We start from the raw sequence: 57671 nt of genomic DNA, 5'->3' as shown, positions 1-57671 counted from the left end.
TACTCGATGGTTTCGACTTCGGGGTCGGTATGTCCCTGCCCTTCCTCGGCCGGGACGACACCGATCGCCGCGTTCTCATCAACACCATCGGTCCGGTTTGGGACCTCAACGAAACCTGGGTCATTGTGGCCGGGGCGTCCCTCTTCGCGGCGTTCCCGGAGTGGTACGCAACGATGTTCAGCGGCTTCTACCTGCCCCTGCTGCTCATTCTGGTGGCCCTGATCCTGCGTGGTGTGTCGTTCGAATATCGGCACCAGCGCCCGGAATCGTCCTGGAAGAAATGGTTCGACGGCCTGATCATCGTCGGTTCGGCCGTTCCGGCGTTTCTGTGGGGTGTGGCCTTTGCCAACATCGTGCGCGGGGTGAAGCTCAACGCCAACCACGACTACATCGGTACCCTCTTCGACCTGCTGAACCCGTATGCCCTGCTCGGCGGCATCACGACGCTGCTGCTGTTCTTCGTGCATGGGGTGGTATTCGTGTCACTCAAAACCGAGGGAGACATTCGAATGCGGGCCCGCAAGCTGGCGACGAAAGCCGGAATCGTGACGATCGTCGCCGCGGCCACCTTCCTGGCCTGGACGACGCTCGCCTACGGCACCGTGGCATCCGCTCTGCTCGCCGCCCTGGCCGCTGCCCTGCTGATCGCATCGTTCCTGGCCAACCTGCGCGGTGCCGAACGGCTCGCGTTCGCCCTGATGGCCGGCACGATCGGTCTCGTCGTACTGACCCTGTTCGCGTCATTGTTTCCCGACGTCATGCCGGCCAGCAACGACCCGGCCAACAGCCTGACGATCGCGAACGCCTCCTCGTCGACCTACACGCTCGGTGTGATCAGCTGGACCGCCTTGATCGGTATGCCCGTCATTCTGCTCTACCAGGGCTGGACCTACTGGGTGTTCCGCAAACGCATCGGCCGGGCCCACATTGACCTCGCCGCACACTAAACCAGTGCGTCCCCTGGATCCTCGCCTCCTGCGCTACGCCCACGCCGCGCGCCGGTTTCTTCTGGTCGGCGCGCTGCTGGGCCTGGCGCAAACGCTCGTCGTCATCGTGTTCGCGTGGCTGCTGACCCGGGCGATCACGTTCACCGTCGCGGGGGAGCCCCTCCGCACTATCGCGCCGACCCTCACCGCCCTCGCCGGAGTTGTCGTGCTGCGCTCCGTGCTTATCTGGCTGCTCGAAGTCGCGGCCAACCGCGGCGCCGCCCAGGTTAAGAGCCAGCTGCGCGCCAAGGTCATCGCCAAGATCGCCGAGCGCGGCCCCGACTGGGTCGCATCCCGGCAGAGCGCGCGGCTCTCGACGGTCGTGACGACCGGACTGGACGCGCTCGACAACTACTTCGCCCGTTACCTGCCACAACTGTTGCTGACCATGATCGCCACACCCATTCTTATCGCCGTCATCCTCTCGCAGGACCTCATCAGCGGGTTCATCGTCATTGTCGTGATTCCGCTGATTCCCCTCTTCATGATTCTCATCGGCCGGGTCACCCAGTCGGTGCAGCAGGAGCAATGGCAGGCGTTGCAGCGTCTGTCGACCGGGTTTCTCGACGTGGTCGGGGGCCTGGGAACCCTCAAGATTTACGGACGGGAACGACGCCAGTTCGATCGAATCAGGTCGATCACCGAGGATTACCGCACCCGCACCATGAAGGTGCTGCGCGTCTCGTTCCTCAGCGGTTTCGTGCTCGAACTCGCCGCCAGCCTCTCAGTCGCTCTCATCGCCGTGTCGATCGGCCTGCGGCTCATCGACGGGGCCCTGCTGCTCGGCCTCGGCCTGTTCGTTCTGCTGCTCGCACCGGAGGTTTTTCTGCCGGTGCGCCAGGTCGGCGCACAATTCCATGCCGCATCCGACGGGCTCGCCGCCGCCGAAGAACTATTCGCTATCCTCGACGACGAGACGACGTCCGAGATCTCGCGAGCGGATTCCGCCGCGCACACGGTGCAGTTCGGCTCGGGCGCCTTGCTGCTCGACGGAGTCTCCGTTCGGCGCGGCGCCACCCTCGTCATCGATCGTTTGCACGCAAAATTTTCACCCGGGCAAGTCAGCGTGGTGCGGGGAGTGAGCGGGGTCGGCAAGTCGACCCTCGTCGCAGCCCTGCTCGGTTTCATACCGTTCACCGGTACCCTCACCCTCGATGGTGTGACAGTGCCGGCCGGCGCGACGCGCGACTGGCTGGCTTGGGCCGGCCAGCGGCCTGGCCTGTTCCGGGGGACGGTGGCCGAGAATGTGGCCCTCGGGACGGCATCCGCTGATCACACCGGCCGCAACCAGAGCCTGGTCGTGCAGTCACTGCGCTGGGCCGGCGTTGCCGAGGTATCACCGGCCACGGTTCTCGGGGTGAACGGTGAGGGTCTCTCGGGCGGTCAGGCGCAACGCGTCGCCGCAGCGCGAGCCATCTATCGGGCCCTCGCGACCGATTGCCACGTGCTGATCTTGGACGAACCGAGTTCGGCGCTCGACTCTGATGCCGAGGCCGGTCTGCTCGTCGGGCTCCGACACCTGGCCGACCAGGGGCGCGTGGTGATCGTCGTCAGCCACCGCGCGGCCGTGGTGGCCGCCGCAGACAACGTGATCGAGCTGCAGGAGTTGACTCATGCCTGAGGTCACGCTCCGTACTTCTACCCGCGACGTATTGCGCCTCGCCCAGCCTCGCCCGCGCTGGTTTGTTCCCGGGCTGCTGGCGGGTATCGGCAGCGCCGTCATGGCGGTAGCACTCCTGGCCTGCTCAGCCTGGCTGATCACCGTCGCAGCAGAGATGCCGTCCCTCGCGCTTTTAGGCCTGGCCGTCGTCGGGGTTCGCGCCTTCGCCATCTTCCGTTCCGTGTTTCGCTATCTGGAACGGGTATCCAGCCACGATGCCGCGTTCCGGCAGCTCGCCGAGCTGCGCCTGGGCATGTTTCGACGCATCGTGCCCATCGCCCCGGCCGGGCTCACCAGCACCGGGCGCGGTGACCTGCTTACCCGGCTCGTGCGGGATGTCGACGATCTTCAGGACCTGCCGTTGCGCGTCGTGCAACCGCTCCTGGTGGCGGCAACAACCGCCCTGCTCAGCGTGGTCGGTATCTGGCTGATCGTGCCGGCTGCCGGACTCACGCTGCTGGTCTGCCTGCTGCTGGCCGCAATACTCGGAACGTTCTTCTCCGGCACACTCTCCGCACGTGCCGATCGTGAACTCGCGCCACTGCGCGGATCCCTCGCCGACGAGGTGCTCGAAATCGTGGAAAACCTCGATGTGCTCACCGCTTTCGACGCCCTCAATCCGCGTCTCGAACAGCTCGCGCAAACCGATGCGCGCCTGCGCAAGGCCGCCCTGCGCCGATCGGTCGGGATCGGCGTTCAGTCGGCGGTGGTATCGCTGTTCGCCGGCGCGGCAACGCTCGGGGCTCTGTATTTTGGTGTCCCGGCCCTTGATAGCGGCGGTGGTCTGCTCAGCCCCGTGCTACTTGGCCCCACCGTGATCGTGGCCGTGCTCGTGCCGATGGCTGTGTTCGAGGTCTTCGGCATGATTCCCCTCGCCGGCTCGGCCTGGCGGCAGGTACGGGTGAGTGCCAGCCGGGTCGCCGACGTGGTTCCGACTTCGGTACCGGGGGAGATCCCCGTCGACGTGGTCGACCCGCAGACTCTTTTCGCCCCCGATCGGGCCATCGGCCCGGTCGTTCTGGAACTGACCGACCTCGGTGCGCGCTGGCCAGGACAGCACCAACCCGGCGTGACCGGCGTCACCCTGCGTCTGGCACCGGGCGACCGCGTGCACCTGGCCGGCCCGAGCGGCGCGGGCAAGACCACCCTCGCCCAAACCCTCGTGCGCTTTCTCGACTACACCGGTTCCTACCGATTGAACGGGGTTGAGACGCGGCTGCTCGCCCAGTCCGAGGTACGACGCATGGTCGGACTGTGCGAGCAGCGCCCCTGGTTGTTTGATGACAGCATCCGCCAGAATTTGTTGTTCGCCCGCGATACCGCCACCGATGCCGAGCTCGACGCGGTGCTGGCCCGCGTCGGACTCACGGAGTGGTCTCGCGCACGCGGCGGCCTCGACGCCCGGGTGGGCGAGCGTGGCTCGCTGGTCTCCGGCGGCCAGGCGCAGCGCATCGCCCTGGCGCGGGCCCTGCTCGCCAATTTTCCGGTGCTGATCGTCGACGAGCCCACTGCCAATGTCGACAGTGCCGGGGCGGATGCCCTCGTGCGCGACATCCTGACGGCCGCGGCCGATGCACACCGCGCAGTGTTGCTCATCTCGCATACCCCGGTGCCCGACGAGCTCGTGACCGCCAGGGTCACGCTGCCGGCCCATACCGGAGGACACCTGCAAGGTCAGTCCATGTGACGCAGTTCGCGGCGATGCAGCCATTTCTTGATGAAGAAGACCGCGAGCACGAACAGGGCGATCACGCCGACGAAGAGGTAGCCGGCGAAGTGCAGGCGGCCACTCAGCTCGCGGTAACCTTCCGCCGCAGCCGATCCAACGCTCACGTAGGCGAGGGACCAGATGATGCAGGCGGGAACGGTCCAGGCCATGAAGGTGCCGTACCGCATACGGCTCATTCCCACGGTGAGCGGGATCAGCGAGTGCAGGACCGGCAGAAACCGAGAGATGAAAACGGCCAACCCTCCGCGCCGGTCGAGGTAGGTCTCAGCGCGCGCCCAGTTGTGCTCGCCGATGCGCCGGCCCAGCCGGCTGCTCCTGATGAACGGGCCGAAATGGTGCCCCAGGGCAAAACCGATGCTCTCCCCGGCTAGTGCTCCAACGATCACGGCCAGAACGAGGCTGACGAATTCCACCGGGCTGGCTACCCCGGTGCTGGCAACGATCACAACGGTGTCGCCCGGTATGACCAGCCCCACCAGTACCGAGGTCTCCAACAGCATGCCCACGCCGGCCAGAAGCGTTCGAATGACCGGGTCGACGCCGGAGACGGTGTCGAGGATCCACGTGAGGATGTCATTCATTGTGCCCAGCCTACGTGCCGCGCGCGATTCATCAAGGTCGTCCCGGCCCACACCGCCCCGAAAAGCTAGGCTGTTGTGGTGACTGGCACCGTGCAGAGCAAGCTCCTGGCTGGCTGGTTCGACCCTGCCGTGGTTTTTACGACGCTCTATGCTGCCGACCGGTATTCTTTCTGGCTCGATGCCGGCCCGGGCGTGCGCACCGGCGTCAGCTACCTCGGAGCGGCGTCGCCCCGGTCCCGCTTCGTCACGGCTTCGGTGATGGAGGGAACGGTCACCAGCACATACGTGTATCCCGAGGATGCTCCGCCCCCGGTCAGCACGCACGAGACCGTCTTCGAGTTTCTGCGTCGCGACTTCACCGGCGCGAGCCGACCGGCAAGCGTGCCTTTGCACCGGGACGGGTTTGAGCTCGGTTGGGTTGGCTGGCTCGGCTACGAGCTGGGCGCGAACACCGTGGGTACGCCCACGCACGAGTCGCGGTACCCGGATGCCGCCCTGCTGGAGATAGACCGCATGATCCGGTTTGACCACGGTGACCGTACGGTGACACTGGTGGCCCGCGCGAGTGCATCCGAGACCGAAGCGTCTCTCGCCGACTGGTTCGACCAGGTCATTGCGGCGCTCACGGCGACCGAGACGATGAACCACGTACCACCCGCGCCGACCTGCAATGCCTCCCCGCGGGCATCCGCTGGCCCGAAGTGGCGTCACAGTCCCACCGACTATTCCGCTCTGATCGAGACCTGCCTGGCGGTCATCGGCGACGGCGACGCCTACCAACTGTGTCTGACCAATGAGATTCGGGTGCCGGGCGAGTGGCAGCCGGTCGAGACCTACGGCCGGCTGCGAACCGGCAGCCCGAGCCATCACGGCGGTTTGCTGCGCTTTGGTGACGTGGCGCTGCTGAGCGCGAGCCCTGAGCAGTTTCTGCATGTGGACCGGGATCGACGCATCCGAACCAAACCGATCAAGGGCACCCGCCCACGCTCGAACGACGCGGTCGAAGACGAACGGCTGAAAGTCGAACTTGCGCGCAGCGACAAGGAACGCGCTGAGAACCTGATGATCGTCGATCTCATGCGCAACGATCTGGGTCGCATCGCCCAGCTCGGCACCGTTGCTGTCTCGACTCTGCTCGCCGTGGAAAGCTACCCGCATGTCCACCAGCTGGTCAGTACCATCGAGGCGAAACTGGCACGGGGCGTCACCGTTGTCGACGCCATCGAAGCGTGCTTTCCGGCCGGCTCCATGACGGGTGCCCCGAAACAGAGCGCGATGACCATTCTGCACTCGCTCGAGGGGGGTCCGCGCGGTATCTATTCTGGGGCGTTCGGCTACATCGGAGCGGATGGCGTTGCCGACCTGGCCATCGTCATCCGCAGCATCGTGCTCGATTGCACGGGAGCCAGTATCGGCACCGGTGGCGGAATCACCGCTCTCTCGATCACCGCCGAAGAGATCGAAGAGACCGAAATCAAGGCGGCCGCGCTGCTGGCGAGCCTCGGCATCGCCGCGCCCTAGTAATCTAGAACGCGTACACGTGCGCTTCATCGCGCGTGCGCCCGAGCAAATGCTCCCGCATCGATCATGTATATCCCCTGCAATGAATGAGAGTCACGTGGCACACGAGCACGAAAGCGTACGCATTGACGCGCGCGACGAGAGCGACGAAGAAGTGTATGACTTCGCAGCGATCCAGGCGAAGTGGCAACCCATCTGGGAAGAGCTGGCACCGTTCAAGACGAGCGCCGAGGGTGACACCCGCCCCCGCAAATACGTGCTCGACATGTTCCCTTATCCCTCCGGCGACCTGCACATGGGCCATGCCGAGGTGTACGCGCTCGGCGACGTCGTCGCCCGCTACTGGCGCCACCAGGGCTTCAACGTGCTGCACCCGATCGGCTGGGACTCCTTCGGGCTGCCCGCCGAAAACGCCGCCATCAAGCGGGGCATCGACCCGCGCGGCTGGACCTACGACAACATCGCCCAGCAGAAGAAGAGCATGAAGCTCTACGCGACCAGCTTTGACTGGGACCGCGAACTGCACACGAGCGACCCCGAATATTACAAGTGGACCCAGTGGCTGTTCCTACAGCTGTACAAGAAGGGGCTCGCCTACCGTAAGGACAGCTGGGTCAACTGGGACCCGATCGACCAGACCGTGCTCGCCAACGAGCAGGTACTGCCCGACGGCACGAGCGACCGCAGCGGCGCCGTGGTCGTGAAGAAGAAGCTCACCCAGTGGTACTTCAGGATCACCGACTACGCCGACCGCCTGCTGGATGACTTGAACCAGCTCGAGGGCACCTGGCCGGCCAAGGTGCTCAACATGCAGCGCAACTGGATCGGGCGCTCCATCGGAGCGGATGTCGACTTCGCTATTGAGGGCCGCACGGAGCCCGTTACCGTGTTCACGACTCGTCCAGACACGCTTTTCGGAGCCACCTTCATGGTCGTGGCGCCAGATTCTGACCTTGCCGCCGAACTCGTCGTCGAGGCCACGGTTGACGTGCAGGAGGCGTTCCAGGACTACCTCGTGCAGGTACAACGCAGCACCGAGATCGAGCGTCAGTCCACCGACCGGCCGAAGACGGGCGTGTTCCTCGGTCGCTACGCGATCAACCCGGTCAACGGCGAACGACTGCCCGTCTGGGCCGCCGATTATGTGCTCGCCGACTACGGCACCGGCGCGATCATGGCCGTGCCAGCGCACGACCAGCGCGACCTCGACTTCGCCCGCGCGTTCGACCTGCCCGTGCGGGTCGTCGTCGACACCAACTCCCCGGCCACCGGAATGATCCCGGTGATCACCCAGGGCATGCTCGACGGCACCGAAGAACTGCCAGAACTCGACCCGCTCAGCACCGGCATCGCCCTGGCAGGCGAGGGTCGCCTGATTAATTCGGGCCCCCTCAACGGCCTGAGCAAGATCACCGCCATCAAGCGCATCATCGAGCAACTGGCCGCCGACGGGCTCGGCCGCTCCGCCAAGAACTATCGTCTGCGCGACTGGCTCGTCTCCCGCCAGCGCTACTGGGGCGCACCGATCCCGATCATCCACGGCGCCGACGGCACCGAGATCCCGGTGCCCGAAGACCAACTGCCGGTGTTGCTGCCGCCCGCAGAGGGTCTTGATCTGAAGCCACGGGGAACTTCACCGCTGGGCGGAGCGACCGACTGGGTCAATGTGCCAAACCCGATCGACGGCACTCCGGCGACACGCGACGCCGATACCCTGGACACCTTCGTCGACAGCTCCTGGTACTTTCTGCGGTTCTTGAACCCGAGTGATGACACCAAAGCCTTCGACCCGAAGGAGGCCGAGAAGTGGGCCCCCGTCGACCAGTACGTCGGCGGAGTCGAGCACGCCATCCTGCACCTGCTCTACGCGCGCTTCATCACGAAGTTTCTGTTCGACGAAGGCTATGTGAGCTTCACCGAGCCCTTCACCGCGCTGCTCAACCAGGGAATGGTCATCCTCGACGGTGCCAAGATGAGCAAGAGCCGCGGCAACCTTGTCTACTTCACCGAGGAAATCGAACGCCACGGTGTCGATGCCGTACGCCTCACAATGGCCTTCGCCGGCCCGCCCGAAGATGACATCGACTGGGCTGATGTGTCCCCGGTCGGCTCGGCCAAGTTCCTCGCCCGCGCCTGGCGCGTCGCGCGCGACGTAACCAGCGCGCCCGATGTGGAGTGGAAGACCGGCGACGTCACCCTGCGCCGTGTCACCCACCGGTTCCTCGCGGATGCGCCCGGCCTGGTGGAGTCGTTCAAGTTCAATGTCGTCGTGGCACGCCTGATGGAACTGGTCAACGCCACCCGCAAGGTCATCGACACCGGTGCCGGCCCAGGGGATGCCGCAGTGCGTGAAGCCGCTGAGGCCACCGCCATGGCGCTGAACCTGTTCGCACCCTACGCCGCCGAAGATATGTGGGAGCACCTCGGCTATGAGCCGTGCATTGCTCTCGTGCCGTGGCGTAAGGCCGAGCAGACCCTGCTCGTGCAGGAGTCGGTGACGGCGGTCGTGCAGGTCGACGGAAAAATGCGTACCCTGCTCGAAGTTTCGCCGAAAATCTCCAGCGACGACCTGGAGAAAATGGCGCGGGACGCCGCTGCGGTCATCCGTTCGATCGGTGATCGCGAGATCATTAAGGTAATCGTTCGCGTGCCCAAGCTCGTCTCCTTCGTCACACGACCGTAACGCAGTGAACGCCCCGATCGATCGTGTGTGATCGGTCGGGGCCTTCTCCCCAGCCCTGCTTCCCGCTCGGCTGTGCACAGATCGGTCGACCGGCTGCAAGCGGATGCTCCGCGGGGCCTAGCCTGCCAGCATGCAGCCCGACCGTTCCCCCCTCGATCTGGAGCGCCTCGCTCCCGCAGCCCGCGGTCGGCCCCGCATGCGGGTCGGCGTCGGAGCGGCGGTCGTGCTGCTGCTGCTCGCCCTCGTCGTCGCCGTCATCGTGTCCGCCGTCGGCCAGCAGGCCGGGCAGCGCACGGTCGGGTCCAAAGCGGTATCGATCTCCCCCGGCAGCAGCGCGACATTTGAACCATTCGACGCGGGAGCGGGCGAGGGGGGCGCGCCCGGCGAGGCGACAGCGACAGACGCCGGCGTCATCATCTTTGTGCACGTTCTGGGAGCTGTGGCCCGTCCCGGCCTGTTTCAACTGCACGATGGCGACCGAGTCATGGACGCGATCGCTGCTGCCGGTGGCAGGACAGCGGAGGCCGATCCAGCAGGCGTGAACCTGGCGCGCCTTCTCAGTGACGGCGAGCAGTTCTATGTTCCCCGACAGGGCGAGGTCCCACCGGAGCTCCCCGCAACGGCCGGCGGTTCGGCGGTCGGCGGATCGGGGGGAGCCAACGCGAAAGCGCCCAAGGTGAACCTCAACACGGCAACGGTGGCCGACCTGGACTCTCTGCCTCGGATCGGCCCGACCATGGCCCAGCGAATCCTGGACTATCGCGCGAAGAACGGCCGGTTTACGAGCATCGACGGGCTGCGTGACGTCGCTGGGATCGGCGACAAAACCTTCGAGGCTCTTAAAGACTTCATCACGATATGAGCCTCGATCTTCGGCTTGCGGCGCCGGCACTTGCTGTGTGGCTGACCGCCGGCCTGCTGATCGGCGCGCCCGACGGGGCCGTCGCCGTCGCTGTGACGCTGTGGCTGGTGGCGGGTGGCTGTATCGGCATACTGGTGATCAGCAAAATGCCACGGCGCATCGAGTGGCCGACAGCGCCGAGGTACACGCGCTGGCAGACAGCGAGCGCCAGCGTGGTGCTCTGCTGCGCCGGCGCAGCGCTCGTGGCCACCGCCGTCGGCGTGTGGTCGCCGGTTCGGCTGCCGCCGGAGGTGCGCGACGCGGCCGGGTCGCACGCGCCGGTCACCGCCACACTCACTATCTGGTCGGTTCCGGTTGCGGCCAAGGCCTTCATCGGCAGCGGAACGTCGGGACGGGTGCGGTACAAGGCCACCCTGACCCAGATCGAGAGCCGCGACACAACGGCGCACGTGTCGAGCCCGGTCGTGGTGTTCGCCGAAGCCGCCAGGGGCGGAACCGAACCTGAGATCGGGTCAATCCTCGAAGTGCGCGGCACGCTGCGCATGACTGAGCCCGGTGATGCCACAGTCGCCCTGTTATTCACCACCGAAACAGCGCGTCGTGTCGCGGCGCCCCCGTGGTGGTTGCAGTGGGCCAACGAGCTGCGAGGCGGGTTCAGGGCGGCCGCGACGAGCCTCGCTGGCGACGGGGGAGACCTGCTGCCAGGCCTGGCCATTGGCGATACGAGCGCTGTCAGCCCCACCCTTGATGCTGCAATGAAGACCAGCTCACTCAGTCACCTCACGGCGGTGTCCGGCGCCAATTGCGCGATCGTCATAGCCGCGATCATGTTGCTCGGCGGCTATCTCAGGATGCGCCGCTCCTGGCGCATCGTGCTCTCGGTCCTGACATTGCTCGGCTTTACTGTTTTGGTCACACCGGAGCCGAGCGTGCTGCGCTCGGCAGTCATGGCCACGCTGACCCTCGCCTCGATCGGGGCCGGACGACCGGGACGGGGCGTGCCAACCCTGCTGTTCGTTGTGATCGGCCTGCTGGTGAGCGATCCGTGGCTGGCTCGCAATTATGGGTTTGCGCTCTCGGTACTCGCCACTGCCGGACTACTCGTGATCGCCGGTCCGCTGAGCCGGGTGCTCGGTCAGTGGATGCCGTCAGCCCTCGCCGCCATCATCGCCATTCCGCTCGCGGCCCAGCTGGCGTGCCAGCCGGTACTGATTCTGCTGAGTCCCAGCCTGCCGCTCTATGGCGTTCCGGCAAATATTCTGGCTGGCCCGGCCGCGCCCGTGGCGACAGTGGTCGGGCTGGTCGCGTGCCTGGCCTTGCCGGTGCTGCCCGGGGTGGCGTCCGGGCTGCTCGCACTGGCGTGGATTCCCTCGGCCTGGATTGCCGCCGTCGCGCAAGCGGTTTCGACCCTGCCGGGTAACCGGCTGCCCTGGCCGGGCGGCGCGTGGGGGGTGCTGCTGCTCGCCGTCGGGACCGTGCTCACCCTCGTCGTCGCGCTGCGCGGTCCGGGCGCCCGACCTGCGCGTTGGCCGGCGGCAGTGTTTGCCGTGCTTTTGGTCGGGCTGGGCGGCTATGCCGGGTCGCTGATTGGCGCCGGAATCGGCCGGGTGGTTTCCTTTCCACCGAACTGGCAGGTCGCGGCGTGTGACATTGGCCAGGGCGACGCCGTGGTCGTGCGTGACGGCGACGCCTATGGTCTCGTTGACGTTGGACCAGACCCCAAGCTGCTCAGTACCTGCCTTACTACCCTGGGCATAACTCGCATCAATCTGCTCGTTCTCACCCACTACGACCTCGACCATATCGGCGGGGTCGATGCCGTCATCGGCCGGGTCGACACTGCCCTCGTCGGCGTGCCCGAGAACGCCCAGGATGAGAGCCTGCACGCGCGCCTCACCACGGGCGGGGCTACCGTGCGGCAGGCCGCGCGTGGCGATTCCGGCACCCTGGGCGGCCTGCACTGGAACATCCTCTGGCCTGTTCGTGGAGCGACGACCATGCAGGTCGGCAACCCGGGAAGTATCACCATCACTTTCGACGGGCGGGGCATCCGTTCTATCTTTCTCGGCGACCTGGGGCAAGAGGCACAGGATGCCCTGCGACGCGTGTCACCGCCGGGGCGGGTCGACGTCGTGAAGGTGGCCCATCACGGTTCGGCCGACCAGAGCCCGGAGTTGTACGCGGAACTTCGTGCTCGTGTCGGATTGATCTCGGTCGGACTGAAAAACACCTACGGTCACCCCACCGACAAGCTGCTCAATATTCTCGCGTCGGTCGGCACTCTGTCAGTGTGCACCGATCGGGAGGGGATGTCGGTCGTGGCGCCGGGAGCCGACGGCACTCTCGTGCTCTGGACGGAGAAGGTCGCCGCCCGAGGTCCGCCAGGGCCACCGACCGGAACGCCGGCCGCGTTGAGGATGGGTTTTAGCGCGCCTGGTTTTGGTCACTGGTGGCCGTCAGCGTCCGGCTGACGCCGTCCGCAAAGACGAACGACGCAGCGTGCAATCTTGACGGATCACGCCGGGCGGTTAGGCATCGATCACCAAATCGGTGCGAGCGGTGGAGCAGCACGGCAGAAACTTGCCTGCATCGATTTCCCGTGCCCGGATCCCGCCCTGGTGGTTCATCTCGACTTCGCCGGAAAGCTTGACGACCTTGCAGGAGCCGCACATGCCCTCCTTGCAGTTCGCGCCGAGCCTGACACCCGCACGCTGGGCCACCCCGAGGATGTATTCGGCGGGGTCGATGCGCACGTTAATGCCGGTGCGCATAAAGGATAGGGTCAGAGTCCCCGTTCCGACCGTGTCGAAGGACGAGGCATCGGGGGACCCGGCCTCCGGCCCCACGTGCAAACTGCCAGCGAAGGCTTCGAAACACGGCGCATCCGGGTCGACGGTTTGCAACGGCAGTCCTGTGGCCTTCAAGGCTCCCTCGGCGTCGTAGCCGGGCTCATATAGTCCGAACGCTGTGGGCTGGCTTTCGTAGTAGTTTTCGACGGAATCGGCAATGTCCTCGGCGATGCCCTCCGCAATGTCGACTGCAAGCGCGACCTCCGCCTGATATTCAAGGATCGTCTGGCGGTCTCCCGTGAAGAATTCCGTGTGAATAGAGGTGTCGTCGACGCCGACCTCCTCGAGGATCTCGATGGCTGCGTTCAGGTAGCCCTCGGGGCCGCAGGCGTAAACTTGACGGCCGTTGGCATCGGGGGCCACCTCGTCGAGCATGGCCGCTGTCAGCCTTCTGGTCAGGCCTTCCCACCCTTCGGGTTTGCTGCGGTCGCCCAGGGAGAAGAAGACCTTGATGCGCGAGTCGACGGAGGCGATATAGACCAATTCCTGGTGGAAGGCGAAGCCTCCGGCCGCTGTTCCGTGGTACAGCACCACGACATCGGCCTGTCCGGGCAGGGAATGGATGGTTCGCACCATCGACATGATGGGGGTGATGCCGGCGCCGGCTGCCAGCAAGAGGTATCGTGCCCGCCGGTCGACGTCGGGCAGGTGGAATGCCCCGACCGGTCCGAGCATCTCGAGAACGGTGCCGGGTTTAACGTTCGCATGCACCCACGGCGAGACCTGTCCCGTTGGATCGTATTTGACCGTTATGTTGAACGTCCACGGCCTGGTGGGCGAACTGGACAGCGAGTAGCTTCGGTCCATCGGGTCCTGGTCCTCGCCGTTCACAGGAAAGGCGACATTCAGGTACTGGCCCGGACGGAACGCCAGGGGCGCACCGTCGGAGCGACGGAACACGAAAGTCATCATGCCACCCACCTCGGGAATGGTCTCGACACATTCGGCCATGAACTCCTGCGGATTCCAGGGCCCCAACGCGCGGGCAGCGCTGGCGGGTCCGTCGGTGCTGCCCATCACCCTGTTCCACGGCATCTCGAGACCTCGAATGCGCTGTGGTTCCTGGATCGTCCTGACAGTGTCGAGCTCAATCATGCCAAGTGTTCCTGCACACGCTGCACATACCAGTTGATGAAGGCCTCGACCTGGTATTCGCTCTTCATGTACGGGCCGGGCTCGTAGGCGGGGCTGCTGGCGCCGTTCTGGCACAGCTCCACGAACGCCTTGTCCTGCAGATTGGTCTGCTTCCAGGTGTGGGTGAGCTTGTTCAAGTCGTAGTCGACGCCTTCCACAGCGTCGTCAGCCACTAGCCAGGTGGTGCGTACCAGTGTCTGGTGCTCGTTGATGGGGAAGACGGCGAACGTGATGACGTGGTCCCCGAGGAAGTGGAACCAGCTGTTGGGTTGCAGGTGCATCGAGCAGCGGCCGAGGCGGAAGTCCCGCAGGTCGCCGAGCAGCTTCTTGGAGAGCCTGTGCCCGTCGGGCGAGAACGATTCGCCATCACCGTCGAGCGAGTCTCGTGAGATGCGGATTCCTGCCACGCGGGTGTCGAGCTCCTCGACGACCTGATAGGGAAGGCCGTAGCGACGGCAACGGTCCTCGAGCGCGGACTGTGCTCCTTTGTTGCGGTCCCACACCTCCTCCAGATGCATTGGGATCAGGCCCTCCGTCAGGCCCCAGGTAGGAAAAAGGGAGCAGGCGAGTTCCGGGTGGCCGTCGCAGTGATAGCACTCCCGGTTGTTCTCCATGACGAGCTTCCAGTTGCCGTCCTCGATGATGTTCTGCTGGTAGGCGATTTTCGTCTTCGACAGATCGTGGGGTGCGAGGTAGGGCTCGAAAATCTTTCCGGTTTCGTCGAAATCCGTCGGCGGTTCGTCCGCCATGCAGACGAAGATGAGTCCGGCGAACACGCGGCTGTGGGCGCGCTTGAGGCCGAAGCAGCTCTTATCGAACTTGGTTTCACCCGGTGCAGAGGCATGGATCAAATCGCCGCTGGGCGAGTAGGTCCAGGAGTGATACCCGCACACCAGATTGCCCGTGGTCCCCGCGGGTGCGGTCAGGACGCGGGCGCCCCGATGGCGGCACACGTTGTGCAGCACGTTCACACCTCCGTCGTCGTTGCGCAGCACGATCAGGGAGTAGGGCCCGTAGTCGACAGTGACGTAGTCGCCCGGCTCCGGGAGCTCGGCGATGCTGGCGGCAAAGATCCAGTGCTGGCCAAAAATGGCCCTCATATCGATGTTGAAAATCGTCGGATCAGTGTAAAAGGGTGCATCGAGGGAATAGCCCACGCGCCGAAGATCAAACAGCTCGCTGATTTCCGCCACCTGCTCGGCAGGCAATGATGAAGCGAGGTTTCCGCGTGATTTGAGGGGCATGTTTACTTGAGCAGACATGTGTTTCCTCCTGGGAGGGGCTAAGTGGTGGTTCGTTGGCACCACAGAATCGGTGGGGCAACCGGTGTTGTCGAAAACGGTGTAGCCATGAGATTAGGGAGGAACGATCTGCAAGAAAAGCGCAAGATTTTGGAGATAACAGTGCACAATGAGTGCATGATTGATGCACGGCTTATAACACTTCGGGTATTTGCCCGGTGCGGCACTGTTGGGGCAACCGCGGAGCTCACGGGGTATTCGCCCTCCGCCGTCTCCGCGCAATTGCGGGAGCTCCAGCGTGTACTTGGAATGCAGCTGCTAACGAAGGATGGCCGAGGGGTGCGTCTGACCGCCACGGGCCGCTATCTCGTTGCGGGCTCGGACGCGCTTATTGCGGAATGGGAGAGCCTGCGCGCCGCGGCCATGGAGGCCGGCGATCAGGTGCAGTCTCGTTTTGGGCTCGGCGGATTCTCGACGGGGGCTGCGCAGTTGCTCGCGCCGCTGGCCGCCACCCTGCGCTCGACACGGCCCCTGCTGGAGGTGCAGGTACTCGAGGCCAATCCGGCCCGCTGCTTCGACCTGTTGGTTGCCGAGCGGATCGACCTCGCGGTCATCGTTGCCATGCAGTCCGACAGCTATGGTGAGGACGATTCGCGCTTCGAGCAGACCGTTCTGCTCGACGATCCCCTTGATGTGATCATTCCCTCCGACCATGCATTGGCATCGCGGGAAACGGTGACGCTCGAAGAGCTGGCGTCAGAACCCTGGATCACGGAGGCTGCCGGTTCCACGTACCATGCCCTATTCACCGCAGCGTTTGCGGAAGTCGGGGTGATACCGCGGATTGCCCATGAGGCCGTGGAATGGGAAACCCAGATTGCCTTCGTTGGTGCGGGGCTGGGCGTGGGGCTGCTGCCGCGACTGGCACCCCTGCACAGTGCCGAAAACGTGGTGCGACTGCGCATTGTCGGCAAGGGGAAACCCGCGCGCCGCATTGTCGCTGCGGTGCGCAAGGGCAGCATCGCATCGCCCCTGATTCAGGAGTCGCTCGGCATCCTGCAGGTCCGCGCCAATCGGATCCTCACCGCCCGACCCGAAGACGATCTCTGAGACCGGCTGGCCACGATACGTTGCCGACCGGCCAGCAGGTCAGTCCGGCCCGAACCAGGAATTGCAAACAGGTCACCCACCCACGGATCTCCGGTGGGTGGGTGACCCGGGAGGACTACTCGTCACATGATCTGGACGGTCTGGCCTAGGTAAGCCAGGCGTTCACAACGTCCTGATGGGCGTCCACCCATTTCTTGGCCGCGGCCTCGGGCGTCATGCCGCCCTGGATGTCCGTAGCAACCGCATTCTGGTCCTCATTGGTCCATTTGAATGATTTCGCGAGCTTGGCTGCGGGCGATCCGCTGTCCGCGAACTTCTTCGAAATAACCTTGTTCAGCTTGTATTCGGGGTAGTCACAGGCTACTTCTTCCGCGTTCGTGTCGCAGCCCTCGGTCCACGCCGGCAGGTTGACCTTTTTAAGGGAAACCTCGGACAGGAACCACTGCGGCTCGTAGAAATAGCCCAAAATCGGCGTCTTGTTCTGCTCCGCTGTACGGAATGACTGGATCAGGGCGGCCTCCGAACCGGAGAACACCACCTTGTAGTCCAGATTGAGGTTCTTCACCAGGGCCTCGTCATTGGTGACGAAGGCGGGATCACCGTCTAGTAGCTGCCCTTTGCCTCCGGATTCCGACGTGGCCAGCATCGAGGCGTACTTGTTCAGGTTCTTCCCATCCGTGATATCCGGGTACTTTTCCGCCATCCATGGCACCACGTACCAGCCGATGTGGCCCACGTTGCCGGTGGCGCCGGCGTCGACAGCCACTTTCTGATCCGTGATGTACTGCTTGACCAGATCTTCATGGCCCCAGTTTTCCATCACGACGTCCACCTCGCCGGAGGCAAAGCCCTGCCATGAAATCTGCTCGTTCAGGTCCTTCTGCACCACGGTGCAGCCCAGCTTGTTCTCGGCCACGTAGCTGTACACGGCGGCATTGGCCGTATACCCCACCCAGGCGTTCATCGCGACGTTGACACTTCCGCAGGGTACCGCGCCGGCGGCAGCCGGGGCAGCCGCCGGCTGGTTGACGGAGGCACCGCCGCAGCCTGCGAGCAGCATGACCGCGGCAGCGGCTCCAGCCACTGCCGGAATAGTTCGATTCAACAGCAATCTAGCCTTTTTCATCATGTGGTCTCCTTATCGGGGGGGGGGGGATGCGGGGTCCGGGCGCAGGGCGATTGTGCGGTTAAGTTGTCGAGGTTTGTAGCGAAGGGATTTTTCGAGCCGGGGTGGCGGCGGCAGCCTGGGTCATCCTGTCCAGCAGGATGCCGAGGAAGACGATGGCAAGGCCTGCAGCGAGGCCCTTGCCGAAGAGCGCGCTTTGGACGAAGCCAGCGACGACGTCGTACCCGAGGCCGCCTGCGCCCACGAGTGCGCCCACCACAACCATGGCCAGGACGTAGATCAGGCCCTGGTTCGCGGCGAGAGCCAGGGTCTGCCTAGCCATCGGAAGCTGGACCTTGGTGATGACCTGCCAGGGGGTGGAGCCGCTGGCGACGGCGGCTTCGACAACGGTGGGGGAGATCGCCGCGATGCCGTCGGCCGTGATCTTGATGGCCACGGGGGCGGCGTAGATGATTCCGGCGATGATCGCTGTAAAACGGGTGGCACCAAAAAGGCCCAGGAACGGGACCAGGTACACAAAGGCGGGCATGGTCTGGCCCGCGTCCAGCATGGGCCGCATGATCTGGTCCACCCGAGCGGACCGTCCCATTGCGACGCCGAAGACTATACCCAGGACCATGACCACCATGGTGGCGACGAGCGTTCCGGCCAGGGTGACCATGGAGTCGCTCCAGAGGCCGAGGTAGATAATCACGCCCAGGCAGGCAAAGGCCAGGGCCGAGAGCTTCCAGCCGCCCAGGGCGTACGCAGTGATGGCAATGACGGCAACAAGGATGTAGGCGGGGGTCTCGGTGAGCAGTGACTGAAAGGGGTTGAGGATCCCGGTCGTGACGACTTCCCGGAAGGAGACGGTAAAGAAAGACAGGTTGTCCTGCATCCACTGGCTGGCCGAGCCCACCGCCTGGACCATCGCCGGGCCGACGTTGAGGTTGGTCGGAAATGCGGCGGCCCACAGCATGGTCCGGGAGAACTGCACCATCACCAGGGCCAGCACCAGGGTGATGCCCAGGACGACGTATCTGGTCCGGCGGGAGACCCTGCGGTTGCGGGCCGCCCCCGGTTCCGCGCGGCGGCTTGCGGCGGTGGTTACCCGGTCCAGCACGATCGCCAGCAGGACAATGGACAGCCCAGCGTTGACGGCCGTGCCGACGTCCAGCGACTGAAGCGCCCGGACCACCACCTGGCCGAGCCCGGGCGCTGCGATCAGGGCGGCGATGGTGACCATGGACAGGGCAGCCATGGTGCTCTGGTTTATACCCATGACGATGGTGCGGCGGGCCATGGGGAGCTGCAGGGTGACGAGCCGCTGCAGACCAGTTGTGCCCAGCGAGTCGGAGGCTTCGCGGGTGTTCTCGGGGATACCGCGGATGCCGTGCGCTGTCAGGCGTATCACGGGCGGAGCCGCGTAGATCACTGTGGCGATGACGGCCGATGCCGGGCCGATAAGGAAGATCAGGGCAAGGGGGGCCAGGTATACGAATGTTGGGAGCGTTTGCATAAAGTCCAGCACCGGCGTGATCACCCTGGCGACGCGGCCGTAGACGCCGGCCAGGACACCGATCGGGATACCGACCAGAAGGGTCAGCAGTACAGCGGTGAGGACCAGGGCGAATGTGTAGGTGGCCTCGAGGAACAGGCCCTGGAAGCCAAAAAACATAAAGACGGCCACCGTCAACAGCGCGACCCGGGCGTTTCCGATCGCCAGGGCGATCCACCCCAACAGGCCTACCGTGCCGAGCCAGCCGATCTCCGGCAGTCGAAGGCCCGTGGAACTGGCCGCAAAGGTGGTGATGAACAGGTTGGCTACGGCGTCGACGCCGGCACGCAGGGGAGTGAAGACGTACAGGAAGAGGGGGTTGTCTGCGCGGTTGGCCGCCACCCAGGCGTTGAACTGGTTCAGGGAACGGTGCAGGTCCGTCAGCTCCGAAGCAGGCAGCGTCAGGGTGGAGGTTCCATGCAGGATAACGAATCCCAGGATCCATATGACGGCAGCGCTTGCCAACAGGATGGTGCGCAGGCTGGGCCTGCGGCGCGGTTGGCGGGAGGAAGAAGGGGACGGTGCGGGTTCGGGCAGCGCCGTGGCGCGATCCCGGACGAGGATGGACACTAGGCCGCTGCTTCCGTGCGCTGCAGCACCGACAGGATACTGTCACGGTCGATCTGCCCGGTAATCCGGCCGGCGTTCTCCACCAGGACGGGGCAGGAAGACTGCATAACGGCCGAGATGGCATCGCGGATGATCATCCGTGAACTGAGAACGGGCGCGTCAGCCGGTGTTCCGGCCGCCACGGGCCCGGTGATCCACTTCAGGGTCAGGACGTCCGCGCGGGGGACTTCGGACACGAAGTCCTCAATATATTTGTCCGCGGGGGAACCCACCAGTTCATCTCCCGTGCCGCACTGGACCGTCTCTCCGTTTCGCATGATCAGGATGCGGTCGCCGAGCTTGAGCGCCTCGGAGAGGTCGTGGGTCACGAACACCATGGTCTTGCCCATTTCTTTGTGCAGCCGGATGACTTCGGCCTGCATGTCGCGGCGAATGAGCGGATCCAGGGCTGAGAAGGGCTCGTCGAAGAGGATGGTGTCCGGATCCCCGGCGAGGGCCCGGCCCAGGCCCACGCGCTGCTGCATCCCGCCGGACAGCTGGTCCGGGTAGTGCTGTTCGTAGCCCTTGAGGCCCACGAGCTCGATGATCTCCCTGGCCCGGGCGTAGCGTTCGTTTTTGTCCACCCCGCGGATCTGCAGGCCGTAGGAGACGTTATCGAGCGCGGTGCGGTGGGGGAGGAGGCCAAAGTGCTGGAACACCATGGACATCTTTCGCCGTCGCAGTTCGCGAAGCTCGGCTTTGCCTGCCTGGAGGACGTCCTTGCCGTCCACTAGAACCTGCCCGGAGGTGGGTTCGATCAGCCGGGTCAGGCATCGAATCAGGGTGGACTTGCCGGATCCGGAAAGACCCATGACCACGAAGACCTCGCCTTTGGCGACGTCGAAACTCAGGTCGCGGACGGCAGTCACGCAGCCGGTGCGTTCCAGCAGTTCCGCTGAGCTGAGCACCGAGAGCTCAGGGTTGTCGGGGACCTTGTCGCCCCCCGGTCCGAAGACCTTCCAAAGGTTTCGCACTGAGATGTCAGGACTGTTCATTGTTAAACTCCTGCCTGTGGAGGTGTGAACCAGTGACTGGGCTTGGGGTTGATGTTTTGCCAGATATGTTTGGTTTCGCGATACTCCGCGAGACCCTGGTGCCCAAGTTCGCGGCCGTTTCCGGACTTGCCGAACCCGCCCCACTCTGCTTGGGGAACGTAGGGGTGGTAGTCGTTGATCCACACCGTTCCGTGCCGGAGGGATCCGGCAACGCGCTGGGCGCGGGAACCGTCATTCGTCCAGACGGCGCCAGCCAGCCCGTAGGCCGTATCGTTAGCCAGCATGATGGCTTCCTGCTCAGTGTTGAAGGTCTCCACGGTCAGGACCGGTCCGAACGACTCCTCCTGGACGGCGTTCATGGACGTGTGGCAGCCATCCAGGATGGTGGGCGGGTAGTAGCTGCCGATTGCCAGCGCGCCGGTGTTCGGGATGTATCCCCCGCAAAGCAGTGTGGCTCCTTCCGCGATGCCGGCCTGGACAAAGGTGTGGATCTTGTCACGGTGCGCGGCCGAAATCAGCGGGCCGGTCTCCGCGCGCTCGTCGAAGGGACCGCCGAGCCGGATGGCCTGGGCGCGCTGCACCAATTCGGCCACGAACTCGTCGTGGATTGATTCCTCAATGATGAGCCTCGTGCCGGCCGAGCACACCTGCCCGGAATGCAGGAACACCGCAGTAAGGGCATTGTCTAAAGCCGACTCGCGATCGGCGTCAGCGAAGACGATGTTCGGATTCTTCCCGCCCAGTTCCAGGGCGACCCGCTTGACGGTGTCGGCCGCGGCCTTCATGACCCTGATCCCGGTGGCCAGGCCACCGGTGAAGGAGACCAGGTCAACGTCGGGGCTTTCGCTCAGGACGGCGCCGACCTCGGAGCCCGTGCCGGTGACGAGATTTGCGACGCCGGGTGGCAACCCGGCCTCCCGGAGCGTTTCCATCAGCAGGATGGACGTGGAGGGGGTTAATTCGCTGGGTTTCAGGACAAAGGTATTGCCGGCCAGCAGGGCCGGGGCCACCTTCCACGAAGCTTGCAGGAGGGGGTAGTTCCACGGCGTGATGAGCCCGCAAACCCCTATCGGTGCGTGCACCACGCGGCTGATGCTTTCGGGATTTCCGGTGTCGATCACACGGCCGGCATCGGTCCCGGCGATGCCGCCGTAGTACCGGAAGCAGGCAGCAATATCGTCGATGTCGTATTCCGCTTCGACGTAGCGCTTGCCCGTGTCGAGGGCCTCGGCCCGGGCATACAGAGCCTTGTCGCGCTCCAGCAATTCCGCGGCGCGAAGCAGGACCTGGCCGCGATCCTTCTCGCTGGTTCCCGGCCACGCGCCGCTGTCGAACGCGCGGCGGGCGCTGGCAACGGCTTCCCCGGCGTCGGCGGCCGTGCATTCGGCAACCTCGGCGACCTGTTGACCGTCCGCCGGGCAGTAGATGACCCGGGTGTACCCGGCGGCCGTTTCCGTCCACTGGCCGTCCGCGAACAGCCCCGGCACCGGTGCGGCTTCGGGGCCCGTCACGCCGGTCCCGGTCAGCTGAACACCCTGAGGGCGGCTCATGCGAGGCCCACACTGGGCGCGGCCTCGGGAGTAACTGCAGGTGCGTGCCGGTAGAAGTCGGCGTGCTGGGGCGCGAGTGGCGTCCGGTCCAGAATGAGGTCCGCGGCCTTTTCGGCGAGCATCATGACCGGTGCATAGATGTTGCCGTTGGTCACATAGGGCATCGCGGAGGCGTCGGCCACGCGGAGCCCCGAGGTCCCGTGGACCTTCATGGTGAGCGGGTCCACCACGGCCAGGGGGTCAGAGGCAGGGCCCATCTTGGCGGTGCAGGAGGGGTGCAGCGCCGTTTCGGCGTCCCGAGCCACCCAGTCCAGGATTTCCTCGTCCGTCTCGACGGACGGGCCGGGCGAGAGTTCGCCGCCGCTGTATGGGGCCAGGGCCGGTTGGCCGAGAATGTCGCGGGTAACCCGGATGGCTTCAACCCATTCGCGCCGGTCCTGTTCCGTGGACAGGTAGTTGAACTTCAAGGACGGATGCTTGGCCGGGTCCGTAGAGGTGATCTTCAAACTTCCCCTGGTGTCGGAGTACATGGGGCCGACGTGGACCTGATAGCCGTGCTTGGCATCGGCCTTCTGGCCGTCGTAGCGGACAGCCACCGGCAGGAAGTGAAACATCAGGTTGGGGTAGGCGACGTCATCGTTGGAGCGGACGAATCCGCCCCCTTCGAAATGGTTGGTAGCAGCCGGGCCCTTGCGGCCAAGCAGCCATTGGAGTCCGATCAAGGGGTAGCGCCAGAGGCTGAGGCTCGGCTGCATGGACACGGGCTGCGTGCAGGAGTGCTGGACGTAAACCTCGAGGTGGTCCTGCAGGTTTTCGCCGACACCGGGCAGGTCCACGACAGGCGTGATCCCCAGCGACGACAGGTGGGTCGAATCACCGATGCCGGACAGCTGCAGCAACTGGGGCGTGTTGATGGCCCCGCCGCTCAGGACTACCTCCTTGGCAGTGACGGCGTGCAGCCTTCCGTTCCGGCGGTAGCTGACCCCCGTTGCCGTTGTGCCGTCGAAGTTGACCCTGGTCACCAGCGCCCGGGTGCGGACCGTCAGGTTCCGCCGGCCCTTGTTGGGGCGAAGGTAGGCACGGGAGGCCGAAAGCCGCTGGCCCTTGTGGACGTTGCGGTCGAACGGGCCGAAGCCTTCCTGCCTGTAGCCGTTGACGTCATCGGTGCGTTTGTGGCCCGCTTCCTCGGCGGCGCGGAAGAAAGCCTGGAACAGGGGATTGCGTGCGGGCCCACGCTCCAGGACCAGCGGTCCGTCATGGCCGCGCAGGTCATCGTCCGGAGCTGCGGCCAGCGTGGTTTCCATGCGTTTGAAGTAGGGCAGGCAGTGCGCGAAGTCCCAGGTTTCCATACCGGCGTCCGCTCCCCAGCGTTCGTAGTCCAGGGGGTTGCCGCGCTGGAAGATCATCCCGTTGATTGAGCTGGAGCCGCCCAGCACTTTGCCGCGGGCGTGGGCGATCCTCCGACCGTGCATGCGCGGTTCGGGGTCGGATTCGTACTGCCAGTCGTAGAACCTGTTGCCGCTAGGGAAGGTGAGGGCCGCCGGCATCTGGATGAAAAGGTCCCACGGGTAGTCGCTACGGCCCGCTTCAAGGACCAGTACCGTGTGCTTTCCGTCGGCGCTCAGCCTGTCAGCGAGAACCGATCCGGCGCTTCCGCCGCCGACTATCACGTAATCGAAGCTCTCGTTCGTCATAAGGTACATCTCCTTGGGCGTGATGGGGGAGTTATTTTGAAGTGCCAGTCAGCGGGGACCGAGGTCACTGTCAACATAGGAGCCGGGGCGGTTTCCGTTGTCGTGCTGGCAATTGCAGCCCCCATCCAGCTGCAGCCGAACAGTGACTGGATTTCTGCACTCCGAGTGGATATCGACGGATGCCTTCCCTTCGCTGCTAACCCGTAGAGTCTGGTCTTGGTCGCGGTACTGGGACATGTAGATAACCTTTGCTGTGCGTTGGAGGTGGGTATGCCGAGGCGGCACGGGCCGAGACAAACCGCGTGCCGCCGAGGTGGGCTGGTATTTAAGGTGCGCAGCTATTTACCGTCCGAGGCCGAATGCCTGGGCTCGATGGTTCGGACGCTCCCCGTGGGAGTCCCTCCCTGACAATTCACGTCGGAGCAGTTATCGGCGCAGTCGTGCTTTGTCACGAGGTCGAACTGCACGCCGCCGTGTTGTTCCACGCCAGTGCGCATGGCCCGCTCCACTACGGATGTGGCCAGACGACGCCGCAAGAAGAGGGGATCGCGACGCAGGTCCTTGATGAGGGCAAAGCAGAGCAACATCATGACGATGACAAACGGCAGCGCTGCCACGATGGTGATTCGTTGGAGGCCAGCCAGGGCTTCCGATGGTTCATCGCCGCCGGCCAACAACATGACCGCCGCCACGGCGCCGGTGAGGCAGCCCCAGAAAATGACCACTCCGCGACGAGGATGCTCGGCGCCATTGGAGCTGAGCGATCCCATCACGATTGAGGCAGCGTCGGCGCCAGTGATAAAGAAAATAGCGACCAGCACCATGGCCAGCACGATAACGGCAGTGGTAGCCCAGTCAGGCATGCTCAGGTTCTTGATCAGGTCAAAGAGGGCCCCGTCGAAGTTGACGGTCGGTGTCCCGTCGACCATGGTGACCAAGCCAGGGGTATTGGCCTTGTCGGCTTCCTGCTGCACTTGGAAGGCGGTGCCTCCGAAGACAGAAAACCAGATCACGCTGACGACGCTCGGTACGAGCAATACACCGGTGACGAACTGACGGATAGTGCGACCGCGGCTGATGCGGGCAATGAAGAGGCCTACGAAGGGGGTCCAGGAGATCCACCAGGCCCAGTAGAAGATAGTCCAGCTGCTCATCCAGCTACGCAGCGACTCATCGCCGACCGCTTCCGTCCGGGACGACATCTCGGCCAGGTCGCGGGCATAGTCGCCGACCGCGGAGGGGATCAAGTTGACGATGAAAAGGGTGGGGCCGGCGACAAAGACGATCAGTGCGAGTAGGACGGCCAGCACCATGTTGATGTTGGAGAGCCACTTGATGCCGCGGCTGATGCCAGAGACGGCCGAAGCGACGAAGCATAAGGTCAGGACGGCGACGATCGCTACGAGCACGGGGGCGCCGATGTCGCCGAACCAACCGTTGGAGGTCAGCCCGCTGCCAATCTGCAGGGCGCCCAGGCCCAGCGATGCAGCGGTACCAAACAAGGTGGCGAAAATGGCCAGGATGTTGATGAACTTTCCGACCGGCCCTTCGACCGTCCTGACGCCGAAGAGCGACGTGAAGGCGACAGAGATCAGTTGCCTGCGACCCAAGCGGTAGGTTCCGTATGCCATTGCAATGCCGACAACTGCATACATGGCCCAGGGGTGCAGGGTCCAGTGGAAGAGCGAGGTGGCCATTGCAGTCTGGATGGCTTCGGGGGTCTGTCCGTCTACGGTGCCGGGCGGGGGAGAAATGTAGTGGTACAGCGGTTCGGCCACGCCGTAGAACATCAGCCCGATGCCCATGCCGGCGGCAAACATCATCGCGATCCAGGAAACAGTACGGAATTCGGGTTTTTCACCGTCCTTGCCCAACGGGATGTTGCCAAACTTGCCCAGGGCCAGCCACAACACGAAGATCACGAAAAGCGATGCCAGGAGCATGAAGAGCCATCCGGTGTACTCCATGACCCAGTTGAGGGCACCCGTGGAAGTGGTGGACAGACTGTCGCGTCCCACGAAGCCCCAGATAACAAAGGCAATGGCGATGGCGCCTGTGATCCCGAACGTGATCTTGTCGAGACTGAGTTTATGGTTGCGGCGATCCGCAACCGCCTGCTCGGCCTTGGCATGACGCAGGTCTTCGAGGATTTGCTCGTACTCGACGTCCGGCAAGGGGGGTGCACCTCCTTCCTCCAGATCGAGGACAGCGGGGTTTCCGGCTACTTCACCGGGGGCACTGACGACTGCGTCAGTCTTCTCCCCACTTCTAGGTTCTTCGTTGCCCGGAGCCGCTGCGACACCGTTGTCAGCAGGCACCTCCTCGGGTGTATGCGATTTTAGGTCACTATTAAAAGCCATGAGTGGGTCCTTTGATAGGTGAGGCATGGGCCTTGCGATTAAACATGGCCCGCGGGAATCAAACCGGGCGGAAGGTCGAGGGCCTCACCCGATTTGTGATCATGATTCGGAGGTTAATGTTCAGGGGACTAAGTTCGCGCCGAGTGGGTTAGGACGGGATCGTTCCGCATGACTCCATGGAAATCGTGAGTAAAACTGATATCCCGAAATGTCAAGTAAAGATATATTAGCGGTATCGTATTGCAGGACCAGGTATGTGTCCAGAGATTTCTTAGCAGCCATGAAACAGGCTGTGCGTTAGTCCTTCGTCGGCAGACGGAGCTCGCCGCGGCAGGCCGAAGTGATGGTCGCGACCCAGGGCTGGCAATCACTAGGCATAGATATGCATAGATATGCATAGATACGCATAGATACGCATAGATACGCATAGATACGCATAGATACGCATCGATACGCATCGATAGGCATAGATACGCATCGATAGGCATCGATACGCAGAGATCCCGACCGGGCGTTTAAAGGGCGGTGCGGATGGTCTTCTCGAAGTTGGTCACGTGCTCGAGGGCCAGCTCAGCAGAAAGTTCGCCATCGCCGTCGGCGATGGCCTGGAGCAGCTTGACATGCTCGGTGATGTGCCCGGACACGGACGGTATTTTGTCGAGCACCAGACACCAGATGCGCGTTGCCAGGTTGTCATAGCGGATCAGCACGTCTTCCAGATGCGCATTGCCGGCTGCCGCATAGATCTGCCGGTGCACTTTGATGTCAAAGCGCATCAGGTCAGGCTGGTCCGAGTTGCCGGGTTCTGACCGGGCTATATCAGCGGCTAAATCCCGGAACCGTGCGCGCATCGGCGCAGAGGCGTTCCGTGCCGCGCGTCGCGCAGCGAGGGGCTCCAGGAGTTGGCGGATCTCCGAGATGTCCGCCAGCTCGGTGAAGTCGACGCGGGTCGCAAAAGTTCCGCGGCGCGGGTAAGAGACGACGAGATGGTCGCTTTCGAGGCGTTTAAGTGCCTCACGTACCGGGGTGCGCCCAATTCCTAAATTCGCCGCCAAGACTGAATCATTGATGGCGTCGCCCGGGCGTATCTCCAACATGATCAGCTGGTCGCGCAAATTGCGGTACGCCTGCTCCGACAACGGCAGATCCGTCTCCGTTGTTGCGCCCCCTGCTGCCGTGCTCGTCATGTTTTCTCCTAGCGGTGCTCGCCCCGCAGGAAGCCCTTGACGTCGAGCCAACCGCATCCTAATATTACACCTAATCTGATATATCAATTGGCTAGTAGTTGCGCATTAGCGATAAATTTCAAAGGAGCAAACCCATGGTCGATGTGCTCACCGGTACCCTCGCCAGCGTAGATGCCGAGGTCGACGAGGCCATCACGAGAGAGCTGGTCCGCCAGCAATCGACGCTTGAGATGATCGCCTCCGAAAACTTCGCCCCCGCAGCCGTCATGGAGGCCCAGGGTTCCGTGCTGACCAACAAGTACGCGGAGGGTTACCCGGGCAAACGCTACTACGGTGGCTGCGAGCACGTTGACATTATTGAACAGCTGGCCATCGACCGGGTCAAGGAGCTCTTCGGCGCTGAGGCCGCCAACGTACAGCCGCACTCGGGCGCGCAGGCCAACGCTGCCGCCATGTCGGCGCTTCTCACCCCGGGTGACACCATCCTGGGATTGGACCTGTCCCACGGCGGGCATTTGACGCACGGCATGCGGCTGAATTTCTCCGGCAAGTTGTACAACGTCGTGCCGTATCACGTGCGCGAATCAGATATGACCGTGGATATGGCCCAAGTCGAATCGCTGACCATCGAACATCAACCCAAGCTGATCGTGGCCGGGTGGTCCGCATACACCGGCCAACTTGATTTTGCGGAGTTCCGCCGCATTGCAGACCTCGTCGGTGCCTACCTCATGGTGGACATGGCGCATTTTGCCGGGCTGGTCGCTGCTGGTCTGCATCCGAATCCGGTTCCGTACGCGGATGTCGTCACCACAACGACACACAAGACTCTGGGCGGGCCGCGGGGCGGCGTGATCCTCAGCCGGCAGTACCTGGCGCGCAAGATTAACAGCGCGGTGTTTCCCGGTCAGCAGGGCGGCCCGTTAGAACACGTCATCGCCGCGAAGGCAGTCTCGTTTAAAATTGCTGCCACTCCAGCGTTCCGTGAGCGACAGGAACGTACCCTCGAGGGTGCCAAGATCCTCGCCGAACGCCTGCTCGCCCCCGATGTTGCCGAATGCGGAATCTCCGTGGTCGGCGGTGGCACGGAGGTGCACCTGGTGTTGGTGGACCTCCGTAAATCCGCACTCGACGGTCAGCAGGGCGAGGACCGGCTGCACCGGATCGGTATCACCGTCAACCGCAACGCCGTTCCCTTCGACCCGCGGCCGCCCATGATCTCCTCCGGTCTGCGGATTGGCACGCCCGCCTTGGCTACCCGCGGCTTTGGCCGCGCCGAATTCACCGAGGTGGCTGACATCATCGCGCGGGCTATAACGGGCGACCTCAGCGAAGACCGCGCGATCGTGTTGCGAGAGCGGGTTAGGAAGCTGACCGAGACATTCCCGCTGTATCCGCAGCGCTCCGCCCCGCTTTCGTCCGAGCCCGCAACCGCGACCATCCTGAGCGGAATCGCACAGTGAGCACCCAGCCGCTTCAGGAGCATCCGGAATTTTTGTGGCACAACCCCGAGCCCAAGAAGTCGTACGACGCCGTGATCATCGGTGGCGGTGGCCACGGTCTGGCGACCGCATATTACCTGGCAAAAAACCACGGGATGACGAACATTGCCATCCTGGAGAAGGGCTGGCTGGCTGGCGGAAACATGGCCAGAAACACCACCATTATCCGTTCCAACTACCTGTGGGATGAGAGCGCAGCCATCTATGAGCAATCGCTCAAACTGTGGGAAATTCTGCCGGAAGAGCTCGAATACGACTTTCTCTTCAGCCAGCGTGGTGTCATGAACCTCGCCCACACTCTCGGGGACGTTCGTGAAAGCATTCGTCGAGTCGGCGCCAACCAACTCAACGGGGTCGACGCCGAATGGCTCGATCCGCAGCAGGTGAAGGAACTCTGCCCGATCCTGAACATCAGCGACAACATCCGCTACCCGGTCATGGGAGCCACATATCAGCCGCGGGCAGGCATCGCCAAGCACGACCACGTGGCATGGGCGTTTGCCCGCAAGTGCGACCAGCTGGGGGTCGACATCATCCAGAACTGTGAGGTTACCGGCTTCATCAAAGACGGCGACCGGGTCACCGGCGTGGAAACCAGCCGCGGCACCATTAACACCGGCAAAGTGGGACTGTGCGCGGCCGGACACAGTTCATTGCTCGCGGAGATGGCCGGGTTCAAGCTGCCGATCCAGTCCCACCCGCTGCAAGCTCTGGTTTCTGAGCTGCATGAACCCGTGCACCCGACGGTGGTGATGTCCAACCAGGTGCACGTGTATGTGTCCCAGGCACACAAGGGCGAGCTCGTGATGGGGGCCGGAGTCGACTCCTACAATGGCTACGGCCAGCGCGGGTCGTTCCATGTCATCGAAGAGCAGATGGCCGCGGCCGTCGAATTGTTCCCGATCTTCGCCCGGGCCCATGTGCTGCGCACCTGGGGCGGCATCGTCGACACCACAATGGATGCCTCGCCCATCATCGGGACGACCCCGGTGGAGAACATGTACGTGAACTGCGGGTGGGGAACCGGCGGTTTTAAAGGAACGCCAGCGGCGGGGCTGACCTTCGCCCACACCATTGCCACCGGGTCTCCGCACGCCCTCAACAAGCCGTTCTCGCTGGAACGTTTTGAAACCGGCGCCCTGATCGACGAGCACGGCGCCGCCGCCGTGGCTCACTAGAAACCGACCCATCAGAATCGTAAGGAGCACGCCATGTTGCTGTTTCCATGCCCCAACTGCGGGCCGCGAAATGAAACCGAATTTCACTATGGGGGACAAGCCCACGTGGCTTACCCCGAGCATCCGGAAGAACTCAGCGACCGGGACTGGGCGGAGTACCTCTTCTACCGCCAGAACACGAAAGGGCTCTTTGCCGAGCGATGGGTGCATAGCGTCGGCTGCCGGAAGTGGTTCAATATGCTCCGCGACACCGTGAGCTACGACATCACGGCCGTTTACCGTATTGGCGAACAGCCGCCAGCACCGCGGCCGACGCGATCGACAACCGGCAACGCCAGAAGCGCCGCTGACCTCGCGGCACGGGAAGGGGCACAGCCATGACCCGTCAACACACCCAATCCAACCGGCTCAGCAGCGGCGGACGAATTGACCGCCGCACGATCTGCAACTTCACCGTGGACGGCGTTGAGTACACCGGTCATCCTGGCGATACCGTGGCCTCCGCACTGCTCGCTGCAGGTCGCGTGACTGTCGGGAATTCCCTGTATGAAAACCGGCCGCGGGGCATCATGTCCGCTGGCGTTGAGGAGTCCAATGCGTTGGTCAGGGTGGCGGGACGATTCCCGGGCCACGTGGCCGAATCCATGCTCCCCGCCACAACCGTGGCACTGGTCAACGGCCTCGAGGCTGAATTCCTTTCCGGCCAGGGCAAGCTTGACCCGGGCGATGACAAAGCGGTCTACGACAAGAAGTATGTTCACACCGACGTTCTTGTGGTCGGCGGCGGACCAGCCGGGCTGGCAGCGGCACGGGCTGCGGCCCGCACCGGTGCGCGCGTCATCCTTATCGACGACCAGCCCGAGTTGGGCGGGGCATTGCTTTCGGGCCGCGATGAGCACGTGGCGGAGGTAGACGCACTCGAGTGGGTCACCGACATTGCGCTCGAACTGGCCACCATTCCCGAGTGCACGGTACTGCACCGCACCACGGTATTCGGCTCCTACGACAGTAACTTTCTCATCGCCGTCGAGAACCGTACCGACCACCTGCAGACGGCTCCGGCCGACGGCGTGTCGCACCTGCGCGTCTGGCACATCCGTGCCCAGCAGGTAGTGCTGGCGACCGGCGCGCACGAACGCCCGATCGTCTTTGAAAACAATGACCGACCCGGCATCATGTTGGCTTCTGCTGCCCGCACTTATCTCAACCGTTACGGTGTGGCCGCCGGTTCCCGGGTTGTGATCGGCACCACCAATGACAGCGCATATCTGCTCGCCAGCGACCTACGTGCGGTGGGCATCGAGGTGGCGGCGGTGGTCGACGCCCGGTCGGAGCCGTCGGCGCTTGCAGCGCTCGTGGCCGCCAACTCGGGTGTGCGAGTTCTCTACGGCAGCGCTGTGGTTGACACCGCGGGTGAAGACCGCCTGGCGAGGGTCTCGGTTGCCTGTATCGATGCCGACGGTGCGCCGGTGGGTGGCATCGAGGAATTCGAGGCGGACCTGCTGGCAATCTCCGGCGGCTGGAGCCCCGTCGTGCACCTGCACAGCCAGGCCCAGGGCAGGTTGCGATGGGACCAAGACCTGGTCGGATTCGTACCGTCGACGGTGGTCCGCAACCAACAGGTCGTCGGCGCAGCCCGCGGCAGCTACGCACTGGCAGAGTGCGTCGCCGAGGGTGCGTCAGCGGGGGCGGTCGCCGCCGTCAACGCCGGATTCAGTACCAGCCACGCCGTTGATGCCGCCATCGCTGTACTAGCCCGCCCGGCCCGCCCGGCGCAGCCCACCGCACCGACCCGCGCCCTCTGGCTGGTCGGCGGGGCTGAAGGGACGGCATCCGACTGGCATCATCACTTCGTCGACTTCCAACGCGACCAGAGTGTGGCCGACGTCTGGCGGTCCACGGGGGCAGGGCTCCGCAGCGTAGAGCTGATCAAGCGCTATACCTCTATAAGCACCGCCAACGACCAGGGCAAGACCTCCGGCGTGAATGCGATCGGTGTCATTGCTGCGGCCTTTCGCCAACAGGGCTCTGCTGTCGACCCCGACATCGGCTCGATCGGCACCACGACGTACCGTGCCCCGTTTACACCGGTGTCGTTCGTGGCCCTCGCCGGACGACAGCGCGGGGACCTGTTCGACCCCGCCCGCCGCACCTCTATTCACACCTGGCACGAACAACGCGGTGCCGTGTTCGAGGACGTCGGCCAGTGGAAACGGCCGAGGTATTACCCCCTGCCGGGCGAGGACATGGACGCCGCCGTGCTGCGTGAATGCGCGGCCGTGCGTGGTTCCGTGGGCTATATGGACGCCACGACGCTGGGCAAGATTGAAATACGTGGCACCGGGGCGGGGGAATTTCTAAACCGCATTTACACCAACGCGTTCAAAAAGCTGGCACCCGGCTCGGCCCGCTACGGCGTCATGTGCACCCCCGACGGCATGATCTTCGACGATGGGGTGACGCTGCGACTGGATGACGACCGTTACTTCATGACCACGACCACCGGCGGCGCGGCGAAAGTGCTGGATTGGCTTGAGGAATGGCTACAAACCGAGTGGCCGGAGTTGGACGTGAGCTGTACGTCGGTGACAGAGCAGTGGACCACCATTGCCGTCGTCGGGCCGAAATCCCGTGCGGTGCTGAGCAGTTTGGCGCCGGAGCTGGACCTTTCCACCGAGGCCTTCCCGTTCATGACGTTCCGGGAAACCGTGCTCGCCTCCGGCGTTGCGGCCCGAATCTGTCGCATCTCGTTTTCCGGCGAACTGGCCTACGAGATCAATGTGCCGGCCTGGTATGGGCTCCAGACCTGGGAAGACGTGACCATAGCCGGAGCGGAGTTTGACATCACTCCGTACGGTACGGAAACCATGCACGTGCTGCGCGCGGAAAAAGGCTACCCGATCGTCGGCCAGGACACAGACGGCACCGTGACCCCGCAGGACGCGGGAATGGAATGGGTGGTCTCTAAGGTCAAGGATTTCATCGGCAAGCGCTCGTATGAACGAGCCGATGCGCGCTCGGAGGGTCGGAAACACTTGGTGAGCGTGATGCCCGTGGACGGCACCATCCGGTTGCCGGAGGGCACTCAGCTCGTCGATGCAGACGTGCCCATCACTCCGAGTGCCGGCCCCGTTCCAATGCAAGGTTTCGTCACGTCGAGCTATCACAGTGCGGCTCTGGGCCGGTCCTTCGGACTCGCGCTGATCAAGAACGGTCGAAATCGGATCGGCGAACGACTGGTGGCTGTCCTCGGAACAGAGCTGGTGGACGTTGTCGTGGGGAATACACTACTTTTTGATGTCGAAGGGAAGCGCCGAGATGGTTGACACGATTGAAAGCACGGATGCCCAAACCTCGGATGTCTACGAAACGCGCCTGCGCGCGCGCCGTCACAGTCCCGCCGAACACCTCTGGGTGGACTTTGCTGCAACCACGGTAGGGGAGGCCCGGGTCTCCCTGCGGGAAATACCCTTCCAAGCTATGGTGGGCATCCGTGTTGATCCGCTTTCTGCGAGCGGCCGCCGCATCGGCATCGTCACCGGCGGTCTCCCGACCGAGTGTGGGCAGGTCGCCACCGGGGCCGACGCAGCGGCCGTGTTGTGGTTGGGGCCGGACGAGTTTCTGCTGGTGGCTCAGGAGGAGGCCGTGGCTGGCACGATTGCCGCCGCGTTGGCGGCAGCCCTCGGTGATGGAGCTGGACAAGTCGTCGATCTGTCCAGCAACCGCACCACTTTCGAACTTGCCGGTTCCGCCGCCCGGGCTGTGTTGGAGAAGAGCTGCGCGGCCGACCTGCATCCCCGGTCCTTCCTCGCCGGCACGGCAATCGCAACCGTGATCGGCAACGTTCCGTCCGTCCTGTGGAAGACCGGCAATGAAACGTTCCGCGTATTCCCGCGAGCGTCTTTTGCCGACTACCTGGGTCGATGGCTCTTGGATGGCATGCGTGAGTTTACGTCGGCGGAGGGTAAATCATGGCGTTAAGCGTGTTGGACCTTTTTTCGGTGGGCATCGGGCCTTCCTCCTCGCACACGGTGGGCCCGATGCGCGCGGCCAAGCGCTTTGCCGATGGGCTGGTCCGCGACGAACTGCTGGACGGCGTCGTGCGGGTGCGGGTGGAGTTGTTCGGCTCGTTGGGTGCGACCGGCCGCGGCCACGGCTCGGACAAGGCCGTGGTGCTGGGGCTCCAGGGCCAGACACCGGAAACCGTGGACATTGCAACAGCGGACGATCAGGTGGCGGCGGCCGCGCTGGACGCACGGTTGATGCTGGCTGGCCGGCACGGCATCGACTTCAACTTCACCGAGGATGTGCTCCTGCACCGGCGGAAGTCATTGCCCGCACACCCGAACGGCATAATCTTTCGGGCTATGAGCCGCGACGGCGCCGTAGTGCGGGAGCGCACGTATTATTCCGTCGGTGGTGGGTTTGTCGTCGATGAGGAGGCCGTGGGGGTGAACCGGGTGGTTGTGGACCAAACCGTTCTGCCGTACCCGTTCACCACGGCCGATGAGCTTTTGGCTATCTGCGCCCGGGAGGGACTGGGTATCTCCAACGTGATGCTGGCCAACGAGCTCACCTGGCACACGGAGGTCGAGGTGCGAGCGAAGCTGCTGAACATCTGGTCTGTTATGCAGGCATGCGTGGCGAACGGGTGCGCTGCAGACGGTACCTTACCCGGCGGCCTGCGGGTTACGCGCCGGGCTCCGGCGCTGTTCCGCGCTCTGCAGGCGCCGGAGGATCTTGCTGACCCCCTGCGGGCGATGGAATGGGTCAACCTGTTCGCTCTTGCGGTCAACGAAGAAAACGCGGCAGGCGGTCGGATCGTAACGGCGCCCACCAACGGGGCGGCCGGCATTATCCCGGCCGTGCTGCACTATTACCTGAAGTTTGTCCCCGGGGCCGACGACGACGGCGTCGTGCGTTTCTTGCTGACAGCGGGGGCGATCGGAATCCTGTTCAAGCTGAACGCGTCTATCTCCGGCGCCGAGGTCGGATGCCAGGGTGAGGTGGGATCGGCCTGCTCTATGGCCGCCGGCGCCCTCTGCGAAGCGCTGGGAGGAACGCCCATCCAGGCGGAAAACGCCGCGGAAATCGGCATTGAGCACAACCTGGGTCTGACCTGCGATCCCGTGGGTGGGCTTGTGCAGATTCCGTGCATCGAGCGAAACGCAATTGCCAGCGTCAAAGCCATCAACGCCGCACGGCTGGCCCTCTATGGGGACGGCAGCCACAAAGTGTCACTGGACAAGGCCATCAAGACCATGCGCGACACCGGCGCCGACATGATGACCAAGTACAAAGAGACGTCTCGGGGTGGCCTCGCCGTGAATGTGATCGAGTGCTGAGATAAGTATCCCTTCTGCCCGGCAAGCGCCGGAAACGGTTCGCTACAGGCTCACCGTGGACTGCCGCGCGCCCTTAGGCGGTGTCGATGGCCGCGACGGCACCGCCGCCGGGGGTGGGCTCGCATGAGGTGAGGCTGGCGAGGTAGCCATCCATTACTTCTGAACTGATCATCTGTCTTCCTGACTATGAGCCTCGGAATAATCCAGCGGGGTGCTAGCCGCGCAGCCTGGTCATCGTGGGGTCGTACAGCGGATCTGCGGTGACCGTGGCCTGGATGCGCCGACCGAAGTACTCGATCTCAACTGAGTCCCCCACGCTGACAGCCGCGGGAAGGTAAGCGTAGGCGATCGGTTTGGCGACGGTGTAGCCGTAGGCAGCGCTGGTGATGTAGCCGACCGCCTGGTCTTGGTAATAGACCGGTTCTTTGCCCAAGACGATGCTCCGGCCGTCGTCGACCGTCAGGCAGCACAGGTGCCGTGCGGAATTTTCCTCGCTGCGCTCCTCCAACGCTGCCTTTCCGACGAAGGATTCTTTGGCCATTTTCACGGCGAATCCCAGTCCGGCTTCCCAGGGGTCGTGCTCGGTGGTCATGTCCGTGCCCCAGGAGCGGTAACCCTTTTCCAGACGCAGCGAGCCGAACGCTGCACGGCCTGCCGCGATAACACCGTGAGGCTGGCCGGCCTTCCACAGCGCATCCCAGAGGCGCTGCCCGTTGTCTGCACTTGTGTAAAGTTCCCAACCCAGCTCGCCGACGTAGGACAGGCGCATGGCCGTGACATTGACGCCGCCGATGACTACCTCCTTGGTGCGGAAGTAACGGAGACCGTCATTGCTGAAATCGTCACTGCTGACGGTGCTGATCAGGTCCCGGGCGAGGGGTCCCCAGAGGCCAATGCAGCACGTGCCTCCCGTCGTATCGCGTACCTGCACCCAGTCGCTGGCGCTCCCGCTTTCAGTCTGATGACGGGCTGCCCTCTCAAAGTAGGTAGTGTCGATGTTTCCGTTGGCTCCGAGCTGGAAGGTGTCTTTGCTCAGCCGGGCCACGGTGATGTCGCTGCGGATGCCGCCGGTGTCGTCCAGAAGGAGTGTGTACGTCACTGCGCCGGGCTTCTTGTCCATGTCCGCGGTGGTGAGTTCCTGCAGCAGCTTCAGTGCTCCCGGGCCGGAGATCTCGAGGCGCTTGAGCGGAGTCATGTCGTACATGGCCACTGCCGTGCGGGTCTTCCAGGCTTCAGCGGCGGCGATGGGTGAGCTGAACATCCCCGACCAGGCATCGCGAGCTGGCGGTAGCCAGCTGTCGGGCATTTCTTTCAGCAGCTCTGCGTTAGCTTCGAACCAGTAGGGGCGTTCCCATCCGCCGCCCTCCAAGAAGAACCCGCCCAATTGCTTGTGACGGGCGTGGAACGGACTTACACGGAGGTTGCGGGGGGAGAGCTTGGACTGGAGTGGGTGGAGGACGTCGTAGATTTCCACGAAATTCTGTTGCGACGTCTCGTTGACGTATTCCGGGGTCAGCTGGACCTCTTCAAAGCGATGAATATCGCAATCACCCAGATCGATCTCCGACCTGCCGGCGGTCAGCAGTTCGGCAACGGCGCGGGCGATACCAGCAGAGTGGGTCACCCACACGGCTTCGGCGACGAAGAAGCCGTCCAACTCCTTGGACTCGCCCACCAGGGATCCGCCGTCGGGGGTGAAGGAGAAGATGCCGTTGAAGCCATCCTCTATGTCGCTTTCCTGCAGCGCGGGCAGGATCCGCTTGGTGGCTTCCCATGCCGGGAGGAAGTCCTCCAAGGTGAAATCCAGCCGGGAGGGCATGTTGTGTTCGTTGATCGCGGCGGGCTCAAAGGTGCCGAGTTCGTCAAGGTCCACGGGCATGGGGCGGTGAGCGTAGGAACCGATGCCGTAGCGCTCGCCGTGCTCGCGGTAGTACAAGTCCTGATCCTGGTGTCGCAAAATGGGTAAGGAGGCCCCGTTGGGCAGGTCGTTCTTGCCCTTCAACGCCGGCACCGGAGTGGTCTTGACGTACTGGTGGGCCAAGGGCAGAAGAGGAACGGACATGCCGATCATTTCGCCGATCTTGGCCCCCCAGAAGCCTGCGCAGGAAACCACGATGTCCGCTGGGATAACACCTTCGGACGTCTGGACGCCCGTGACGCGTCGGCCGGACTGTTCAATACCCGTCACCATGGTGTTGCCCCGGTACTTGACGCCCGCGGCTTCCGTACGCTTGATCAGCAGTTGAACGGCGCGGGCGGCGTCGGCCAGGCCGTCACTGGGGACATGGAGTCCACCCACTATGTCTTCTTCATTCAGGAGGGGATAGAGCTCCATGCACTCTTCACGAGAAAGAATTTTGCCGCTGATTCCGTATGAGGCTGCGTATCCGAGCTTCCGCTTCAGGTCAGCGAGACGCGTCTCGGTGGTGGCGACCTCGAGGCCGCCGACCTGATTGAAGCAGTTGACGCCGTCCTCGGTCAAGGACAACAGCTTCTCCACCGTGTACTTGGCGAAGAGGGCCATGGACTTTGAGGCGTTGGTCTGGAAGACAAGACCGGGGGCGTGGGACGTTGACCCTCCCGGCATGTTCAGTGGCCCTTGGTCGAGGACAGTGATGTTGTTCCACCCTCGGGTAACTAGTTCATCGGCCAGGTTCGTGCCGACGATTCCAGCTCCGATAATGACAATGCTTGGCGTCGATGCCATGTGGTTTCTCCTACTGGTATTCGTGAGTGTCGATCTCTGCTCGTTTGGTGGCTTCGATTTAGCGGAACACGACGGTGCTGGTCCGATCCAGGAGCACACGGTGTTCGCAGTGCCAGCGGACGGCCCGGGAGAGGGCCAGCGCTTCGGCGTCCTGTCCGACGATCGAAAGAGCGGTCGGTCCATAGCTGTGGTCGACCCTAATGACTTCCTGTTCGATGATTGGCCCCTCATCTAATTCCGCAGTCACGTAGTGAGCCGTGGCTCCAACAAGCTTTACGCCACGGTCGTAGGCCTGGTGGTAAGGGCGTGCACCCTTGAATCCTGGGAGGAAGGAATGGTGGATGTTTATAGCGCGGCCTTCCAAAGAGCGGCAAAGATCATCGGACAGTACTTGCATGTACCGGGCAAGTACGACGAGGTCGATGTTGTGCTCGTCCACCAGTTCCAGCAGGCGCTGCTCGGCGTCTGATTTGGTTTCAGGAGTGACCGGGAGGTACATAAAGTGGACGCCGGCGGCCTCAACCATGGCCCGGTGCGTTTCGTGGTTGGATACCACAAGGGCGATATCGCCCTGGAGGCTTCCGCCCCGCCAGCGAAAGAGCAGGTCGTTGAGGCAGTGCCCGAATTTAGACACCATTACGAGGATGCGTTGCTTCGTCTCGTCATGAAAGCTAAATTTCATGTCGAAGCGGTCAGCAATCGAACGGAATTCTTCCTCGAGCCCGTCGGGGGTGTTGACAGAGGGACCCGAGAAGGCGGTGCGCAGGTGCAGGGTTTCACGGAGGCCGTCATCGAACTGCTGGTGTTCTTCGATGTTGAAGCCACGCTCAAAAAGAAACGTGGTGACCGCGTGCACGATGCCTGCGCGTTCGACGCACGACAGGGTGAGAACGAACTTTTTCGACTGGACTTCCCCAGTAACCTCCGGCTGAGGCAGCGTGCTGGTAGATGAGTCTGTCGCCATTAGCGTCATGTCTCCGCCCTTAGATATATTCTCAAAATTGCCACTGATATATTAGAATTAGGTGCCAGCGTATACTGGTCATTGATAGAGGTCAATAGCGTTGCTGCTTGAATTGAAAGAGGTCCACGGATGGCTGTTGAAGCCTGGGTGAGTGCTGGTGATGTTGCCGCAAAAAGGTCGTTGGCGGATGTTGCGTACGAACGTATTCGGGACCGGCTGCTGACCCTGGACATCCAGCCCGGCGGTCTGCTTAATGATGATGAACTCGCCAAGGACCTTGGCGTCGGGCGGACACCGGTGCGCGAAGCTTTGAAGCGCCTGGAGCTCGATCGCCTCGTTGTCTCCTACCCGCGCAGAGGAACTTTCGCGACGCGCGTGGAGGTTACTGACCTTGCGTTCATTTCCGAAATCCGAATGCAGCTTGAACCCCTTGCCGCTTCCCGGGCTGCCCGCGTGGCTACGGCGTCTGCCAGGGAACAACTGCAGAAGGTCATGCACGCCGTTGAGGCATTCGACGCGAGCGCAGCGTCCGTTGTCGAAACACTTCGGCTGGATGCCAGCGTGCACCGAGGCATCTATGCGGCTGCCGCCAATCCCCACCTCGAAGATGTCCTGATCCGCTACGACAATCTCGCGACACGTATTTGGTGCATGGTCTTGGATCGCCTGCCCGACTTGTCCCGGCACGTCCGTGAGCATTTGGACCTGCTCCGTGCCGTTATCGACGGAGATGAGGCAGGAGCCGCTAACCTCGCGCGGATCCACGTCAGTGGCTTCGAGCACGCGGTACGCGAAGCTCTTTTCGCCGCCTGAGGAAGGCGCCGCCGAGCAGGAAACTCGAGCGCAGCCGTCAGTGGTGCGGGATAGGCTAATTTCACACCCGCATCAAATCAAGGAGATCGCTTTGGCCGCACGACCCGCCACAACCGGCTCTCGGGCCGGCAAGGCAGCCACCGCCCGACCGAATAAGGGCACGGTCATTCCTCAGTTGGGCTGGCATGAGGTGCGTCCGGCCCCGATCGTGCTCGTCTCCGGCACCGAAACATTTCTCGCCGAGCGGGCCATTCGCCAGCTGCGCGATTTTCTCAAGCTTGAAGACCCCAGCCTTGAAATCAGCGACGTGCAGGCCGACAGCTACGCGCCGGGTGAGCTGCTCACCCTCGCGAGTCCCTCGTTGTTTGGTGAGCCGCGCCTGATTCGGGTCAGCAATGTTGAAAAATGCAGCGACACTTTTTTGGCTGAGGCGCTGGACTACCTGGAGAACCCGGCCGACGATACCTATGTCGTGCTGCGGCACGGCGGGGGAGTGCGCGGCAAGAAGCTCCTCGACACCATCCGCGGTGGACTCGGCGGCGCGATCGAAATTGTCTGCAGCGAACTCAAGAAGGACACCGAGAAATACGAGTTTGCGTCCAACGAGTTCAAAGCCGCTGGCAAACGGGTCACGGTCAGTGCCCTGCGCCAGCTCGTGGCGGCGTTCTCTGACGATCTGGCCGAACTCTCCGCCGCTTGCCAGCAGCTCATTTCTGACGCGACGAGCGAGGTCACCGAAACCACGGTCGATCGTTACTACGGCGGTCGGGTCGAAACGAACGCGTTTAAAGTAGCCGACTGGGCCATCGCTGGCCGCAACGGTGAGGCGTTGGTGACTCTGCGGCACGCTCTGTCTTCGGGGGCCGATCCGGTGCCCATCGTCGCGGCGTTCGCGATGAAGATTCGCACTATGGCCAAGGTGTTCGGTGCCCGTGGCGGGTCAGCGCAGCTTGGCGCACAGTTCGGCCTGGCACCGTGGCAGGTGGAACGTGCGCAAAAAGACCTACGCGGCTGGAGTGATGAGGGCCTGGCCCGCTGTATCCTCGCGCTGGCCGAAACGGATGCCGCGGTCAAGGGCGCCGGGCGCGACCCGGTTTTCGCGCTGGAACGCTTGATCGGCGTCATCTCCCGTCGCGGCGAGCATTAGCGGTCGCCGGTGCATCGTGGCGGCAGAGCTCAGCGGTCGCCGGCGTCCGCGACCGTGATGCTTGAGCGGTTCAGGTAGAGCCAAACTCCGTGCTGAAAACTCGGGTTTCCGCAGACCCGGCTGGCCACCCAAACCGGCAGCAGAGTCGACGAACTGGCCAGATCGGTCGGCGTAGCCAGGGCTTCGAACGATGACGGCAGGCTCGGGCAGTATTCGAGTTGCACTCGCCCGGTGATCTCGGTGAACTGCACCGACACCGGTCGTTCGGCGGGCGGCGTCAAGATGCGTAATGCTCCGACGGCGGCGACGGCCAGCAGGGCGGAGACCGCGAACACTGCACCGAGCCTCGAGCGCAAGTGGATGCGCCGAGCCAGGCGCGCAGACCGTGCAGGTTCGAGGTCCCCGGGGTCGTGCTGCCCCGCCGCGGCTGCACCAAAGTAGAACAAGATTCCAATGACTAGAAGCACGATCGAGGCCAGCAAGATGAGCAGCTGGTGACGCGGACTGCCGGACACCGCATCGTTCGCGAGGACAGCCAGCCACACCGCGACGACGAAGGCTACGGCGCTGAGCAATGCGGCGACAAAACGAGCGTGCGCACGCTGATGCAGAACGCTTTCGGCGGTGCTAAAACTCGCCGGCGGGGTGCTCTTCACCGCGTCAGTCTAGTGGGGTCACTGGCCCAGCACTGCTGCTTATCAATTCGTGCCGGGCACGCTGTCAACAACAAGAAAACCCCCGCCGATGTGGCGGGGGTTTCTGTGCAACGAAGGCATTAGCCGCTCGTTGGGAGCCGGGACAAATACCTCACGTGCGGGTGTTGACTAGACGAGTGCGGAAACGGCCTTCGCGATGGCCGACTTCTTGTTCGCAGCCTGGTTCTGGTGGATGACACCCTTGCTGACGGCCTTGTCGAGCTTCTTGGAAGCAAAGGCGAGACCGACGACGGCCTTGTCCTTGTCGCCAGCGGCAATCGCGGTACGAGTCGCGCGAATCGCGGACTTGAACTCGCTCTTGACGGCCTTGTTGCGCTCCTGGGCCTTCTTGTTGGTGCCAATTCGCTTGATCTGCGACTTGATATTTGCCACGTTTTTTACGCTTTCGTTAGGTTCTAGTACGGACAGCCGTTCAGCGGGTAGAGGGCGCTTGAGCGGCGAAAATCGTGCGGGGTGGGACCCAACACGCAAGCCAACCACTAACGCTACCAGTAATCGGCCCGACCCCCAAACCGCACGAGCCCACTCACGCGGTACCGGATGCCAGATCACGCAGCTCCCACGCATCGTGAAAAGGGGTTGGTGACGAGCTACTGCAGGGTCTGCTCCAGGTACTGCTCGAAGTCCGTGCAGACCAGGCGGCCGATCGCCCCGTTGACGATGGGAAGTTGCGGCGGAACATGCTCGCACTCGACGTTTTGCGATGATGGGCACGCCGATGTTCATGCACTCCCCGACCTCAACCTGGAACCCGCGATCTTCCAGACTCTGGATCGCGAAGTCGGGTCGCGGCCACCCGTCCAGGCGGCTGCGCAGGCCAAGCGGATGACCGCGCCCGCTTGGCCGCGGGTAGTCCCCGCTGCTACCGGTCGCCCCGCAAGCGGATGCCCTGGCCTCAGGCCGTCGGCGACACCAGTCCGGTGATCCGCAGCAGTATGGCCGTGAAGAGCTCCGGTTGAGCGAGGCTCGACAGGTGCGTCGCCCGTGGCACCAGGACGACCTCCCCGGTGCGGCAGGCAGCCAGAAAACGGCGCTCGTTCAGCCGAAAATGATCCAGCGCTCCGTTGACCAGCCAGACCGGACCGGGATACGCGGCGAGGCTGGTTAGCGGAGTCAGCGTCGACGTCGCCTGCAGCCCGGAGTCCATCACGTCGAGCGCGGCGCCGCCCGCAAGCACATCGCGGGCGCCCGCGGCGGGTAGCAGGAGACGCACCAGGTTCTCGTGCAGCCACAAGCCTCGATCGGGCAGTCGATGAATGGCCCGGGCCAACAACCGATAGCCCTCGAGAAATACGCCCAGGGGTACGGCGCTACAACCGGCCGCTACCAGCCCGGCCACGCGATCGGGGTGCTCGGCGGCGTAGGCGACGGCGTAATAGCCGCCGAGAGAGAGGCCGACGAGCAGCACCCGGCCGCCGAGCGCTGCCACTCCGTCGTCGATGGCGGCGAGCGCTGCCGGTACTGTGAACGGCTCGCTCATCCGCTGCCCGTGGCCGGGCAGATCGATCGCGAGCACCGGGTAGCCGGCCGCTCGGAGCGCCTGCTCCTGATAACGCCACATCGTGGCCGAGGTACGGATGCCGTGCACGAGCAGAACCGGCACAGGGGCCTCGGAAGTCGCCATGCCCGTGAGCATAGTCAGCCGCAGGACCAGTCAGCTGGGCGTCCGCCCCTGGCTGCGCCAAACCGTTCTGATCAGCGGCCCAGCCGGCAGCGCGCGGGGACCCACAAGGCGCGCGGTCTACTTCGTTGCTGCGCAACATGCCTAGGCTGAAGTTATGACAACTGCGCCCACGCCCACTTTGACCGCCATCATCAATGCTCGCGTCGTTCCGGTTCTCGGCGACACCATCCCGAAGGGTACTGTGCTGATCGAGAACGGTCGCATTCGCGCCATTGGTGCCGATCTGAGTGTTCCCAGTGGCGCAGAAATCATCGATGCGAGCGGCAAATGGGTGCTTCCCGGTTTCATCGAAGCGCACGGGCACGTGGGCATCCACGAAGAGGCAAACGGATGGGCCGGCAACGACACCAACGAAATGACCGGTCCGAACATGGCCGCGGTTCGAGCCATCGACGCCATCAACATTGACGACGAGGGCTTTCGCGATGCGCTCTCCGGTGGAGTCACCACGATCGTGGTCAAGCCCGGCTCCGGCAATCCGATCGGCGGCCAGTCGGTTGCGATCAAGAGCTGGGGCGGCCGCACCATCGACGAACAGGTGATCAGCGACTCGGTGAGCATCAAGAGCGCCCTCGGCGAGAACCCCAAGCGGGTCTATGGGGAGAAGTCGCAAACCCCGAGCACCCGCCTCGGCGTCAGCCTAATTATCCGCCAGGCCTTCGTCGACGCGCAGAACTACGTCGAGGCGCGTGATGCCGCCGCGAAGAAGGGCGACGCGTTCACCCGCGACCTCGGCAAGGAAGCCCTGGCCAGGGTGCTCTCCGGCGAACTGGCCTGGGACCAGCACGTACACCGCCACGACGACATTGCCACGGCCATCCGCCTGGCCGAAGAATTCGGTTATCGTCTCGTGATCAACCACGGCACGGAAGGCCACAAGATCGCCGAGGTGCTGGCCGAGAAGAACATTCCGGTCATCTTCGGTCCGATGCTCACCGCGCGCACCAAGGTCGAACTGCGCGACCGCGCCATCGGCAACCTGGCCGTGCTTGCCGCCGCCGGTGTGCGCGTCGCCATCACGACCGACCACCCCGTCGTCCCGGTGAACTTTCTCGTGCACCAGGCCTCCCTGGCAGTGAAGGAGGGGCTACCGGTGCAGACCGCGCTCGAGGCCCTCACCGTCAACCCGGCTGTGATCCTCGGCCTCGACTCCCGGGTCGGGTCACTCACCGTGGGACTCGACGCCGATGTCGTCGTCTGGTCTGGCGACCCGCTCGACCTCGGCTCGCGCGCCGAGCTGGTGCTCATCGACGGCGTCGAGGTTTACCGCCACAGTGACGGTTTCGGCCGGGTCGTGGAGCGCGCGCACCGCGCCTGAGCCGAGTCGGCCAGCGCTTGGCGGCTCGGGGAGACGGTACAACCCGGCCGAGCATGGAAGAATAGACGGACTATGTCACCGAGAGCCCTTCACGCGCTGGAACCGGCCGCCACGGCCCCCGAGTTCATTCGCAATTTTTGCATCATCGCCCACATCGACCATGGCAAGTCGACGCTCGCCGACCGGATGCTGCAGATCACCGGCGTCGTCGACGAGCGCTCCATGCGGGCCCAGTACCTGGACCGCATGGATATCGAGCGGGAACGTGGCATCACCATCAAGAGCCAGGCCGTGCGCATGCCGTGGGAGCTGGACGGCGTCACCTATGCGCTGAACATGATTGACACCCCCGGCCACGTCGACTTCACCTACGAGGTCTCGCGCAGCCTCGCCGCCTGCGAGGGCGCCATCTTGCTGGTCGACGCGGCCCAGGGCATCGAAGCCCAGACCCTCGCCAACCTCTACCTCGCCCTTGAGAACGATCTCACGATCATCCCGGTGCTCAACAAGATCGACCTGCCGGCGGCCGACCCCGACAAGTACGCCCGTGAACTCGCGAGCCTCATCGGCGGACGCCCCGAAGATGTGCTGCGCGTCTCCGGCAAGACCGGCGCCGGGGTCCAGGAACTGCTCGACCTCGCCACGACCATGATTCCCGCGCCCAAGGGCAACCCGGATGCCGCCGCTCGCGCCATGATCTTCGACTCGGTCTACGACAGCTACCGCGGCGTCGTCACGTACGTGCGCATGATCGATGGGCACTTGAAGGCCCACGAAAAAATCCAGATGATGTCGACCAAGGCGACCCACGAGATCCTCGAGATCGGTGTCATCTCGCCCGAACCGATGGAAAGTAAGGGGCTCAAGGTCGGCGAGGTCGGCTACCTGATCACCGGCGTGAAGGATGTTCGGCAGTCCAAGGTCGGCGACACCATCACGACCGCCCTCCGCCCGGCGACCGACGCGCTCCCCGGCTACAACGAACCGCAGCCCATGGTGTTTTCCGGGCTGTACCCCATCGACGGCAGCGACTACCCGGCGCTGCGCGAAGCGCTCGACAAGCTCAAGCTCTCCGACGCCAGTCTCGGGTACGAGCCGGAGACTTCCGTCGCTCTCGGTTTCGGCTTTCGCTGCGGCTTTCTCGGCCTGCTTCACCTTGAGATCATCACCGAACGCCTCGAACGCGAGTTCAACATCGACCTCATCACGACGGCGCCGAGCGTGCCGTACGAGGTCACCACCGACGATAAACGCACCATCACGGTGACCAACCCGAGCGAATATCCCACCGGCAAGATCGCCAAGGTGCTCGAACCCATGGTCAAGGCAGCCATCCTTGCGCCCAAGGACTACGTCGGCGTCATTATGGAGCTGTGCCAAAGTCGCCGCGGCACCCTGCTCGGCATGGAATACCTCGGCGAAGACCGGGTCGAGATTCGCTACACAATGCCGCTCGGCGAGATTGTGTTCGACTTCTTCGACATGCTCAAGGGCCGCACCGCCGGCTACGCCTCGCTCGACTACGAGCCCTCCGGCGAGCAGGAAGCCGACCTGGTCAAGGTCGACATCCTGTTGCAGGGCGAGCAGGTCGACGCGTTTTCTGCCATCGTGCACCGCGACAAGGCCTATGCCTACGGCGCGCTCATGACCGGTCGCCTGCGCAAACTTATCCCGCGCCAGCAGTTCGAGGTTCCCATCCAGGCCGCGATCGGCGCCCACATCATCGCCCGCGAGAGCATTTCGGCGATGCGTAAGGACGTGCTCGCCAAGTGCTACGGCGGTGACATCTCGCGCAAGCGCAAACTGCTGGAGAAGCAGAAAGAGGGAAAGAAACGCATGAAAATGGTCGGCCGGGTCGAAGTTCCCCAGGAAGCGTTCATCGCCGCGCTGTCGGGGGACATCGAGACGAAAGACAAGAAGTAAAGCGGATGCGCAGGGCTACTTTCACCGACGCCGCTGTCAGCTACGCTGCCATCGGCGGCACGCTGGCGCCCGACCTGATGAGCTATCCGCCCAAAGGGTACCGACCAATGGAACAGAGCGTCCGGCTGGGCAGCTCAAAGGAACGTTTTGAAGCGGCGACGAAGCTGCTGATGACGTGGGGGATCCAGCGCGGCAGCGGCATGGAGGTGACCGATCTTGAAAACGGCACCGGCGTGCAGTACACCCCGGTGACCTTTCAGCCCGACGGTACGCCGGCGGCCAGCCAGCAGCATCCGGTGAACGAAGCGACCTTCGACGACGACGGCACCCCGTATATCGCCAACGGTATGACCGCGACGCTGAAAATGAAGGTCTGGCTCTTTGCCGTGACCGCGCCGGTGCGCGTGGTCTACGTCATCGACGAGGCCGCCCGCATCGGGTTTGCCTACGGAACTATGACCGGCCACCCCGAGAGCGGCGAAGAATCCTTTATCGTCGAACACCGGGACGACGACTCGGTCTGGCTGACCATCCGCTCCTTCTCGCGGGCCAGCACCTGGTACTACCGCCTGGCCTGGCCGGTGCTGCGCTTTCAGCAGGCGAAATTCACCAAGCTGTACCTGCGGGCCCTGCATCCCGTCGGCGCGATCAAATAACGCGCATCAAATAAAACGTACTGGAGCACTCCCATGGCCGGACCCCACCCCGTCGGCGACCCCGCACCCGACGACGGACTCCTTCCCGCATCAGCGGCCGTTAGTGCGGCCGAACGCGATTTCGGCGTCTACCTGCACGTGCCGTTCTGCCGGGTGCGCTGCGGCTACTGCGACTTCAACACCTACACCGCGACCGAACTGCGCGGCGTCAAACAAAGTGACTACGCCAGCCAGGCCGTGCTCGAGGTGGAGGCTGCCGCCGGCATCCTCACCGCGTCGGGCGTGCCGGCCCGCGAAGTTGCCACGGTGTTCTTCGGCGGAGGCACGCCAACGCTGCTGCCGGTGACCGACCTCGTGAAGATGCTCAGTGCCGTGCGTGACCGGTGGGGCCTGCAGGACGGCGCCGAGGTCACCACCGAGGCCAACCCCGACTCGGTCGATGCCGCCTACCTCGGCGCCCTCGCCGATGCCGGCTTCACCCGCGTGTCGTTCGGCATGCAGTCCGCGGTGCCGCACGTGCTTGCGACGCTTGAACGCACCCACGACCCCGAGCGGGTACCGCTCGTCGTGGAGTGGGCCCGGGCCGCGGGGCTCGACGTGAGCCTCGACCTGATCTACGGCACGCCGGGGGAGTCCCTCGCGAACTGGCGCACGAGTCTCGAACAGGCGCTTAGTTTGCACCCCGACCATCTGAGCGCCTATTCGCTCATTGTCGAAGACGGTACCAAGCTCGCCCGGCAGATTCGCCGCGGTGAGGTCGCTCCGACCGACGACGACCAGCAGGCTGACTTCTACGAGCTGGCCGACGAACTGCTCGCCGCCGCCGGGTACGCCTGGTATGAGGTCAGCAACTGGGCCACGAGCGACGCCCACCGTTCGCGTCACAACCTCGCTTACTGGACCGGCCAGGACTGGTGGGGCGTTGGCCCCGGCGCACACAGCCACGTCGGAGGTGTGCGTTGGTGGAACGTCAAGCATCCGGCAGCCTATGCCGAACGGATGCTGGCGGGCCTCTCTCCGGCCGCCGGCCGCGAGATGCTCGACGCTCCCACCCGTGAGCTCGAACGCATCCTCTTGCAGAGCCGGATCCGCGCCGGAATCCCGGTCGCATCGTTGTCGCCGGCGGGCCGCATCGAGGTCGCCGGACTCATTGCCGACGAGCTCATCAACGCCAAAGCCGCCCTCGCCGGGACAATCGAATTGACCCTGCGCGGGCGGCTTCTGGCCGACGCCGTGGTGCGGCGCCTCAGCGATTAGCTAAAGAATTTGATGCTGAGCGGGTAGGCGTATCCCTGCCCGCGGTTGGCCGCCAGCGCGGCCAGGATCGAGAAGATGATGCCGAGGACGAAGGCCACCGGCAAGATCAGGTATCCAATCAGGATGGCTGTCAACGCGCCCGCCACCACATAGACGATCGCCAGGGTGATCTGAAAGTTCAGCGCCGTCGCGCTGTGAGCGCGAATGAACGGACCACGATCGCGCAGCACGATGTAACCGATGAGGCCGGGTACAAAAGCGAGCAGAATGCCGCCGACGTGAATTAAAGTCGCCCACATTTTCTCGTCAGCGGGGCTCATCGGCTGGTGGGGGACACTCTGCGAATAGGGATTTTGCGGTGGGGTGGATTCATACGGGTTTGTGCGCGGATCGTTCTCGGACATGTGGTCTCCTGTTCGAGCAATTCGGTCTGGTCGTGGCGGTTTCGGCTCGTACTCACCGGAACCATTCGAACAGTTGTGCACGGGCTAATCCTGCCGCAACCAGACTAACCGTCCGAGGGGTGAACTGACCGGTCGGCTACTTGATCAGGCGAATCGACAACGGATATCGGTAGTTTCGGCCATCCTTGGCCTGCATGAACCCGAGGATCGAAAAGATCACCCCGGCCAGCCAGACGAGCCAGCCCAAACCTGCGAGCATTCCGCCGATCCCAAAGGTCACGATGGCGAGGAACGTGGAGACGACGATGACGGCGACAGAGACGATCAGGAGGGTGATCTGAAAGTTGAGCGCCTCTTTTGCTTCGGTGTTGGTGAATCGTCCGCGTTCCTTGAACACCAGCCAGATGATCAGGGAGGGCAGCAGGCCGAGGATGCCGCCAAGGTGCGCGAGCGAGGCCCACTGTCGGTCGTCGGCTTCGGAGAGGGGGGCTGCTGTGAGCGGGGTGCTGTAGGGGCTCCCTCCCGGCTGCTGGCCGTAGCCGGGCTGCTGCCCGCCCTGTGGCTGTCCGACGTTCGGTTCACGATAGTTTGGATCGTTCGGAGGTTGTGACTGTGGATCGCTCATGATCGTCCCCTTCACTAAACGCGCTGGGCGGGTATAACGGTAATTAAACCCTCCCTTCTGGCTGCTGGCAATGGGTCTGCTCGGGCAGTCGCGATATGATTAGCAGTCAGTGGATGCGAGTGCCAACGATGCGCCGGCAAACCTGCGTTCCAGCGTGACTACCGGAGCGCGCGGCAAACGGCATCCGCTCAACTGAAGCTGGACCCCACGAATCAGGAAGGCGGGTGCAATGGTTTCCGACCGTGGCCTCGATGTGTTGCGCGTCATCGTGCAGGACTACGTTGCCTCTCGTGAACCCGTTGGCTCCAAATCCATCGTTGATCGGCACGCCTTCGGTGTCTCCGCCGCCACCATCCGCAACGACATGGCCCTGCTCGAAGAAGAAGACCTGATCGCAGCGCCGCACACCTCGTCGGGCCGCATCCCCACCGACAAGGGCTACCGAGTTTTCGTCGACCACCTCGCCGACCTGCGACCACTCACTCCGGCGCAGCGTCAAGCCATTGAAACCTTCCTGGGTCACCCCGCCGACCTTGACGAGGTGCTCGTGCGCAGTGTGCGACTGCTTTCCCAGCTCACTCATCAGGTCGCGCTCGTGCAGTATCCCTCGGTGTCCCGCGCCAAGGTGCGGCACGTCGAGTTCGTGCCGCTGACCGAGACACGTATTCTGTCGGTGCTGATCACAGATTCCGGCGGGGTGGAACAGCGCGTGATCGACCTGCCGCGTGCGCTCGACGAGCAGACGCTCGTCGAAGTGCGCGCTCGACTCAATGCCGCGGTCGTTGGACTCGGCATGGCCGAGGCCAGAGCAGCCCTCGCCGCGAGCGTGTGGCCGAACGCGCCGATGCTGCAACCGCTCATCGACCTCATCACGAGCACCCTCGCCGACCAGATCGGCACCAACCGCCAGGATAAACTCGTCATGGCGGGGGCAGCGAACCTCGTGCGCACCGAGGAAGATTTCTCCGGCAGCATCTACCCGGTGCTCGAAGCTATCGAAGAGCAGGTCGTGTTGCTACGCCTGTTCGGCGAGATGGAGACCGACCAGCATGGAGTTTCGGTGAGCATCGGCCGGGAGAACGCGGCGTTCGGCCTGCCCGAGGCCAGCGTGCTGACCAGCGGCTATACCGCGAACGGCAACCTTGCCCGCCTGGGCGTGCTCGGTCCCACGCGCATGGATTACTCCAACAACATGGCGGCGGTGCGCGCCGTCGCTCGCTACCTCTCCCGCCTGCTCGGCGAGACCTAAGACTGCTGCTGCCTCGGCGGCTTCATCATTATTTCGAACAACCATCACAACTCAAGGAGAGCCACCTTTGGCTGACCACTACGAAGCGCTTGGCGTTGACCGCGACGCAACGACCGATCAAATCAAGAAGGCCTATCGCCGCCTCGCCCGTGAACTGCACCCCGACGTCAATCCCGGCGCTGAAGCGTCGGAACGCTTTAAAAGCATCACCCATGCCTACGACGTGTTGAGCGACGCGAAACAACGTCAGAAATACGATCAGGGCGGCGGTCAGAACGGCGGCTTCGACGGGCAGAACTTCGGCAACTTCGGCGACATCTTTGAGACCTTCTTCGGCGGGGGCGGCGGCAGCAGCCGCGGTCCGCGCTCCCGCCGCGAACGCGGCCAGGACGCCCTCATCCGGGTTGAACTCGACCTCGATGAGGTTATCTTCGGCACGCACCGCGACCTCGAGGTCGACACCGCGATCGTGTGCGACACCTGCAAGGGCTCCTGTTGCGCCCCCGGAACATCACCGATCACCTGTGACATCTGCCACGGTACCGGCAGCATCCAGCGCGCCGTTCGGTCCCTGCTCGGCAACGTGATGACGTCGAGCCCATGCGGCACCTGCCGCGGCTACGGCACCATCATCGCAACGCCGTGCATGACCTGCTCCGGTCAGGGCCGCGTACGCGCCCGCCGCACGGTTCCGGTAGACATTCCGGCCGGAGTCGACACCGGCCTGCGCCTGCAGATGCCCGGCAGCGGAGAGGCCGGTCCGGCCTCTGGCCCGAATGGCGACCTCTACCTCGAGATGAAGGTGCGCCATCACGACGTGTTCAGTCGCGACGGTGACGACCTCATGTGCTCGCTCGACGTGTCGATGACGAGTGCAATCCTTGGCACCAACGTCACCGTGAAGGCCCTCGACGGCGACATCGAGGTGGAGATTCGCCCTGGTTCGCAAAGCGCAGAGGTGCTCACGATCAAGGACCGTGGCATCACCAAGCTGCGCGGCAGCGGCCGAGGCGACCTGAAGATCGGCATCCACGTGCTGACGCCGACCAAGCTCGACCACAAGGAACGCGACCTGATCGAGCAGTTCGCTGCCCGTTATGCAGCGCCGGCGCCATCCCTGAGCCAGTACCAGCAGGGCTTGTTTGCGAAGCTGCGCGACCGGTTCCTCGGCTGACGTGGCACATTTCTATCTGCAGGAGACGCTCCGGGCGGCGCAGTGTCGCCCGGGGGCGGTCGTTTCTGTTGATGGCGCTGAGGCGCGCCACGCGGTCACGGTCAGCCGGGTGCGTCCCGGAGACCGGCTCCGCGTAGGCAACGGAGCCGGGTTGCTGCTGCAGGGAACGGTGCTGACGGCGGAGGCTACGGTGTTGACCCTGCGCGTCGATGACGCGAGCGAGACCGCGGCGGTGACGCCGCGCATCCGCTTGGTGCAGGCTCTCGCCAAAGGGGATCGCGATGAACTGGCCATTCAGGCTGCCACCGAACTCGGCGTTGACGGCGTCATTCCCTGGGCCGCAGCCCGTTCCATCACCAAGTGGGAGGGCCCGAAGATAGCCAAGGGCCACGAACGCTGGATCAGCATTGTGCGCGAGGCGAGCAAGCAGTCCATTCGGGCTTGGCTGCCAGGCGTCGCCCCGCTTGCCAGCACCAAACAACTGGCCGTACTCGCCGCCACCACACGGATGCTGCTGCTCGACCCGACCGCAAGCGGTCGCCTCACCGAGGTGGCCGCGCCCACCGACGACCGCGACATTCTGCTCGTCGTCGGGCCGGAAGGTGGAATTTCCCCGGCCGAACTGCTCCTGCTGGAACAAGCCGGCGCGACCCAGGTGCGCCTCGGTGACACCGTGCTGCGTACGTCGACCGCCGGTCCTGCCGCCCTCGCAATCCTCAATGCGACCCTGGGTCGTTGGTAGTGCGTGCCGCTGGTAGCGCCGCTTAAGATAGAGGTATGTCTCCTTCCGGTTTTGAACCGACCATTTTCAGCCGCATTATCGCGCGTGAGATTCCGGCGACGATCGTCGCCGAGACCGAACAGATCATCGCGTTTGTCGACATTGCCCCGAAAGCCCCGGTACACGTCGTCATCACCACCAAAGACCCGCAGTACCAGAACGTGGTCGAACTGGCCGCGGGCAACCCGGCCCTCCTGGCCGAACTCGTCGCGGTAGCCGAGCGCATTGCTGCCGAACGAACCAACGGGCAGTTCCGCCTTGTCTTCAACACCGGAGCGGCCGCTGGCCAGACCGTCTTCCACGTGCACGCCCACCTGCTGGGCAGTCCGGAACCGACCGACTCGCTGGGGGAGGACTCGCTTGGCGCCCTCTGAGCCCCACAACGCCAAATCCGGCAGCTCCAGCGCCAGCGTCAACACCGAGTTGCGCTTCACCGTCGACGGCGTCGCCATGGTGCGCCTGCTCGGTCCCGAAGATCGCTACCTGAGCACCATTGAGGCTGCATACCCCAAGGTTGACGTGCACGTGCGCGGCAATGACGTGACCCTGAGCGGCTCGGCCGACGAGGTGGCGGCAGTGCGTCGGCTGATCGAGGAACTGCAATTGGCACTGGGTACTGGCCACGATCTCGGCGAGATCGAAATCGCCACCTCAGCGCGAATGCTCGCCGCCGACAGTTCCTTGAGCCCATCCGCGCAACTCGGCGCCCCCATCCTCACGGCGCGGAACAAAAGCATTCGGGCCAAGTCGATCGGGCAGAAGGACTATGTCGACGCGATCGACGACAACACGATCGTGTTCGGCATCGGCCCGGCCGGAACCGGCAAGACCTACCTGGCCATGGCTAAAGCGGTGCGGGCGCTGCAGAACAAAGAGGTCGAGCGCATCATCCTGACCCGCCCGGCCGTCGAGGCCGGGGAAAGGCTGGGTTTTCTGCCTGGCACCCTCACCGACAAGATCGACCCGTACCTGCGCCCGCTCTACGATGCGCTCGGCGAAATGCTCGACCCGGAGCTCATTCCCAAATTACTTGCTGCTGGCACGATCGAGGTGGCACCGCTGGCCTACATGCGCGGGCGCACCCTCAATGCGAGCTTTGTCGTGCTCGACGAAGCCCAGAACACCACCCCGGAGCAGATGAAGATGTTCCTGACTCGCCTGGGGTTCGGCTCAAAGATGGTCATCACCGGGGACGTCACCCAGATCGACCTGCCGGCCGGCACGAGCGGCCTGAAACTGGTCACGCGCGTGCTCGACGGGATCGACGACATCCACTTTGCGTATTTGACCAGTGCCGATGTCGTGCGGCACTCACTGGTGGGGCGCATCGTCGACGCCTACACCGAGTACGACGCGCACAAGCAGGCCCTACGCCAGGAGAGTGCTGAAGCCCGAGAATTTGCCACCCGTGGCCCCCAGCGCACGAGCGCTTCGGGCCGCAACCCGAAACGGAGTTCCAGTTGAGCATCGAAATCAACAACGAGTCGGCTATCCCGGTCGATGAGGCTGCCATCTTGCGGCTCGCTGCCTTCGCGCTCGACACCATGCATGTACACGCCGACGCCGAACTCGCCATCGTGCTCGTCGATGAGGGTGCCATGGAACAGCTGCACGTGCAGTGGATGGACGAACCCGGCCCCACCGACGTGCTGAGCTTTCCGATGGATGAACTGCGCCCCGGTACCGAAGAGCAGGAGACCCCGCCGGGCCTGCTCGGGGACATTGTGCTCTGCCCGCAGGTCGCCAAGGAGCAGGCAGAAACCGCTGGCCACAGTACCCTCGACGAACTGCTGCTGCTCACCACCCACGGCGTGCTACACCTGCTCGGCTTTGATCACGCGGAACCGGCGGAAGAGAAGGAGATGTTCGGTATCCAGCGCGATATCCTCATCGGTTTCGCCATGCAGGAACGACAACGCCACTGATGCACATCGTCTGGTTCATTTACCCGGCTGTCGTCCTGGTCGTCTTTGCCGGACTGATGGCCGCCGTCGACGCCGCGATCATGACTCAGTCCCGGGCCGACATCGCGAGCATGGTGGCGACTCATCGCGCCAAACGGTCGTTGCAGGCCATCGCCGACGATGCCGGCGCGCACCTTAACGCGATCAATTTCATTCGTATCACCGCCGAGACCACGGCCGCCGTCCTGGTCACGCTGGTCTTCGCGACCACGATCGAGGCCGTCTGGCTGGCTTTGCTGCTGTCGGCGCTCATCATGACCTCGGTGTCGTTTGTGCTCGTCGGTGCCAGCCCGCGCAGCGTCGGCCGGGCCCACCCGGTCGATTTGCTGGCCGCGACTGCGTTGCTCGTCCACATCGGACGCGTTCTGCTCGGACCCATCGCGAATGCCCTCGTCGCCCTCGGTAACCGGGTCACTCCCGGGCGCACCAAACTCGCGACGTTCACCTCCGAAGACCAGCTGCTCAGCATGGTGGACGAGGCGACCGAGCTCGATGTGATTGAGGAAGATGACCGCGAGCTCATTCACTCCATCTTCGAGTTCAGTGAGACGGTCGTGCGAGAGGTGATGATTCCTCGCACCGACATGATTACCATCGACGCCGACGCCAGTATCGACGCGGCAATGGGCCTGTTCCTGAGCAGCGGCACGTCGCGCCTGCCCGTGTTGGACGGTGAGGTCGACGACGTCGCCGGCATTCTCTACCTGCGTGATGTGGCCCGACTGGTTTTCGAGCGGCCCCTCAACGCCCTCCAGCTCACCGTGGCCGACCTGGCCAGACCGGCCGTGTTTGTGCCGGAGTCGAAGAAGGCCGACGAGATGCTGCGGCAGATGCAGTTGGAGTCCAACCACCTGGCCATGGTCGTCGACGAGTACGGCGGAATCGCCGGACTGCTCACCCTCGAAGACCTAATTGAGGAGCTCGTCGGTGACATTTCCGACGAGTACGACCGTGATGTGGTCGAGGTCGAAGACCTCGGCGACGGGCATTTTCGGGTGAGTGCGCGACTTCCGGTCGATGAACTGGGTGAGCTGTTCGATCTCGAACTCGACGATGACGACGTCGACTCGGTGGGTGGCCTGCTGGCCAAGGCTCTCGGTCGATTGCCCGTTGCCGGGTCGGTAGCCTCGGTCAGTGGGCTCAACCTCACCGCCGAGCGCACCGAGGGACGCCGCAAGCGCATCAGCACCGTGCTGGTGGAACGCGATGCGGCTTTGATCGATGCGCAGACCGCATTCCTCCCGGTACCGACGAGTACCCCAAGAACAGTGTCAGATGATGAAGGAGAACGGTCATGACCGGAGCAACCGAGGCACTCCCCGCCGATTATCGAGCGGGATTCGTCTCGTTCGTGGGACGCCCCAACGTGGGCAAGTCCACCCTGACGAACGCGCTGGTGGGCGAGAAAGTGGCGATCACCTCGTCGAAGCCGCAAACCACCCGCCGCGCCATTCGCGGTATCGTGCACCAGAAGAACGGCCAGCTCATTCTGGTGGACACCCCCGGCATCCACCGTCCACGCACCCTCCTCGGTGAGCGACTCAATAGCCTGGTCACCGCGACCCTGGCCGGCGTCGACGTGATCGGCCTGTGCATCCCGGCCAACGAGCCAATCGGCCCGGGCGACAAGTTCATCAACGAGCAACTGGATGCCTTCCCTCGCGCAAAAAAGGTCGCCATCGTCACCAAGATCGACGCGTCCTCCAAAACCAACGTTGCCAACCAGTTGCTGGCTGTTTCGCAGTTGCGGGATTGGGAGGCGATCGTGCCGATCTCCTCGACCAGCCGTATCCAGCTGGACACCCTCGCGGCCGAACTGCTGCGTCTGCTGCCGCACGCGGATGCCCCGCTCTACCCGGCCGACGCCGTCACGGACGAGACCCTCGAATCACGCATCTCGGAGTTCATTCGGGAGGCCGCCCTCGAGGGCGTCACCGACGAGCTGCCGCACTCAATCGCCGTGACCATCGATGACATCATCGAGCGCGACGACCAGGAACTGGTTGAGATCTACGCCAATTTGTTCGTGGAACGAGACAGCCAGAAGGGCATCATCATTGGCAAGTCGGGCAGCCGGCTCAAGGATGTCGGTACCCGCGCGCGCAAGCAGATCGAGCCCCTTGTCGGTAAGCGCGTCTTTCTCTCGCTGCGTGTGAAGATCGCCAAGGAATGGCAGCGCGACCCGAAGCAGCTCGGTCGCCTCGGCTTCTAACCTGTCGGGCAGGCGCCTCGGGTGTCCGCCCGAAACCGTCAACTCGCCCATGTCGCTGATTACACCGTTCGTAAGGCGACGCGCGGGTGACCCGGTCTTGCCTCGGCCTCGCCCCGTCCTCGTCCCGCTGGTAGAGCTGGTCGAGACCGCCATCTCGTGACGTACCGCTGTGTCGGGCTCCGGTCATGGCGGGCGGTGCGGGCGGACGTCTCGACGATGCGAACGTCAGCCGTCTCGTCCGGGCGAACGCCTAGTCTCGGTAGGCGTCGCGCGGGTGACCCGGTCTTGGCTCTTCCCCGTCCCGCGTGTCGAAACCGCATCTCGTGACGTACCGCTGTTTGCGATTCCAGCCAGTGGGGTAGTCGGCAGCAGCGGGTCGAGCCAGAACGGTTCCTGCATGAGCGGATTCTTGCTGGGAAGGGCGATCAGGGTTTGCTCGGGGTCGATTTCGACCGGGGGGTGCAGCCAGTATTGGCCACCCAGTAGCAGGACCTGCCAATGTCGGTTGTGGAGCAGCAGGTGATGCAGTGCACAGAGCAAGATGGCTTGGTCGATGTTGGTGAGTCCTTGATCGGCCCAGTTTTTGATGTGGTGGGTTTCGGTCCACGATGGTGGTTGTTCGCAGCCGGGCCAGCGGC

At 63.9% G+C, this 57671-nt stretch carries 46 protein-coding genes and 1 pseudogene (1 of these 47 running past the window's edge); 28 read left to right on the top strand and 19 right to left on the bottom strand.

Annotation, left to right across the window (positions count from 1 at the left end; genetic code table 11):
- The 3 genes in view from cydB to cydC are tightly spaced (at most 4 nt apart) and all read left to right on the top strand, a layout consistent with a single transcriptional unit that may run on beyond the window.
- Positions 1–947 carry the 3' portion of a cytochrome d ubiquinol oxidase subunit II gene (cydB, locus tag E3T51_RS15800; RefSeq protein ID WP_104191861.1) on the top strand. The gene continues 58 nt to the left of window position 1, outside the view, so the window shows 947 of its 1005 coding nt (coding positions 59–1005); the start codon falls outside the window, past its left edge; it ends in the stop codon at positions 945–947.
- 4 nt (positions 948–951) lie between these two features.
- A complete protein-coding gene (gene cydD / locus E3T51_RS15795; protein ID WP_134530698.1) occupies positions 952–2607 on the top strand; it encodes a thiol reductant ABC exporter subunit CydD in 1656 nt (551 codons plus the stop codon).
- Positions 2600–4333, top strand: coding sequence for a thiol reductant ABC exporter subunit CydC (cydC, locus tag E3T51_RS15790; protein ID WP_134530697.1), 1734 nt, complete (start codon positions 2600–2602; stop codon positions 4331–4333). Before cydD ends, cydC begins: the two co-directional genes overlap by 8 nt.
- On the opposite strand, the gene E3T51_RS15785 is transcribed toward cydC, so the two are convergent.
- Complete coding sequence (locus E3T51_RS15785; RefSeq protein ID WP_134530696.1) at positions 4321–4956, bottom strand: DedA family protein; 636 nt, start codon at positions 4954–4956, stop codon at positions 4321–4323. The genes cydC and E3T51_RS15785 overlap by 13 nt on opposite strands.
- 78 nt (positions 4957–5034) lie before the next feature.
- On the opposite strand from E3T51_RS15785, the gene E3T51_RS15780 reads away from it, so the two are divergent.
- From E3T51_RS15780 to E3T51_RS15765, 4 genes are all read left to right on the top strand, one after another.
- The gene (locus tag E3T51_RS15780) at positions 5035–6477 is read left to right on the top strand and encodes an anthranilate synthase component I family protein (RefSeq protein WP_134530695.1); all 1443 of its coding nucleotides are present in this window, start codon (positions 5035–5037) and stop codon (positions 6475–6477) included.
- 97 nt (positions 6478–6574) lie between these two features.
- Positions 6575–9160: a leucine--tRNA ligase gene (leuS, locus tag E3T51_RS15775; protein ID WP_420898448.1), complete on the top strand. Its 2586-nt coding sequence runs from the start codon at positions 6575–6577 to the stop codon at positions 9158–9160.
- Between the two features lie 130 nt (positions 9161–9290).
- The gene (locus tag E3T51_RS15770; RefSeq protein WP_134530693.1) at positions 9291–10022 is read left to right on the top strand and encodes a helix-hairpin-helix domain-containing protein; all 732 of its coding nucleotides are present in this window, start codon (positions 9291–9293) and stop codon (positions 10020–10022) included.
- A complete protein-coding gene (locus E3T51_RS15765) occupies positions 10019–12493 on the top strand; it encodes a ComEC/Rec2 family competence protein (protein ID WP_134530692.1) in 2475 nt (824 codons plus the stop codon). The genes E3T51_RS15770 and E3T51_RS15765 overlap by 4 nt, the downstream gene beginning before the upstream one ends.
- Before the next feature lie 57 nt (positions 12494–12550).
- Here E3T51_RS15765 and E3T51_RS15760 read toward each other — a convergent pair whose 3' ends face one another.
- On the bottom strand, positions 12551–13966 hold the full coding sequence (locus tag E3T51_RS15760; RefSeq protein WP_134530691.1) for a ferredoxin reductase: 1416 nt from the start codon (positions 13964–13966) through the stop codon (positions 12551–12553).
- Entirely contained in the window at positions 13963–15267 is a 1305-nt protein-coding gene (locus tag E3T51_RS15755) for an aromatic ring-hydroxylating oxygenase subunit alpha (RefSeq protein WP_134530690.1), read from the bottom strand. Before E3T51_RS15755 ends, E3T51_RS15760 begins: the two co-directional genes overlap by 4 nt.
- Positions 15268–15423: 156 nt before the next feature.
- Between E3T51_RS15755 and E3T51_RS15750 the strand changes: the two genes are divergently transcribed.
- Positions 15424–16356, top strand: coding sequence for a LysR family transcriptional regulator (locus E3T51_RS15750; protein ID WP_134530689.1), 933 nt, complete (start codon positions 15424–15426; stop codon positions 16354–16356).
- Positions 16357–16501: 145 nt separating this feature from the next.
- Here the strand turns inward: E3T51_RS15750 and E3T51_RS15745 are convergent, their stop codons facing one another.
- From E3T51_RS15745 to E3T51_RS15715, 7 genes are all read right to left on the bottom strand, one after another.
- Positions 16502–17485 carry an ABC transporter substrate-binding protein gene (locus E3T51_RS15745; protein ID WP_198417901.1) on the bottom strand — a complete coding sequence of 328 codons (984 nt, stop codon included), beginning with the start codon at positions 17483–17485 and terminating at the stop codon, positions 16502–16504.
- A 58-nt stretch (positions 17486–17543) separates the two neighbouring features.
- Positions 17544–19589: an ABC transporter permease gene (locus E3T51_RS15740; protein ID WP_198417900.1), complete on the bottom strand. Its 2046-nt coding sequence runs from the start codon at positions 19587–19589 to the stop codon at positions 17544–17546.
- Entirely contained in the window at positions 19589–20623 is a 1035-nt protein-coding gene (locus E3T51_RS15735) for a quaternary amine ABC transporter ATP-binding protein (RefSeq protein WP_134530688.1), read from the bottom strand. Before E3T51_RS15735 ends, E3T51_RS15740 begins: the two co-directional genes overlap by 1 nt.
- Positions 20624–20625: 2 nt before the next feature.
- Entirely contained in the window at positions 20626–22173 is a 1548-nt protein-coding gene (locus E3T51_RS15730; RefSeq protein ID WP_198417899.1) for an aldehyde dehydrogenase family protein, read from the bottom strand.
- A complete protein-coding gene (betA, locus tag E3T51_RS15725; RefSeq protein WP_134530687.1) occupies positions 22170–23867 on the bottom strand; it encodes a choline dehydrogenase in 1698 nt (565 codons plus the stop codon). Before betA ends, E3T51_RS15730 begins: the two co-directional genes overlap by 4 nt.
- Positions 23868–24205: 338 nt before the next feature.
- A complete protein-coding gene (locus E3T51_RS15720) occupies positions 24206–26227 on the bottom strand; it encodes a BCCT family transporter (protein WP_420898447.1) in 2022 nt (673 codons plus the stop codon).
- Between the two features lie 515 nt (positions 26228–26742).
- Positions 26743–27414 (bottom strand): GntR family transcriptional regulator, encoded by a 672-nt coding sequence (locus tag E3T51_RS15715; RefSeq protein WP_134530685.1) that lies wholly within the window; start codon positions 27412–27414, stop codon positions 26743–26745.
- Between the two features lie 134 nt (positions 27415–27548).
- On the opposite strand from E3T51_RS15715, the gene glyA reads away from it, so the two are divergent.
- From glyA to E3T51_RS15685, 6 genes are read left to right on the top strand one after another with little or no spacing between them, the layout of a single operon-like run.
- Positions 27549–28877, top strand: coding sequence for a serine hydroxymethyltransferase (glyA, locus tag E3T51_RS15710; protein WP_134530684.1), 1329 nt, complete (start codon positions 27549–27551; stop codon positions 28875–28877).
- A complete protein-coding gene (locus E3T51_RS15705; RefSeq protein ID WP_134530683.1) occupies positions 28874–30094 on the top strand; it encodes a sarcosine oxidase subunit beta family protein in 1221 nt (406 codons plus the stop codon). The genes glyA and E3T51_RS15705 overlap by 4 nt, the downstream gene beginning before the upstream one ends.
- Before the next feature lie 33 nt (positions 30095–30127).
- The gene (locus E3T51_RS15700) at positions 30128–30475 is read left to right on the top strand and encodes a sarcosine oxidase subunit delta (protein ID WP_134530682.1); all 348 of its coding nucleotides are present in this window, start codon (positions 30128–30130) and stop codon (positions 30473–30475) included.
- A complete protein-coding gene (locus E3T51_RS15695; RefSeq protein WP_134530681.1) occupies positions 30472–33420 on the top strand; it encodes a 2Fe-2S iron-sulfur cluster-binding protein in 2949 nt (982 codons plus the stop codon). Before E3T51_RS15700 ends, E3T51_RS15695 begins: the two co-directional genes overlap by 4 nt.
- Complete coding sequence (locus E3T51_RS15690) at positions 33392–34075, top strand: sarcosine oxidase subunit gamma (protein WP_241989385.1); 684 nt, start codon at positions 33392–33394, stop codon at positions 34073–34075. The genes E3T51_RS15695 and E3T51_RS15690 overlap by 29 nt, the downstream gene beginning before the upstream one ends.
- Complete coding sequence (locus E3T51_RS15685; protein WP_134530680.1) at positions 34066–35439, top strand: L-serine ammonia-lyase; 1374 nt, start codon at positions 34066–34068, stop codon at positions 35437–35439. Before E3T51_RS15690 ends, E3T51_RS15685 begins: the two co-directional genes overlap by 10 nt.
- 73 nt (positions 35440–35512) lie before the next feature.
- Here the strand turns inward: E3T51_RS15685 and E3T51_RS17295 are convergent, their stop codons facing one another.
- Genes E3T51_RS17295 through purU form a run of 3 tightly spaced genes read right to left on the bottom strand, consistent with a single transcriptional unit; the run spans position 35513 to position 39119 of the window.
- On the bottom strand, positions 35513–35611 hold the full coding sequence (locus E3T51_RS17295; protein ID WP_166806517.1) for a cyclodeaminase/cyclohydrolase family protein: 99 nt from the start codon (positions 35609–35611) through the stop codon (positions 35513–35515).
- 42 nt (positions 35612–35653) lie between these two features.
- Positions 35654–38146: a GcvT family protein gene (locus E3T51_RS15680; RefSeq protein ID WP_134530679.1), complete on the bottom strand. Its 2493-nt coding sequence runs from the start codon at positions 38144–38146 to the stop codon at positions 35654–35656.
- A 58-nt stretch (positions 38147–38204) separates the two neighbouring features.
- A complete protein-coding gene (gene purU / locus E3T51_RS15675; protein ID WP_134530678.1) occupies positions 38205–39119 on the bottom strand; it encodes a formyltetrahydrofolate deformylase in 915 nt (304 codons plus the stop codon).
- Positions 39120–39239: 120 nt separating this feature from the next.
- Here purU and E3T51_RS15670 point away from each other — a divergent pair, with 120 nt between their 5' ends.
- Positions 39240–39923, top strand: a complete 684-nt coding sequence (locus E3T51_RS15670; RefSeq protein WP_134530677.1) for a GntR family transcriptional regulator — start codon at positions 39240–39242, stop codon at positions 39921–39923.
- 91 nt (positions 39924–40014) lie between these two features.
- A complete protein-coding gene (gene holA / locus E3T51_RS15665; RefSeq protein WP_104191852.1) occupies positions 40015–41070 on the top strand; it encodes a DNA polymerase III subunit delta in 1056 nt (351 codons plus the stop codon).
- Between the two features lie 29 nt (positions 41071–41099).
- Here holA and E3T51_RS15660 read toward each other — a convergent pair whose 3' ends face one another.
- The 3 genes from E3T51_RS15660 to E3T51_RS15650 all read right to left on the bottom strand — a co-directional run bounded on the left by E3T51_RS15660 (position 41100) and on the right by E3T51_RS15650 (position 43410).
- A complete protein-coding gene (locus E3T51_RS15660; RefSeq protein WP_134530675.1) occupies positions 41100–41726 on the bottom strand; it encodes a hypothetical protein in 627 nt (208 codons plus the stop codon).
- Positions 41727–41894: 168 nt separating this feature from the next.
- A complete protein-coding gene (gene rpsT / locus E3T51_RS15655) occupies positions 41895–42158 on the bottom strand; it encodes a 30S ribosomal protein S20 (RefSeq protein WP_092339797.1) in 264 nt (87 codons plus the stop codon).
- 523 nt (positions 42159–42681) lie between these two features.
- A complete protein-coding gene (locus tag E3T51_RS15650) occupies positions 42682–43410 on the bottom strand; it encodes an alpha/beta fold hydrolase (protein WP_134530674.1) in 729 nt (242 codons plus the stop codon).
- Between the two features lie 154 nt (positions 43411–43564).
- Between E3T51_RS15650 and E3T51_RS15645 the strand changes: the two genes are divergently transcribed.
- The 4 genes from E3T51_RS15645 (at position 43565) to hemW (ending at position 48624) form a co-directional block, all read left to right on the top strand.
- Complete coding sequence (locus E3T51_RS15645; protein WP_134530673.1) at positions 43565–44788, top strand: amidohydrolase; 1224 nt, start codon at positions 43565–43567, stop codon at positions 44786–44788.
- Between the two features lie 72 nt (positions 44789–44860).
- Positions 44861–46711, top strand: coding sequence for a translation elongation factor 4 (gene lepA / locus E3T51_RS15640; RefSeq protein WP_134530672.1), 1851 nt, complete (start codon positions 44861–44863; stop codon positions 46709–46711).
- 5 nt (positions 46712–46716) lie between these two features.
- Positions 46717–47367 carry a DUF1990 family protein gene (locus E3T51_RS15635; RefSeq protein WP_134530671.1) on the top strand — a complete coding sequence of 217 codons (651 nt, stop codon included), beginning with the start codon at positions 46717–46719 and terminating at the stop codon, positions 47365–47367.
- A 33-nt stretch (positions 47368–47400) separates the two neighbouring features.
- On the top strand, positions 47401–48624 hold the full coding sequence (gene hemW / locus E3T51_RS15630) for a radical SAM family heme chaperone HemW (protein ID WP_134530670.1): 1224 nt from the start codon (positions 47401–47403) through the stop codon (positions 48622–48624).
- Here the strand turns inward: hemW and E3T51_RS15625 are convergent.
- Both E3T51_RS15625 and E3T51_RS15620 read right to left on the bottom strand, forming a co-directional pair.
- Positions 48621–49028 carry a DUF4870 domain-containing protein gene (locus tag E3T51_RS15625; protein WP_241989384.1) on the bottom strand — a complete coding sequence of 136 codons (408 nt, stop codon included), beginning with the start codon at positions 49026–49028 and terminating at the stop codon, positions 48621–48623. The genes hemW and E3T51_RS15625 overlap by 4 nt on opposite strands.
- 136 nt (positions 49029–49164) lie before the next feature.
- Positions 49165–49653 (bottom strand): DUF4870 domain-containing protein, encoded by a 489-nt coding sequence (locus tag E3T51_RS15620; RefSeq protein WP_134530669.1) that lies wholly within the window; start codon positions 49651–49653, stop codon positions 49165–49167.
- A gap of 229 nt (positions 49654–49882) precedes the next feature.
- On the opposite strand from E3T51_RS15620, the gene hrcA reads away from it, so the two are divergent.
- From hrcA to era, 8 genes are all read left to right on the top strand, one after another.
- Positions 49883–50902: a heat-inducible transcriptional repressor HrcA gene (hrcA, locus tag E3T51_RS15615; RefSeq protein ID WP_134530668.1), complete on the top strand. Its 1020-nt coding sequence runs from the start codon at positions 49883–49885 to the stop codon at positions 50900–50902.
- A 67-nt stretch (positions 50903–50969) separates the two neighbouring features.
- On the top strand, positions 50970–52076 hold the full coding sequence (dnaJ, locus tag E3T51_RS15610) for a molecular chaperone DnaJ (protein ID WP_134530667.1): 1107 nt from the start codon (positions 50970–50972) through the stop codon (positions 52074–52076).
- A gap of 1 nt (position 52077) precedes the next feature.
- Entirely contained in the window at positions 52078–52818 is a 741-nt protein-coding gene (locus E3T51_RS15605) for a 16S rRNA (uracil(1498)-N(3))-methyltransferase (RefSeq protein WP_134530666.1), read from the top strand.
- A gap of 35 nt (positions 52819–52853) precedes the next feature.
- Positions 52854–53231, top strand: coding sequence for an HIT domain-containing protein (locus E3T51_RS15600; protein WP_134530665.1), 378 nt, complete (start codon positions 52854–52856; stop codon positions 53229–53231).
- 76 nt (positions 53232–53307) lie between these two features.
- A complete protein-coding gene (locus E3T51_RS15595; RefSeq protein WP_134530825.1) occupies positions 53308–54321 on the top strand; it encodes a PhoH family protein in 1014 nt (337 codons plus the stop codon).
- Entirely contained in the window at positions 54318–54782 is a 465-nt protein-coding gene (ybeY, locus tag E3T51_RS15590) for an rRNA maturation RNase YbeY (protein ID WP_104191839.1), read from the top strand. Before E3T51_RS15595 ends, ybeY begins: the two co-directional genes overlap by 4 nt.
- The gene (locus E3T51_RS15585; RefSeq protein ID WP_174844606.1) at positions 54782–56119 is read left to right on the top strand and encodes a hemolysin family protein; all 1338 of its coding nucleotides are present in this window, start codon (positions 54782–54784) and stop codon (positions 56117–56119) included. Before ybeY ends, E3T51_RS15585 begins: the two co-directional genes overlap by 1 nt.
- A complete protein-coding gene (era, locus tag E3T51_RS15580; RefSeq protein WP_104191837.1) occupies positions 56116–57033 on the top strand; it encodes a GTPase Era in 918 nt (305 codons plus the stop codon). The genes E3T51_RS15585 and era overlap by 4 nt, the downstream gene beginning before the upstream one ends.
- A gap of 225 nt (positions 57034–57258) precedes the next feature.
- Here the strand turns inward: era and E3T51_RS16975 are convergent.
- Positions 57259–57671: pseudogene (locus tag E3T51_RS16975) on the bottom strand (hypothetical protein); the annotation flags it as partial.

Origin of the sequence: Cryobacterium serini (assembly GCF_004404025.1) — a bacterium.
In the GTDB taxonomy this organism is placed as follows: Bacteria; Actinomycetota; Actinomycetes; order Actinomycetales; family Microbacteriaceae; genus Cryobacterium; species Cryobacterium serini.
The sequence above is the reverse complement of the archived record's forward strand: the minus strand, read 5'-3'. Positions and strand labels throughout refer to the sequence as shown.

What these genes read in the sequence shown, in the direction of transcription:
- E3T51_RS15625 (WP_241989384.1), bottom strand. Translation starts at nt 49,028, where the DNA reads ATGTCCGAGAACGATCCGCGCACAAACCCGTATGAATCCACCCCACCG.
- E3T51_RS15755 (WP_134530690.1), bottom strand. Translation starts at nt 15,267, where the DNA reads ATGTCTGCTCAAGTAAACATGCCCCTCAAATCACGCGGAAACCTCGCT.
- E3T51_RS15680 (WP_134530679.1), bottom strand. Translation starts at nt 38,146, where the DNA reads ATGGCATCGACGCCAAGCATTGTCATTATCGGAGCTGGAATCGTCGGC.
- glyA (WP_134530684.1), top strand. Translation starts at nt 27,549, where the DNA reads ATGGTCGATGTGCTCACCGGTACCCTCGCCAGCGTAGATGCCGAGGTC.
- E3T51_RS15760 (WP_134530691.1), bottom strand. Translation starts at nt 13,966, where the DNA reads ATGATTGAGCTCGACACTGTCAGGACGATCCAGGAACCACAGCGCATT.
- cydC (WP_134530697.1), top strand. Translation starts at nt 2,600, where the DNA reads ATGCCTGAGGTCACGCTCCGTACTTCTACCCGCGACGTATTGCGCCTC.
- E3T51_RS15715 (WP_134530685.1), bottom strand. Translation starts at nt 27,414, where the DNA reads ATGACGAGCACGGCAGCAGGGGGCGCAACAACGGAGACGGATCTGCCG.
- purU (WP_134530678.1), bottom strand. Translation starts at nt 39,119, where the DNA reads ATGACGCTAATGGCGACAGACTCATCTACCAGCACGCTGCCTCAGCCG.
- E3T51_RS15670 (WP_134530677.1), top strand. Translation starts at nt 39,240, where the DNA reads ATGGCTGTTGAAGCCTGGGTGAGTGCTGGTGATGTTGCCGCAAAAAGG.
- E3T51_RS15750 (WP_134530689.1), top strand. Translation starts at nt 15,424, where the DNA reads ATGATTGATGCACGGCTTATAACACTTCGGGTATTTGCCCGGTGCGGC.
- E3T51_RS15635 (WP_134530671.1), top strand. Translation starts at nt 46,717, where the DNA reads ATGCGCAGGGCTACTTTCACCGACGCCGCTGTCAGCTACGCTGCCATC.
- E3T51_RS15770 (WP_134530693.1), top strand. Translation starts at nt 9,291, where the DNA reads ATGCAGCCCGACCGTTCCCCCCTCGATCTGGAGCGCCTCGCTCCCGCA.
- E3T51_RS15645 (WP_134530673.1), top strand. Translation starts at nt 43,565, where the DNA reads ATGACAACTGCGCCCACGCCCACTTTGACCGCCATCATCAATGCTCGC.
- E3T51_RS15720 (WP_420898447.1), bottom strand. Translation starts at nt 26,227, where the DNA reads ATGGCTTTTAATAGTGACCTAAAATCGCATACACCCGAGGAGGTGCCT.
- E3T51_RS15585 (WP_174844606.1), top strand. Translation starts at nt 54,782, where the DNA reads ATGCACATCGTCTGGTTCATTTACCCGGCTGTCGTCCTGGTCGTCTTT.
- E3T51_RS15785 (WP_134530696.1), bottom strand. Translation starts at nt 4,956, where the DNA reads ATGAATGACATCCTCACGTGGATCCTCGACACCGTCTCCGGCGTCGAC.
- hemW (WP_134530670.1), top strand. Translation starts at nt 47,401, where the DNA reads ATGGCCGGACCCCACCCCGTCGGCGACCCCGCACCCGACGACGGACTC.
- era (WP_104191837.1), top strand. Translation starts at nt 56,116, where the DNA reads ATGACCGGAGCAACCGAGGCACTCCCCGCCGATTATCGAGCGGGATTC.
- E3T51_RS15690 (WP_241989385.1), top strand. Translation starts at nt 33,392, where the DNA reads ATGTCGAAGGGAAGCGCCGAGATGGTTGACACGATTGAAAGCACGGAT.
- hrcA (WP_134530668.1), top strand. Translation starts at nt 49,883, where the DNA reads ATGGTTTCCGACCGTGGCCTCGATGTGTTGCGCGTCATCGTGCAGGAC.
- E3T51_RS15685 (WP_134530680.1), top strand. Translation starts at nt 34,066, where the DNA reads ATGGCGTTAAGCGTGTTGGACCTTTTTTCGGTGGGCATCGGGCCTTCC.
- E3T51_RS15695 (WP_134530681.1), top strand. Translation starts at nt 30,472, where the DNA reads ATGACCCGTCAACACACCCAATCCAACCGGCTCAGCAGCGGCGGACGA.
- E3T51_RS15600 (WP_134530665.1), top strand. Translation starts at nt 52,854, where the DNA reads ATGTCTCCTTCCGGTTTTGAACCGACCATTTTCAGCCGCATTATCGCG.
- E3T51_RS17295 (WP_166806517.1), bottom strand. Translation starts at nt 35,611, where the DNA reads ATGATCAGTTCAGAAGTAATGGATGGCTACCTCGCCAGCCTCACCTCA.
- E3T51_RS15735 (WP_134530688.1), bottom strand. Translation starts at nt 20,623, where the DNA reads ATGAACAGTCCTGACATCTCAGTGCGAAACCTTTGGAAGGTCTTCGGA.
- lepA (WP_134530672.1), top strand. Translation starts at nt 44,861, where the DNA reads ATGTCACCGAGAGCCCTTCACGCGCTGGAACCGGCCGCCACGGCCCCC.
- E3T51_RS15620 (WP_134530669.1), bottom strand. Translation starts at nt 49,653, where the DNA reads ATGAGCGATCCACAGTCACAACCTCCGAACGATCCAAACTATCGTGAA.
- E3T51_RS15595 (WP_134530825.1), top strand. Translation starts at nt 53,308, where the DNA reads ATGGTGCGCCTGCTCGGTCCCGAAGATCGCTACCTGAGCACCATTGAG.
- E3T51_RS15765 (WP_134530692.1), top strand. Translation starts at nt 10,019, where the DNA reads ATGAGCCTCGATCTTCGGCTTGCGGCGCCGGCACTTGCTGTGTGGCTG.
- E3T51_RS15745 (WP_198417901.1), bottom strand. Translation starts at nt 17,485, where the DNA reads ATGATGAAAAAGGCTAGATTGCTGTTGAATCGAACTATTCCGGCAGTG.
- E3T51_RS15730 (WP_198417899.1), bottom strand. Translation starts at nt 22,173, where the DNA reads ATGAGCCGCCCTCAGGGTGTTCAGCTGACCGGGACCGGCGTGACGGGC.
- E3T51_RS15700 (WP_134530682.1), top strand. Translation starts at nt 30,128, where the DNA reads ATGTTGCTGTTTCCATGCCCCAACTGCGGGCCGCGAAATGAAACCGAA.
- E3T51_RS15650 (WP_134530674.1), bottom strand. Translation starts at nt 43,410, where the DNA reads ATGGCGACTTCCGAGGCCCCTGTGCCGGTTCTGCTCGTGCACGGCATC.
- betA (WP_134530687.1), bottom strand. Translation starts at nt 23,867, where the DNA reads ATGACGAACGAGAGCTTCGATTACGTGATAGTCGGCGGCGGAAGCGCC.